The organism is Enterobacter sp. D2 (assembly GCF_034427575.1).
In the GTDB taxonomy this organism is placed as follows: Bacteria; Pseudomonadota; Gammaproteobacteria; order Enterobacterales; family Enterobacteriaceae; genus Enterobacter; species Enterobacter cloacae_M.
Genome location: NZ_JAXQPP010000001.1, coordinates 2,114,917 through 2,172,587 on the forward strand (window position 1 = coordinate 2,114,917; position 57,671 = coordinate 2,172,587).

Annotated in this window: 47 protein-coding genes and 1 riboswitch (2 of these 48 only partly in view); of the genes, 20 read left to right on the plus strand and 27 right to left on the minus strand. The window is 56.8% G+C overall.

What is annotated here, in order from left to right; translation table 11 throughout:
• The 17 genes from wzxC to SPG90_RS10240 form a co-directional block, all read right to left on the minus strand.
• Nucleotides 1–428 carry the 5' end (the start) of a colanic acid undecaprenyl disphosphate flippase WzxC gene (gene wzxC / locus SPG90_RS10160; RefSeq protein WP_063927856.1) on the minus strand. Its footprint begins 1,051 nt before the window's first position, so 428 of the gene's 1,479 nt are visible here — the first part of the coding sequence; its start codon is at nucleotides 426–428; its stop codon lies off the left edge, out of view.
• Between the two features lies 1 nt (nucleotide 429).
• Nucleotides 430–1,824: an undecaprenyl-phosphate glucose phosphotransferase gene (wcaJ, locus tag SPG90_RS10165; RefSeq protein WP_045403019.1), complete on the minus strand. Its 1,395-nt coding sequence runs from the start codon at nucleotides 1,822–1,824 to the stop codon at nucleotides 430–432.
• Between the two features lie 46 nt (nucleotides 1,825–1,870).
• The gene (gene cpsG / locus SPG90_RS10170) at nucleotides 1,871–3,241 is read right to left on the minus strand and encodes a colanic acid biosynthesis phosphomannomutase CpsG (protein WP_029742028.1); all 1,371 of its coding nucleotides are present in this window, start codon (nucleotides 3,239–3,241) and stop codon (nucleotides 1,871–1,873) included.
• A 111-nt stretch (nucleotides 3,242–3,352) separates the two neighbouring features.
• The gene (cpsB, locus tag SPG90_RS10175) at nucleotides 3,353–4,789 is read right to left on the minus strand and encodes a mannose-1-phosphate guanyltransferase (RefSeq protein ID WP_033145975.1); all 1,437 of its coding nucleotides are present in this window, start codon (nucleotides 4,787–4,789) and stop codon (nucleotides 3,353–3,355) included.
• A gap of 3 nt (nucleotides 4,790–4,792) precedes the next feature.
• Nucleotides 4,793–6,016: a colanic acid biosynthesis fucosyltransferase WcaI gene (wcaI, locus tag SPG90_RS10180; protein WP_126303440.1), complete on the minus strand. Its 1,224-nt coding sequence runs from the start codon at nucleotides 6,014–6,016 to the stop codon at nucleotides 4,793–4,795.
• Nucleotides 6,013–6,492, minus strand: coding sequence for a GDP-mannose mannosyl hydrolase (locus SPG90_RS10185; protein WP_045403011.1), 480 nt, complete (start codon nucleotides 6,490–6,492; stop codon nucleotides 6,013–6,015). Before SPG90_RS10185 ends, wcaI begins: the two co-directional genes overlap by 4 nt.
• Nucleotides 6,493–6,494: 2 nt before the next feature.
• Nucleotides 6,495–7,460, minus strand: coding sequence for a GDP-L-fucose synthase (fcl, locus tag SPG90_RS10190; protein ID WP_045403007.1), 966 nt, complete (start codon nucleotides 7,458–7,460; stop codon nucleotides 6,495–6,497).
• Nucleotides 7,461–7,462: 2 nt separating this feature from the next.
• Nucleotides 7,463–8,584 carry a GDP-mannose 4,6-dehydratase gene (gene gmd / locus SPG90_RS10195; protein WP_014884502.1) on the minus strand — a complete coding sequence of 374 codons (1,122 nt, stop codon included), beginning with the start codon at nucleotides 8,582–8,584 and terminating at the stop codon, nucleotides 7,463–7,465.
• 24 nt (nucleotides 8,585–8,608) lie between these two features.
• A complete protein-coding gene (wcaF, locus tag SPG90_RS10200; RefSeq protein ID WP_045403004.1) occupies nucleotides 8,609–9,157 on the minus strand; it encodes a colanic acid biosynthesis acetyltransferase WcaF in 549 nt (182 codons plus the stop codon).
• A gap of 15 nt (nucleotides 9,158–9,172) precedes the next feature.
• Nucleotides 9,173–9,919 carry a colanic acid biosynthesis glycosyltransferase WcaE gene (gene wcaE, locus SPG90_RS10205; RefSeq protein WP_033145980.1) on the minus strand — a complete coding sequence of 249 codons (747 nt, stop codon included), beginning with the start codon at nucleotides 9,917–9,919 and terminating at the stop codon, nucleotides 9,173–9,175.
• Nucleotides 9,920–9,935: 16 nt separating this feature from the next.
• The gene (gene wcaD, locus SPG90_RS10210; RefSeq protein WP_322408113.1) at nucleotides 9,936–11,156 is read right to left on the minus strand and encodes a colanic acid polymerase WcaD; all 1,221 of its coding nucleotides are present in this window, start codon (nucleotides 11,154–11,156) and stop codon (nucleotides 9,936–9,938) included.
• Entirely contained in the window at nucleotides 11,131–12,348 is a 1,218-nt protein-coding gene (wcaC, locus tag SPG90_RS10215; protein ID WP_032658829.1) for a colanic acid biosynthesis glycosyltransferase WcaC, read from the minus strand. The genes wcaD and wcaC overlap by 26 nt, the downstream gene beginning before the upstream one ends.
• On the minus strand, nucleotides 12,345–12,836 hold the full coding sequence (gene wcaB / locus SPG90_RS10220; RefSeq protein WP_045403001.1) for a colanic acid biosynthesis acetyltransferase WcaB: 492 nt from the start codon (nucleotides 12,834–12,836) through the stop codon (nucleotides 12,345–12,347). Before wcaB ends, wcaC begins: the two co-directional genes overlap by 4 nt.
• Nucleotides 12,836–13,678 carry a colanic acid biosynthesis glycosyltransferase WcaA gene (gene wcaA / locus SPG90_RS10225; protein ID WP_023312403.1) on the minus strand — a complete coding sequence of 281 codons (843 nt, stop codon included), beginning with the start codon at nucleotides 13,676–13,678 and terminating at the stop codon, nucleotides 12,836–12,838. Before wcaA ends, wcaB begins: the two co-directional genes overlap by 1 nt.
• Nucleotides 13,679–13,828: 150 nt before the next feature.
• Nucleotides 13,829–15,991, minus strand: a complete 2,163-nt coding sequence (wzc, locus tag SPG90_RS10230) for a tyrosine-protein kinase Wzc (RefSeq protein WP_126303442.1) — start codon at nucleotides 15,989–15,991, stop codon at nucleotides 13,829–13,831.
• 2 nt (nucleotides 15,992–15,993) lie between these two features.
• Nucleotides 15,994–16,437, minus strand: a complete 444-nt coding sequence (gene wzb, locus SPG90_RS10235) for a low molecular weight protein-tyrosine-phosphatase Wzb (RefSeq protein WP_023312405.1) — start codon at nucleotides 16,435–16,437, stop codon at nucleotides 15,994–15,996.
• A 6-nt stretch (nucleotides 16,438–16,443) separates the two neighbouring features.
• Nucleotides 16,444–17,583 carry a polysaccharide export protein gene (locus tag SPG90_RS10240; RefSeq protein ID WP_014170829.1) on the minus strand — a complete coding sequence of 380 codons (1,140 nt, stop codon included), beginning with the start codon at nucleotides 17,581–17,583 and terminating at the stop codon, nucleotides 16,444–16,446.
• 692 nt (nucleotides 17,584–18,275) lie between these two features.
• Here SPG90_RS10240 and SPG90_RS10245 point away from each other — a divergent pair.
• Complete coding sequence (locus SPG90_RS10245) at nucleotides 18,276–19,859, plus strand: TerC family protein (RefSeq protein WP_023312406.1); 1,584 nt, start codon at nucleotides 18,276–18,278, stop codon at nucleotides 19,857–19,859.
• A 109-nt stretch (nucleotides 19,860–19,968) separates the two neighbouring features.
• On the opposite strand, the gene asmA is transcribed toward SPG90_RS10245, so the two are convergent.
• The 3 genes from asmA to udk form a co-directional block, all read right to left on the minus strand.
• A complete protein-coding gene (gene asmA, locus SPG90_RS10250; protein ID WP_126303443.1) occupies nucleotides 19,969–21,819 on the minus strand; it encodes an outer membrane assembly protein AsmA in 1,851 nt (616 codons plus the stop codon).
• A 22-nt stretch (nucleotides 21,820–21,841) separates the two neighbouring features.
• Nucleotides 21,842–22,423 (minus strand): dCTP deaminase, encoded by a 582-nt coding sequence (gene dcd / locus SPG90_RS10255; RefSeq protein WP_023312408.1) that lies wholly within the window; start codon nucleotides 22,421–22,423, stop codon nucleotides 21,842–21,844.
• 91 nt (nucleotides 22,424–22,514) lie between these two features.
• Complete coding sequence (gene udk, locus SPG90_RS10260) at nucleotides 22,515–23,156, minus strand: uridine kinase (RefSeq protein WP_008500855.1); 642 nt, start codon at nucleotides 23,154–23,156, stop codon at nucleotides 22,515–22,517.
• Nucleotides 23,157–23,499: 343 nt separating this feature from the next.
• On the opposite strand from udk, the gene SPG90_RS10265 reads away from it, so the two are divergent.
• A complete protein-coding gene (locus tag SPG90_RS10265; protein WP_047174560.1) occupies nucleotides 23,500–26,829 on the plus strand; it encodes a diguanylate cyclase in 3,330 nt (1,109 codons plus the stop codon).
• On the opposite strand, the gene alkA is transcribed toward SPG90_RS10265, so the two are convergent.
• Nucleotides 26,794–27,666 carry a DNA-3-methyladenine glycosylase 2 gene (gene alkA, locus SPG90_RS10270; RefSeq protein WP_126303444.1) on the minus strand — a complete coding sequence of 291 codons (873 nt, stop codon included), beginning with the start codon at nucleotides 27,664–27,666 and terminating at the stop codon, nucleotides 26,794–26,796. The genes SPG90_RS10265 and alkA overlap by 36 nt on opposite strands.
• Nucleotides 27,667–27,796: 130 nt before the next feature.
• Between alkA and yegD the strand changes: the two genes are divergently transcribed.
• The 11 genes from yegD to yegS all read left to right on the plus strand — a co-directional run bounded on the left by yegD (nucleotide 27,797) and on the right by yegS (nucleotide 44,378).
• A complete protein-coding gene (gene yegD / locus SPG90_RS10275) occupies nucleotides 27,797–29,149 on the plus strand; it encodes a molecular chaperone (protein WP_045355491.1) in 1,353 nt (450 codons plus the stop codon).
• A 212-nt stretch (nucleotides 29,150–29,361) separates the two neighbouring features.
• A complete protein-coding gene (locus SPG90_RS10280; RefSeq protein ID WP_023312413.1) occupies nucleotides 29,362–30,564 on the plus strand; it encodes an MdtA/MuxA family multidrug efflux RND transporter periplasmic adaptor subunit in 1,203 nt (400 codons plus the stop codon).
• Nucleotides 30,564–33,686 (plus strand): MdtB/MuxB family multidrug efflux RND transporter permease subunit, encoded by a 3,123-nt coding sequence (locus tag SPG90_RS10285; protein WP_047174542.1) that lies wholly within the window; start codon nucleotides 30,564–30,566, stop codon nucleotides 33,684–33,686. Before SPG90_RS10280 ends, SPG90_RS10285 begins: the two co-directional genes overlap by 1 nt.
• Nucleotides 33,687–36,764 (plus strand): multidrug efflux RND transporter permease subunit MdtC, encoded by a 3,078-nt coding sequence (gene mdtC / locus SPG90_RS10290; protein WP_126303445.1) that lies wholly within the window; start codon nucleotides 33,687–33,689, stop codon nucleotides 36,762–36,764.
• The gene (locus SPG90_RS10295) at nucleotides 36,765–38,180 is read left to right on the plus strand and encodes an MFS transporter (protein WP_126303446.1); all 1,416 of its coding nucleotides are present in this window, start codon (nucleotides 36,765–36,767) and stop codon (nucleotides 38,178–38,180) included.
• Nucleotides 38,177–39,580, plus strand: coding sequence for a two-component system sensor histidine kinase BaeS (baeS, locus tag SPG90_RS10300; protein ID WP_023312417.1), 1,404 nt, complete (start codon nucleotides 38,177–38,179; stop codon nucleotides 39,578–39,580). The genes SPG90_RS10295 and baeS overlap by 4 nt, the downstream gene beginning before the upstream one ends.
• Nucleotides 39,577–40,299 carry a two-component system response regulator BaeR gene (baeR, locus tag SPG90_RS10305; RefSeq protein WP_126303447.1) on the plus strand — a complete coding sequence of 241 codons (723 nt, stop codon included), beginning with the start codon at nucleotides 39,577–39,579 and terminating at the stop codon, nucleotides 40,297–40,299. Before baeS ends, baeR begins: the two co-directional genes overlap by 4 nt.
• Nucleotides 40,300–40,434: 135 nt before the next feature.
• On the plus strand, nucleotides 40,435–40,767 hold the full coding sequence (locus SPG90_RS10310; protein WP_045402964.1) for a YegP family protein: 333 nt from the start codon (nucleotides 40,435–40,437) through the stop codon (nucleotides 40,765–40,767).
• Nucleotides 40,768–40,921: 154 nt separating this feature from the next.
• Complete coding sequence (gene yegQ / locus SPG90_RS10315; protein ID WP_163353999.1) at nucleotides 40,922–42,283, plus strand: tRNA 5-hydroxyuridine modification protein YegQ; 1,362 nt, start codon at nucleotides 40,922–40,924, stop codon at nucleotides 42,281–42,283.
• Between the two features lie 316 nt (nucleotides 42,284–42,599).
• Nucleotides 42,600–43,364, plus strand: a complete 765-nt coding sequence (locus SPG90_RS10320) for a hypothetical protein (protein WP_213751421.1) — start codon at nucleotides 42,600–42,602, stop codon at nucleotides 43,362–43,364.
• Nucleotides 43,365–43,478: 114 nt separating this feature from the next.
• The gene (gene yegS, locus SPG90_RS10325; RefSeq protein ID WP_322408114.1) at nucleotides 43,479–44,378 is read left to right on the plus strand and encodes a lipid kinase YegS; all 900 of its coding nucleotides are present in this window, start codon (nucleotides 43,479–43,481) and stop codon (nucleotides 44,376–44,378) included.
• Nucleotides 44,379–44,434: 56 nt separating this feature from the next.
• Here the strand turns inward: yegS and fbaB are convergent, their stop codons facing one another.
• Nucleotides 44,435–45,487, minus strand: a complete 1,053-nt coding sequence (gene fbaB, locus SPG90_RS10330; protein ID WP_023312424.1) for a class I fructose-bisphosphate aldolase — start codon at nucleotides 45,485–45,487, stop codon at nucleotides 44,435–44,437.
• A 250-nt stretch (nucleotides 45,488–45,737) separates the two neighbouring features.
• On the opposite strand from fbaB, the gene SPG90_RS10335 reads away from it, so the two are divergent.
• The 3 genes from SPG90_RS10335 to SPG90_RS10345 are packed head-to-tail and all read left to right on the plus strand — an operon-like array spanning nucleotide 45,738 to nucleotide 48,966.
• Nucleotides 45,738–47,015 (plus strand): nucleoside permease, encoded by a 1,278-nt coding sequence (locus tag SPG90_RS10335; RefSeq protein WP_163354002.1) that lies wholly within the window; start codon nucleotides 45,738–45,740, stop codon nucleotides 47,013–47,015.
• Entirely contained in the window at nucleotides 47,012–48,016 is a 1,005-nt protein-coding gene (locus tag SPG90_RS10340) for an ADP-ribosylglycohydrolase family protein (RefSeq protein ID WP_322408115.1), read from the plus strand. The genes SPG90_RS10335 and SPG90_RS10340 overlap by 4 nt, the downstream gene beginning before the upstream one ends.
• Nucleotides 48,013–48,966, plus strand: a complete 954-nt coding sequence (locus tag SPG90_RS10345) for a PfkB family carbohydrate kinase (protein WP_322408116.1) — start codon at nucleotides 48,013–48,015, stop codon at nucleotides 48,964–48,966. The genes SPG90_RS10340 and SPG90_RS10345 overlap by 4 nt, the downstream gene beginning before the upstream one ends.
• Here the strand turns inward: SPG90_RS10345 and SPG90_RS10350 are convergent.
• Genes SPG90_RS10350 through thiM form a run of 3 tightly spaced genes read right to left on the minus strand, consistent with a single transcriptional unit; the run spans nucleotide 48,940 to nucleotide 51,296 of the window.
• Nucleotides 48,940–49,686: a GntR family transcriptional regulator gene (locus SPG90_RS10350; protein WP_239632877.1), complete on the minus strand. Its 747-nt coding sequence runs from the start codon at nucleotides 49,684–49,686 to the stop codon at nucleotides 48,940–48,942. The two genes, SPG90_RS10345 and SPG90_RS10350, sit on opposite strands and share 27 nt — an antisense overlap.
• A 42-nt stretch (nucleotides 49,687–49,728) precedes the next feature.
• A complete protein-coding gene (gene thiD, locus SPG90_RS10355; protein ID WP_047174532.1) occupies nucleotides 49,729–50,529 on the minus strand; it encodes a bifunctional hydroxymethylpyrimidine kinase/phosphomethylpyrimidine kinase in 801 nt (266 codons plus the stop codon).
• Nucleotides 50,526–51,296, minus strand: a complete 771-nt coding sequence (gene thiM, locus SPG90_RS10360; protein WP_126303453.1) for a hydroxyethylthiazole kinase — start codon at nucleotides 51,294–51,296, stop codon at nucleotides 50,526–50,528. The genes thiD and thiM overlap by 4 nt, the downstream gene beginning before the upstream one ends.
• Before the next feature lie 35 nt (nucleotides 51,297–51,331).
• Nucleotides 51,332–51,428: riboswitch (TPP riboswitch) on the minus strand.
• Nucleotides 51,429–52,021: 593 nt separating this feature from the next.
• Between thiM and SPG90_RS10365 the strand changes: the two genes are divergently transcribed.
• The 4 genes from SPG90_RS10365 (at nucleotide 52,022) to SPG90_RS10380 (ending at nucleotide 56,717) form a co-directional block, all read left to right on the plus strand.
• A complete protein-coding gene (locus SPG90_RS10365) occupies nucleotides 52,022–52,897 on the plus strand; it encodes a YadA C-terminal domain-containing protein (RefSeq protein ID WP_241238572.1) in 876 nt (291 codons plus the stop codon).
• Nucleotides 52,898–53,137: 240 nt separating this feature from the next.
• On the plus strand, nucleotides 53,138–53,542 hold the full coding sequence (locus SPG90_RS10370) for a hypothetical protein (RefSeq protein WP_241238574.1): 405 nt from the start codon (nucleotides 53,138–53,140) through the stop codon (nucleotides 53,540–53,542).
• A gap of 313 nt (nucleotides 53,543–53,855) precedes the next feature.
• Nucleotides 53,856–55,232: a diaminobutyrate--2-oxoglutarate transaminase gene (locus SPG90_RS10375; protein WP_014884533.1), complete on the plus strand. Its 1,377-nt coding sequence runs from the start codon at nucleotides 53,856–53,858 to the stop codon at nucleotides 55,230–55,232.
• A gap of 18 nt (nucleotides 55,233–55,250) precedes the next feature.
• Nucleotides 55,251–56,717, plus strand: coding sequence for a pyridoxal phosphate-dependent decarboxylase family protein (locus SPG90_RS10380; RefSeq protein WP_126303455.1), 1,467 nt, complete (start codon nucleotides 55,251–55,253; stop codon nucleotides 56,715–56,717).
• Between the two features lie 36 nt (nucleotides 56,718–56,753).
• Here SPG90_RS10380 and SPG90_RS10385 read toward each other — a convergent pair whose 3' ends face one another.
• Both SPG90_RS10385 and SPG90_RS10390 read right to left on the minus strand, forming a co-directional pair.
• Complete coding sequence (locus SPG90_RS10385; RefSeq protein ID WP_063927625.1) at nucleotides 56,754–57,269, minus strand: protein disulfide oxidoreductase; 516 nt, start codon at nucleotides 57,267–57,269, stop codon at nucleotides 56,754–56,756.
• 76 nt (nucleotides 57,270–57,345) lie between these two features.
• Nucleotides 57,346–57,671 carry the final stretch of a polysaccharide biosynthesis tyrosine autokinase gene (locus SPG90_RS10390; protein WP_322408117.1) on the minus strand. The gene runs 1,855 nt beyond the window's last position, so only the last 326 of its 2,181 coding nucleotides appear in the window; its start codon lies beyond the right edge, outside the window; its stop codon occupies nucleotides 57,346–57,348.

Below are 57,671 nucleotides of genomic sequence, written 5' to 3' on the forward strand. Positions count from 1 at the left end.
TTGTTGAATTCCAGCTCTTTCTGCATCAGCGCGCGGAACTGCTGCCCGTGCGGGATCACCACGAAAGCAAACGACAGCGTGCGCATCAGCGGAGCCAGATCCGGGTTGTGCAGCACGCTGGCGATGGTATCGCTCAGCAGGAACACCAGCACGAACACGAAAATCCCCAGCCCCACGTTCAGCCAGTAGAGCGTGGTTAGCTCCAGATGGCTGATCTCTTTGCGCTGGATAATCGAATTGGCGATACCAAAATCAGACAGCGTATCGGCCAGCGCGATAATCACCAGCGAGACGGTCAAAAGGCCGAACTGGTGATTATCAATAATGCGCGCCAGCACGGTCATCTGCACCAGACCGAGGCCAATGATGACGATGGTCGCCATCGCTGACCACTTCGCCCCGCTGATGGTTTTTTCACGTAAGCTCATCTTAGTACGCCGCTTTGTTCACGAAACCTTTGAAGATGGTCAGAAAAACAATCTTGATATCGAACCAGATACTCCATTCACGGATGTACTCCAGATCGAATTCGATACGTTTTTCCATTTTTTCCAGCGTGTCGGTTTCGCCGCGCCAGCCGTTGATCTGCGCCCAGCCGGTAATGCCCGGCTTCACCTTATGGCGCAGCATGTAGCCTTCAATCAGCGAGCGATACTGCTCGTTGTGCGCCACCGCGTGCGGACGCGGGCCAACAATCGACATCCCACCGGTGAAGACGTTGATAAACTGCGGGAGCTCGTCCAGAGAGGTGCGGCGCAGGAAGTTCCCCACGCGGGTGACGCGCGGATCGTTCTGCGTCGCCTGGGTCACCACCTTGTCATTTTCCATCACCTTCATGGAGCGGAATTTCCACACCATAATCGGCTTACCGTCCATACCGTAGCGGGTCTGGCGGAAGATAACCGGGCCGGGAGAGCTCAGCTTCACCGCGAGGGCAATGCAGCACAGCACCGGGGAGATGAGCAGTAAAATCAGCGACGAGAGCACGATATCTTCCGCGCGCTTCAGCACGCGGTTAATGCCCGACAGCGGGGTGTCGTACAGCGGTACCACCGGCACGCCGTTCACTTCTTCAATGCGTGAATGGAGGATGTTAAAGGTAAAGACGTCCGGGATCAGGATCACCGAACAGGTGGTGTCCGCCAGCTCGCGCATCAGCTGCTTGATGCGGGATTCGTCTTTCATCTGCATGGCGATGTAGACGTTATGAATTTTGCCGGCTTTCGCGTCTTCAATAAGCTGTTCGTAATTGCCCGCCCAGTCCGCAGGCACGCCGCCCGGCTTCGCGTCGTGGTAAATCCCGACCACTTCAAACCCTAACCACGGCTCTTTGCGGAAGCTGTCGAGCAGGACCTTACCAACCGGCAGATCGCCCGCTACGGCAACGAAGCGACGGTTATAGCCCCGGTTGCGCAGCCAGCCCGCGCCGAAACGGATCAGGGAACGGCAGACCACCATGCCGAAGCTGGTCAGCAGATACCAGCAGAGATAGGTGACGAGGCGATTATCAAAATCATGGCTGAAAGCCACCAGGCCCGCGCTGAAGATCAGGCTCAGGGTCCAGTTCTGCAGCAACAGCATCAGTTCAGTGGTCATTTTGACGCCGCGCCACGAGCGGTAGAAATCGGTCATCCCGCCGATCATCTGAAACACGACCAGCGCAATGAGTGCCATCAGCAGATGCATATATAAGAACGGCAGCCCGCCGATCCGACACACCGCCCACAATCCACCGACCATGATGGTGATATCAGAAAAACGCTGCACCATAGAGATTAACGATGCATTCGTTCTCGCTCGTTCGCGTTTTTTTAGATTCGTCATCGTTGTTCCTGTATTCGGTTCCCCCTCCCACCGGGAGGGGCAAGTATTACTGATTCAACAGCGCCAGAATGTCCTTCGTTCGGGCTTCCATCAGCGCGGTGTCAGCACGGGACTCCACGTTCAGGCGCACCACCGGCTCGGTATTGGACGAGCGCAGGTTAAAGCGCCACTGCGGGAACGCCATGCTGATGCCGTCCGTACGGTCAATTTCCAGCGCGTGGATCGCAAAGTGCTGCTCCACGCGGGCAATGGCCTCGGCAGGCTGCGCCAGCTTGCTGTTGATCTCCCCGCTCGCCGGGAACGCCGCCATGCGGTCGCGCACCAGCTCGCCCAGCGTCTGCCCCTTCAGGCACAGCAGCTCGGTGACCAGCAGCCACGGGATCATCCCGCTGTCGCAGTAGGCAAAATCACGGAAGTAGTGGTGGGCGCTCATCTCGCCGCCGTAGATGGCGTCTTCTTCGCGCATGCGCTCTTTGATGAAGGCGTGGCCGGTTTTGGACATCACCGGCGTGCCGCCCGCCGCTGACACCACGTCGACGGTGTTCCAGGAAAGGCGCGGGTCATGAATGATTTTCGCACCCGGGTTTTTCTCGAGGAACGCTTCCGCCAGCAGGCCGACAATATAGTAGCCCTCGATGAACTGCCCTTTCTCGTCGAACAGGAAGCAGCGGTCGAAGTCACCGTCAAAGGCGATGCCCATGTCCGCGCCGTGCTCAATCACCGCGTTGCGGGTGTCGTCGCGGCACTCCGGCAGCAGCGGGTTAGGAATACCGTTCGGGAAGTTGCCGTCCGGGGTGTTGTGCACTTTCACGAAGGTCACCGGCACGTTCAGGGCCTTAAAGCGCGCTTCCAGGGCATCGACAACCGGGCCGGCCGCGCCGTTGCCGGAGTTGATGACCAGCTTCAGCGGCTTGAGGTTCGCCACGTTGATGTAGCCCAGCAGGTGGTCGATGTACTCTTTCTGCAGGTTGATTTTTTTGTAGCTGCCGCGCTTCGCCTCGTTCACTGGCGGGAAGTCGTTGGCTTCCGCCAGACGTTGCACGTCGCGCAGGCCGGTGTCGCCGCTGATAGGGCGCGCGCCCTTGCGCACCAGCTTCATCCCGTTGTAGTCCATCGGGTTGTGGCTGGCCGTCACTTCGATACCGCCGTCCACGCCCAGGTGGAAGGTGGCAAAGTAAATCTCTTCGGTCCCGGAAAGACCGATGTCCAGCACGTCCACGCCCGCGTCCTGCAGCCCTTTCGCCAGGGCCAGCTTGAGGGATTCACTGGTCAGACGCACGTCACCGCCCAGCACGATGGTCTGCGGTTTTAAATATTCGCCGTACGCGCGGCCAATGCGCCACGCGATGTCTTCATTCAGCTCTTCGCCCAGCTTGCCGCGAATATCGTAGGCTTTAAAACAGGTTAATTTTTCCATGATGACCCCTTTTTCAGGCAACAGTCGGCCCTGACCACTTAATGGCCAAATTGATTTTTTTGTCATTCGCAGGCCCGGTAAGCGCAGCGCCACCGGGCATAATGCAGAGTGCTACACCCGCCCGTAGCGGTCCTGGAAGCGCACGATATCGTCCTCTTCCAGATACGAGCCGGAGCGCACCTCAATTAAGTCGAGAGGAATTTTCCCCGGGTTCTCCAGACAGTGTGTCGCCCCCAGCGGAATATAAATGGACTCGTTTTCACCCAGCAGTTTGACTTCACCGTCGATAGTGACTTTGGCGGTACCCGCAACCACCACCCAGTGCTCGGCGCGGTGATGGTGCATCTGCACCGACAGCCCCTCGCCCGGCTTCACGGTGATGCGTTTCACCTGATAGCGGTCACCGGAGTCAATGGAGTCATATTTCCCCCACGGACGGTAGACTTCGCGGTGAATATGGTGCTCGTGACGGCCATCGGCCTTAATTTGTTCAACCACTTTTTTAACGTCCTGCACGGCGTTACGGTCGGCAATCAGCACGGCGTCCTTTGTCTGGACAACCACCAGATCCTTCACCCCGACCGTGGTCACCAGGCCGGATTCGGCGTAGACGTAGCTGTTTTCCGTTTTGTGGCTAATAACATCGCCGTGGTGGACGTTACCCTCCGGGGTATGGGCGCTGATCTCCCACAGGGAGGACCAGGAGCCGACATCGCTCCAGCCCGCATCCATCGGTACCACGACGGCGTCCGCCGTACGTTCCATCACCGCATAGTCAATGGACTCTTCCGGGCAGGCGAGGAACGCCTCTTCATCCACGCGGATGAAGTCGAGATCCGGGTCCACCACCGCCATCGCTTTCTCGCAGGCGTCCAGAATATCCGGGCGGTATTTGCGCAGCTCTTCCAGATAGCGTCCGGCGCGGAACAGGAACATCCCGCTATTCCAGTAATACTCACCGCTGGCGACATACGCCTGCGCGGTTTCCAGATTCGGTTTTTCAACAAACTGCGCCACGTCAAACGCCACGCTGTCACCTTCACCCGGCGTCACGCTGCCGCGACGAATATAGCCATATCCGGTTTCCGGCAGATCCGGCACGATGCCGAAGGTCACCAGCTTGCCGCTCTCGGCGTAAGGGATCGCCGCACGCACCGCGTCGCGGAAGGCGTCTTCCTGCTGGATAACGTGGTCTGCCGCCAGGACCAGCATCAGCGGGTCACAGTCCGGGCTGCTGCGTTTTGCCGCCAGCGCCGCCAGGGCGATCGCGGGCGCGGTATTGCGTCCGGCAGGCTCCAGGATGATGTTTTCGGTGAGCTTATTCAGCTGGCGCAGCTGCTCGGCAACAATAAAACGGTGCTGTTCGTTACAAATCACCACCGGGCTTTCACACTCCACGCCGTGCAGACGGTTTACCGTCGTCTGCAGCATGGTGAGATCCCCTTTCAGGCAGAGGAACTGTTTTGGATAGAGCACGCGGGACAGCGGCCACAACCGGCTACCAGAGCCACCAGCCATCACAACTGGATACAAAGTGGTTTGACTCATGATTTATCCCCGTATATCTGTAATAAATTGGCTCAGCACGTTCTCTTTTTCGAGCGTGCGTTCGGCATATTCACGTGCCACCGTGTTCACTTTTGGCATGGCAAGCGCTTGCTCAATTCCGGTTACCAGCGCCGGGACCGATTCCGGCTCCACGCACACGGCAATCCCCGGATAGCTGTCACACAGCTGGCCTAATTCTGTTTCGGCTTCTGCCGTGATCACCGCGTTACCGCCCACTGCCAGAATGTTGGTCAGCTTGGACGGCAGTACCGCGTCCGCGGCGCCGCGTTTTTGCACCACCAGATGGCAGTCGCCCATCTTCAGCAGCGCAGGCAATGCCTCGTAAGACTGAAGCGGGAAAAATTTCACGTTGGTCAGGCCGCGTTCCCTGGCCATTTTTTCCAGCCGCGCCTTTCCACCGCCCTGCCCGACAATCACAAACGTCCACGGATGTTCACTCAGCAGCTGGGCCGCTTCAATCACGCTTTCCAGCCCCTGCTTTTCGCCGATGTTGCCTGAGTAAAGAATGATTTTTTGATCTTCAGGCAAACCGAGCTGCGCGCGCAGGGTATGAGCATCTTGCTCAGTTACATCGCGAAAACGCGCCACTTCTGACCAGTTCGGGAAGAAAATGACTTTCTCCGCCGGGACGCCCTTCTCCTGCGCCTTGTTCATCATCGAGCGCGAGATAGTCGAGACGTAATCAACGTTGTGCAGGCCGCTGCGCTCAAACGCGCTGGCGAGCTTCGCGACCTTGCCGCCTTTACTCTTGCCTGCCATCCCCAGGCCCAGCATGGCGTCAACTTCGTAATCCTGTATGTGCAGCAGAGTGCGCGCGCCGGAGAGTTTGCCCAGCAGGCGCATGCCCGGCGTGCAAAACAGCGTTGGCACCACGCCGATGATGCGATCCGGCTTCCAGCGACGCTGCGCCATCAGCGGGAAGAAGCTGCTCAGAGCAAAGCTGCCGAGATGAATCAACCGCTTCAGCGTCGAGGGCTGCTTAGGCACATACAGGGGGCAGCGCCAGACGGTCGCTGCGCCCTCTTCGCGACGGTAGCGCCAGCTTGAGTAGCGCTCCCCCACTTTCCATTCCGGGTAGTACGGCGGCGCGGTAATGACCCGCACGTCATGTCCCTGGCTCGCCATCCACTCGACCATCTCGCCGGTGTATTTCCCGATGCCGGTTAATTCCGGCGAGTAGTTGATTCCGTATACGAGGATCTTCATAAGCCCGGCACCCCGGACTGACGTTCAGCGAGGAAATAGGCGCGACTGTTGTCATGCACATTGTCGCTGGCAAGCAGCGCCTCTGGCGTCTGCCAGCGGTAGTCGTCATGCTGAGAATCAGGCAGACGCAGGTCTGCCTCACTCACCTTCAGGCGGAACCCCAGCACGATGTAGTGCGTGGTGAACCCGGTGCCTGAAAAGTTATCGTCATAGAAGTGCTGCCAGACCCCGTAAAACTGGCCCGCTGCCATCGGCAGCTGCAGGCCCAGTTCCGCCAGAGTGAGACGCTCAAACGCATCGCTCAGCGTCTCATCCTTCTGTACGCGCCCGCCGGGCACGAACCAGAAGCCCTGTGCAGGACGGTTGGTTCGTTTCCCCAGCAAGAACTCGCCGCGTTCGTTCTCCACGATCAAATCAATTGAGATGAGCGGAGTGGAACGCACTACCGTGGCAAAATCTTCCTGACTTAAAAACATCGTTACCCCCGGAAGCGGTGCTGGTTTTCCAGAAACCACTGGTAGGTACTGGCCAGACCCTGCTCCAGTGACACCTCGTGATACCAGCCCAGCTGATGCAGACGGGTCACGTCCAGCAGCTTGCGCGGCGTGCCGTCCGGTTTCGTCGCGTCAAACACCACGCGGCCCTTGTAGCCCACTACCTGCGCGATGGTTTGCGCCAGCTCGCGAATGGTGCAGTCCACACCGGTACCGACGTTGATGTGCGACAGCATCGGCTCGGTGTTCTCCTGCCACACCTCGCGATCCAGCTCCATCACGTGAATGCTGGCGGCAGCCATGTCGTCCACGTGCAGGAATTCGCGCATCGGCGTACCGCTGCCCCACACCACCACGTCCGGCGCGTTCTCGGCGGTCGCCTCGTGGAAGCGGCGCAGCAGCGCCGGGATCACGTGCGAGTTGCTCGGGTGGAAGTTGTCGTGCGGTCCGTACAGGTTGGTCGGCATCACCGAACGATAGTCGCGGTTGTACTGGCGGTTGTAGGACTCGCACAGCTTGATCCCGGCAATCTTGGCAATCGCGTACGGCTCGTTGGTTGCTTCAAGCGTGCCCTGCAGCAGTTCGCTCTCGGCGATCGGCTGTTTCGCCATTTTCGGGTAAATACAGGACGACCCGAGGAACAGCAGCTTATTCACGTTGTGCAGATGCGCGGCGTGAATGATGTTGCTCTCGATCATCATGTTTTCGTAGATGAAATCCGCCGGGTAGGTGTTGTTAGCGACAATGCCGCCCACCTTCGCCGCGGCCAGATACACCTGGTCAATGCGTTCGTTAGCAAAGAAGTCCTGTACCGCGCGGCTGTCGAGCAGGTTCAGCTCGTCGCGGGTGCGGACAACCACTTCGACGTCACCGCGCTGTTCGAGCAGGCGTTCAATCGCGGAACCCACCATTCCGCGATGACCGGCGACAAAAATACGTTGTTTTGTCATTCTCAGGACTCCAGCGCGATGGCAACCTCGTAGCCATGAGACTTGAGCAGGGAGTGTTTTTTCGCTGCTTCAAGATCTTTGGCTACCATCTCGGAAACCATCTCCTGCAGAGTGATTTCTGGTTTCCAGCCCAGCTTCTCGTGCGCTTTGGTTGGGTCGCCCAGCAGAGTTTCCACTTCAGCAGGACGGAAGTAGCGCGGGTCAACCTGGACAATCACGTCGCCTGGCTTCACGCCCGGAGCGTCGTGGCCGGTCACGGAAACAACGATACCTTTCTCTTCCACGCCGGTACCTTCGAAGCGCAGTTTGATGCCCAACTGTGCCGCAGCCATTTCAACGAACTGACGTACGGAGTACTGCACGCCGGTCGCAATCACGAAGTCTTCTGGCTGTTCCTGCTGCAGCATCATCCACTGCATTTTCACGTAGTCTTTGGCATGGCCCCAGTCACGCAGGGAATCCATGTTGCCGAGGTGCAGGCAAGACTCCAGACCCTGCGCGATGTTGGCGATAGCGCGGGTGATTTTGCGGGTCACGAAGGTTTCGCCGCGACGTGGAGATTCGTGGTTGAACAGGATGCCGTTACAGGCGTACATGCCGTAGGATTCACGGTAGTTCACGGTGATCCAGTAGGCGTACAGTTTTGCTACCGCATACGGAGAGCGCGGGTAGAACGGCGTGGTCTCTTTCTGTGGGATTTCCTGCACCAGACCGTACAGCTCGGAGGTGGATGCCTGGTAGAAGCGAGTTTTCTTCTCAAGGCCGAGGAAGCGAATCGCTTCCAGCAGACGCAGCGTACCCATGGCATCAACGTCGGCGGTGTATTCCGGGGATTCGAAGGAGACCGCTACGTGGCTCATCGCGCCCAGGTTGTAGACTTCATCCGGCTGAACTTCCTGCAGGATACGGGTCAGGTTGGAGGTATCGGTCAGGTCGCCGTAGTGCAGGTGGAATTTCGGGTTCGCCGCGTGAGGATCCTGATAAATATGATCCACACGTTCGGTGTTGAAAGAAGATGCACGACGTTTAATACCGTGTACTTCATACCCTTTTTCCAGCAGGAACTCTGCCAGGTAAGAACCATCCTGCCCGGTAACGCCGGTGATGAGAGCGACTTTAGACATGTTTATATTCCTCTACTTATGAATTTAATCAGTTTCAACGCGTTCGCGTATCACCACTGCGGGGTTGCCACGGCAAATTTTATTTGCCGGTAGCGATTTAAAAACGCTGCTGCGGGCACCGACTACCGTGCCATCGCCAACAGAAACACCCGGTGCAACAAAAACATCCGTTGCCAGCCAGCATTTTTCACCTATCGCAACAGGCGAAGCGGTAATATCAAAATGCTGACTCATAAAATCGTGGCTGCCGGTGCACAAATAACATTTCTGTGAAACCACCGAATTTGCGCCAATCGTTATTTCGCCCAGGGTATATAACACCGCGTTATCCCCAACCCATGCGTAATCCCCAAGCGTTAATTTCCACGGATAGGTAATTTTCACAGAAGGTCGGATGACTACGTTTTTTCCGATTTTTGCGCCAAACAGGCGCAATAAAAAAGCTCGCCAGCGGTACATTATTTGCGGCGACCAGGCAAATAACGTTGCCTGAACGGCCCACCACAGCTGTACCTTAATACCGTTCCCGCCCCGAAAACCTTTCGGCACGGAGAAACCTTTTAAATCCTGCATTGCGTTTCCTTATATTCAGGCTTTGTTATATAAGGTTTTCGTTTTGCCTGTGGTACGCAGGCGTAATAAATAAGACAATTCCGCCCAAAACCCCGGCACGCGTAATATTTTACGCTGTACGTTTTTGGCGTCCTGGCACAATTCCAGATTATTAGACGTTGACACGCCGCCCATTGAGAATTCAGACACCAGCCCTTTAATTCGACGGAACGGATAACCTGATTTATACAGGCTGGCTGCCAGCGCATAATCGGATGACACTTTATACTGTAAATCGTAAGGCTGTTTTTTCAGCCCCTTTACCGGGAAGAAAATGGCCTGATGGCTGGCCGGCAAGCTGTGATAGATATACCAGCCTGGCTTCGCGCTGCGGCACACTTTATGTCCGTCGCCAAAATCGAGCAGCGCATCGCCAATATACATGGCGTCCTCTTTCTGGCGAGCCAGCTGACGGGCAAACAGCGCCACGTCTTCATGGAAAATATCGCCCGAGTTCAGGAAGATGGCATAACGGCCTTGCGCCATGTTGATGCCTTTATTCATCGCATCATAGATGCCTTTATCTTTCTCGCTGATGTAGCGTAAGTTGAACTCACCGTTGAGTTTTTCCAGAAACTCCGCCGTGCCATCGTTCGAGCCGCCGTCGACCACAATCCACTCAAAGGTGAGGCTTGGATCGCGCGCCAGGTTGCGCAGCGAGCGCCAGGTTTTTACCACCCCTTCGTAATTACGAAAAGCGACAGTAATGACGCTAAGAAACATAAATCACCTCATTTCGTCATACGTTCGTAATATTAAGCGCCTTGCGCAGAATAAACGGACAGACAATCAAGAAAGCATATTCCGGGCTAAATATTGACCCGGTAAAAAACAGCGACACCGGAGTAAACAGATAAAGCTGAACGCGAAAGTTCTGGTTATCACCAAACGCGTTAATCATCATTTTGAAAACTTTAAACAGATACCACAGGGTCAACAGTACGGCGAACCACGAAAAATAAATAATTAACAGATACAGACCATTGTCTATGGTTTTACCGACATCCGCACCGTTAAAGATTCCGAATGATGCAACATATTCGTAAAGTGAGCCGAATCTTACTACCCCATCAATATGGGTTAAGGAATAACCCACCATCACCAGTGGCCCAATGATGCGATAATAGGACGAAGACCCTTCCGTTCCCAAATCACCCAGACGTTCTGAGATGTACGGGAAGGCAAATATCACGCCTACCATAAATACCGTCAGGGAGATAATCGCCAGCGGCAGTTTGTTCTTAATCGCATCTTTGTTCAGGTACTGGAACGCCCACTCCAGCAGGTAAAACAGGATAAATGTCATTACCCCTGAGAACGATCCAGACAGAACAATTCCTGCAAGAATCATAGCATCGGTCTTAGGCGTTTTGATACCAAACTGTTTGATGCTGAGCCAAATTGAGATTAACGCCAGAGCGAAAAACGCCGGTTCAAAATAGAGGGCCGTAGTACGCTTCCCGCCAAACTTGATGAAGTTCAATACATAGCTGTTACTGTAAATGAGATATTTCGAAATTATCTCCATCAGGCTGCTGCCGCCGGTGAGAATAATTTGCGCCATCTCCAGTGCGGCAAGCATAACAATTAACGCAACGGCAATATAAAAGAACCTAAGGATTTTCCGATAATTGTGCGGAGAAATAGTTTTAAACCGAATACTCCAGACCATTCCGATAATAATAACAATATAAACAAACAGCATGGTCGACGTGACGTATTTACTCGCATCCAGCGACTGGCCAAAGATGTAGTTAAACAGCGTCAGGCCCGTGCCCAGACCTAAGGCAATCATCAGCTTCTTGAGGTTGATTTTATCGACATACAACAGAAGCAGAACGGGCAGGAAGGTTACGATGGTTATCGGGAAGCTTTCGCCGAGCTGGGCAATTTTGACGTTGACCAGCAGGTAGATCAGCGGCAGCAGCAGATAACTACAGATTCTGATAGAACGAGACATATTCCTCCAGCATCTGTTGTCCACTGTAGGCCTTGCGGCTGCGGTTGCGGAACGATTCCAGGTCTGTGCCAAAAACGATCTCAGCAATCTGCGCCTTCGGCAGCTGTACCAGCGGCAGGACCTCCTGCTCCGTGAAGGTTTTCCCGCCGGACTTTTCCAGCACTTCGCGCGCCGCATCGCTGTGGGTGGCGATCACCGGCACGCCGATAGAGAGCGCTTCGCAGAGGATCAGCGGGTAGTTATCCACGCGGGAGCTGAACACCAGCGCGTCCATTTCATTCAGCGCGCTCATCAGCTTGCGCTTGTCGGTCTCAAACCCGTGGTTCACCACGTTGGCCCCTTCGAACGGTGAAAACTTGCCGAAGGTGTGAAGCTCTATCTTGTCACCCAGCGCCATCATGTCGCGCACCAGCTGCTGGTTGGTTTTACCGTCGTAACGCAGGTCATGCGCAACGATAGCAATTTTCGGTTTGCCCGCGGTTTCGGCCACCGGAGTCAGCTCGGCAAGAATGGCTTCCGTCGCTACGTCGATGCCGTTGTTGATAATCTGACAGCGCCCTGCCCCGTACAGGCTGTTGAAGGCATCGGCCACGTGCTGGCTCGGGGAGATAAACGTACAGCCGAGCGAGAGCATGTCGCGGAACAGCTGACGCTTTCCGGCCACCAGCTGATGCGCGCGATCCACCTTCACCGGCGGGTAGTTGCTTAACGTCGGGCACTTCTGGCAGTTATCTTTCCAGCCTTCGCAGCCGTCGGTAAACGCGCAGCGTCCGGTCACGCTCCAGTGATCGTGCAGCGTCCAGACGAATCGGGTGTCGGGCTTGTGGGCTTGCACCTTCTGACAAAACGCCACCACCTCTTCCAGATTCAGCCAGTAGCTGTGCAGCACGTGAAAATGCAGCACAACCGGGCCGGTCGTGCGCGTCACGGTGCGGTAAAGGTTGTTCAGGTTGCCAAACAGATCGCGGTTAAACAGGCGGAACAGCGCAATGTTGGCAATCGAGGTCAGACGCGGCGTGTGCTTGTGCACCTGCGGGAAGTTATCGTGGCTGACGCTTTTCTTGCCGCCTTTGCCGTAGCCGTAAATAAAACGAGACTGTAGTCCTTTTTGCAGCGCGCGCTGGTGCAGATCCAGGGCCACGCCAGCCGCTCCGCCTTCTGCGAGGCGTACGTTAAATTGCAGAATGTTCATTTAATCACCTTCACGCGGGCTTTTTCTCCCACCACCAGCGCGTTATCCGGAATGCTGTCCAGCACTACGCTGCCAGCACCAATCGTGACGTTATTACCAATCGTAATGTCACCGATGATTACCACGTTCGCCCCCAGCTCGACGTTATTGCCGATGACCGGGCAGGCCAGGCTGTCAGGCCCGCGGTTGCCAATGGTGACCGCATGACGAATGGTGAAATCATCCCCGGCGACCACAAACTTGTTGATCACCACCGCATAGCCGTGATGGATGGTAAAGCGGCGGCCAATGGTGGCAGCGGCCTGAATTTCATAGCCAAAAAAGCATTCGGTAATGATGCGGTACAGCACCAGCACGGGCGCCGCCCAGATATTGTTCAGCACACTTTTCTTACGCCACACCGAGCAAAAGTGCGCGATGCGGTACGCCAGAACCATGCAGCACGGACGCAGGCTCCAGCTGTTAGCGCGGCAATCTTCCAGAAACATTATTTCCCCCGAAGTCCATCAGCCAGGCGCTTGCCGTTACGCACGGACAGCAGCGTCAGCAGCGTGCGCCAGTTCATGCGCTTATTGCGGATCTGATAGAGGGTAAAGAGCTGATATTTACGGCTGGCACGGTCAAATTTGTCCTTGTGCTTGCGGTAAAAATGGAAGTAGCCCGAGAACTTCTTCGGCGACGAGGTGATCTGCATCTCCCCGTGGTTGATGTGCAGGATCTGCGTGGCCTCTTCCACTTTCCACGGCTCGCCATACTCCACCACCATCCGCAGGAAGATGTCGTAATCCTGCGCGGCCTTCAGTTCGGTATCGAACAGGCACTCTTTAAAGCGCCACGCCCAGGTGAAGACCTGGTTACCAATGATGTTGCGCTTGTAAAACAGGCGTCGAGAGTACGGTGATTTCGGGTACAGCGGCAGGCTCGCGGGCTGCGAGTACACCTCGCCCTGACAGACATAGTCGTTGGCATACAGGAAAGCGTGCGTGACCAGCTGCTCTTTATGCGACAGGAAAATAGACAGGCGGTTCGGCGTCCATTCGTCATCGTCGTCGATCCCGGTCAAATACTGCCCTTTGGCCTGCATAATCGCCTGATTACGTACAGCGCAGGCGCCGGAGTTAATCGCGTTATGCGTATAGACCACCCGCGGGTCGTTGAGGTCAGTCACGAATTTTTGCAGCTGTTCATACGAGGAAGAGCAGTCATCCACGATGATCAGCTCCCAGTTATCGTAATCCTGTCGCAGGACGGATTTGATGGCGCGGATCGCCAGCTGCTGACGATTCCATGTCGGCATATAGATTGATACTAAAGGGCGTTGTGTGGTCATCTTTTCCCCTCACCCCGGCCCTCTCCCCACAGGGGAGAGGGTGAAAGGCAGCCAGTGGTTATCATTACGTTCGTCCCCCAAATCCCGCACCGAACTGTCCCCTCTCCCCTTTGGGGAGAGGGTTAGGGTGAGGGGGTGGGGTGTGTTTTGTTATTTACTGTCAGATTTATATTCGTACTCGTAATAGCCGTAATCCTGGTACCCGGTCGCGCGGCGGAAGATGGAGTTCAGGATCACCCCTTTCACCTCAATCCCGTTCTGCTCGAAGCGGCTCAGGCTGGTTTCCACCTCTTTCAGGGTGTTCACCGCGTAACGCGCTACCATCAGCGTGGTGCCCGCGTGGCGGCCAACGACGGCCGCGTCGGTCACCGCCAGAATTGGCGGCGTATCGATCAGCACCAGGTCGTAATTTTTGCTCGCCCACTCAATCAACTGGGTGAAACGTTCGCTCATCAGCAGCTCGGACGGGTTTGGCGGCACCTGACCGCGAGGGATCAGGTCAAATTTCGGCACCGTTGTAGGTTTCGCGCTCTGGCTGATTTCACCTTTACCGAGCAGAATTTCCGACAGACCGTTAACGTTGTTGGTGCCCAGCAGCTCGTGGGTGTAGCCCTTACGCATATCGCAGTCGATCAGCAGCACGCGCTTGTTGGTCTGGCTGACCACCGCCGCCAGGTTGGCGCAGACGAAGGTTTTACCAATCGACGGGCTGACGCCGGTTAACATCAGGACGTTGTTTTTGGCCTGCATCATGGCGAAGTGCAGGCTGGTACGCAGGCTACGGATCGCTTCGATGGCGAGGTCGGTCGGGTTACCCACCGCCAGAAGCTGGCTCTGTTTGTAACGCTTGACGCCCTTGATGGTTTTGACGCTGTCGCGGGATTTTTGCCACTCGGACAGCGGAATGCTGGCATAGACGTTGATACCGCTCTCTTCCAGCACCTGCGGGCTTTCGATACCGCGGTTGAACAGCGAACGCAGCAGCACGCCCACGATGGAGAGCATTAGGCCGAGAATAATGCTGCCGAGAATAATCAGCGCTTTCTTCGGCTTCAGCACGCCAGGCTGGGTAATGGCCGGGTCAACGATGCGCACGTCACCGACGGTACTGGCTTCGGTGATTTTCAGCTCCTGCTGCTTGTTCAGCAGCTGCATGTAAACCTGCTGTCCGGACTCCACGTCGCGGGTCAGACGCACGATCTCCTGCTGCGTTTTCGGCATCGCGGTCACGCGGTCATTGAGCTTCGCCTTCTCCTCTTCCAGCGTGCGGCGTTTCTCCAGCAGCGTGCGGTAGGCCGGGTGACGTTTGGTATAAAGCTTGGAAATCTCCGCCTCTTTGAAGGTCAGCTCGTTGAGCTGCGCGTCAATGTTGACCATCGAATCGAGGACCGATTTCGCCTCCAGCGGCAGGTCAACGGAGTCTTTATCCTGACGATAGGCGTTCAGCTTGTTCTCGGCATCATCCAGATGGCCGCGCACTTCCGGGAGCTGTTTCGCGAGGAAGGCCAGGCTTTTCGCCGCTTCTGCCGACTTACGCTCAACGTTCTGCTCAAGATAGTTGCGGGTAATGCTGTTCAGGATGTCGCGGATTTGATCCTTATCTTCACCAGTAAAGGTCATGCTCAGCACGCCGGTGTCCTTACCGTTTTCGGTGACGGTCAGGTTGTTTTGCAGATTGTTGATCATCCCCAGGGTGGAGAATTTAGTGACGGTGAATTCGCCGCCCTCCTGGGCGTTGATGGCGCTAACCATCATGCTGACGCCGTCTTTGGTCAGCATCTGCCCCACTTCGCCGCGCGCGCTAAAACCTGCGTCGCTGGTTAGCTGGTACTGTTTCGGGCCAAGCACCTTCAGGGTAAACGTCTGATCGCCTGCCCCTTTCGGCAGCACGAAGTCAGTGACTTTCACCGTGTCGTTGTTGCGCCCCATCAGACGATCCCAGCCGGCACCAAAGACCGGGAAGGTATTTTTGGTGACGGAGATATCGAGCCCGAGGTCGTGAACCGTTTTACCCAGCACCAGGCGTGACTGGATGAGCTGAATTTCGGCGTCGGATGCCGGCGGCTTGTTCGCCAGCGCGGAACCAATGTCCTGCACCAGCGAGTTGCCGGTATTCTGCTCGATCTGTACCAGCGCGTCGGCGCTGTAGATAGGGGTGGCGAACAGCGTATAGACGACGGCCGCCGCGGCGAACACGGCGGTAATGCCCAGCACCCACCACTTTGCCTCTACAACAGTGCCGACCAGGCGCCCAATATCAATTTCATCACTGCCCGAAGTCGGGGCGGCAGAAGGTCTCGTTTTTTCTGTCATTGTTATCCCTGCTGAACTTTCAGTGCCTGCGCCCACTGTTGGGCAGACTGGTCAAGTAAGGTGTAAACCGCCTCAAAGGCCTCATGGCTTTTGCGATACGGATCGGGGATTTCACGTTCATTGTCCCAGTGACCAAACAGCATCACCTTGCCGCGCATCTCCGGAGCGATATCGCAAAGCGCATGAATATGGCGTTTTTCCATCGTCAGGATCAGGTCATACTCCCGGCACATGCGGCCAGTGACCTGGCGGGCCACGTGGCCGTCGAGAGAGAGGTGATGATCCCGCGCCACGCTCGTTGCGCGCTCATCGGCACCTTTACCGACCAGTGCACCCAGCCCTGCCGAATCAACGGTCAGTTCGGGCTGGTAGTGTTTCAACAACCGTTCAGCCGTAGGGGAACGGCAAATGTTCCCCACGCATACCACCAGAATTTTGTTAAACATCGCGGATTACCAGGTATGAATGTCGCGCGCCGTATCCGTCATGTAGCGAACGCCACTGATGGTTGGCAGCAACTGGTTGATCAGACGGTTCCAGCGGGCAACCGGCGCGGTGGTGACATACACCACATCGTATGGCTGGAGACGGAACTCCGTTGCCATCACCAGAGAGGTCGCATCGGACATATCCAGCTGGTAGATGTTGGCAATCTTGCCTTTCGCACTGCCCTCACCTTTCAGCGGACGGATAACGAAGATACCGGTCGCGTTAGAGGTCGTCAGATCGATACCCTCAGCATTGCCCAGCGCTTCGGTCAGCGTCATACCGCTGAAGTCCATTTTGAGGGTGCTCTGTTTCTTCACTTCACCCATCACGAAGACTTTCAGATCGTCATTGCGCGGCACGTAGAGAATGTCGCCCGGATAGAGCAGGCGGTTCTGGGTCAGATCGCCGTTTTGCATCAGCGCCTGCAGCGAAATGCGCTGCTCCTTCCCGTTGTGGGTGAGCACGACGTTGCGCCAGTCAGCGCCGTCGGTTAACCCGCCCGCGGCGTTGATGGCATCCAGTACGGTCAGAGGAACGTTGGTGATGGCCTGCTGGCCGGATTTGTTCACCTGGCCGGAGATATAGGCTTTTTGCGAGCGGAATGCGGCGATATTAACGTCCACCTGCGGATCGGCGATGTACTGCGCTAAGCGGCCGGTAATATCACTACGTATCTCGGCAAGCGTTTTCCCTGCAACATGGACTTTACCAATGTAGGGATAGAACATGGTGCCATCTGACTGCACCCAGTTACCGGTGTCGCTTGAGCTTCGGTACTGGCCCGCTGGCGTGGTCAGTTCAGGGTGGTCCCAGACGGTCACGTTGATCACGTCACCCGGCCCCACGCGATACTGGTAGGACGCAATTTCCTGGTCCAGCGACATATTCGGCTGGGCAACATTCGGACGTGGACGTAATTGTTCGACCAGACGAGGCGTAAGTGGATAAACATTCACCATTTTGTCGAGATCAAAATCGGCATCCTGTTGCTTGATCACATCCTTACCCATTGTTGACATATTGCTGCCGGGAAAGACCGTGCAACCACTCATCAAGGTCACAGACACCAATAATGGCATCAATTTCATTTTGGATTTCATCATTGATTATTTATCACTTTGGCAGAGTAATTATCCTGTGCAATTTAAATAAGCTCGAGTCGTATTGGGTTTCAGCATGCAGTTAATCAAATAGAAATATAACTGGCATCAGTCCTAAAAAAAGCTTATTCATCCATTGGCTATTGACAGAATAATCGAGGCTGATTCACACGCTTTCAGGCACGCTACCGCCCTTGGCTTTCAGTTACCAATCCACTGACTAAACAATGTGTTATGGATAGACACCCTCTTGAGCAAGGTCTTCTGGAAATATATCAGTCGCTTGAGAAACCCGACGGATAATGAATAACCATCCCTGAAGACAGAACATTAATAGCAACACCGAGATTTAACATTTGATGCTGGGAGAATTGTTGCAGCTAACCTAATAGCAGGCAAGGAGACAACTGTCCTAATATTGGTTTTTAAGATTAATATTAAGAGCAAATTTTTGAACTTTTAGGATTTTCTTTATATTGACAAAATAAGAGTAAAAATCAGTCCCTGCGATATATCCTAAAATGCCTTCCTTGTAATTAAATATACGTATTTCGCTTATTTACACCCTATTGAGAATGCTCTCTTTATTACCCGTCGTATTAAGAGAAATCTCAGCCCGGCATTGCAATTTCCCCCAGCTTTATCCATGATCGAAGTGTGACATTCGTCATATAACAGAAGGTATTGCTATTACTATGGAATGGATTGCCGATCCCTCAATCTGGGCCGGGCTGGTTACGCTGGTCGTCATCGAGCTCGTGCTCGGGATTGATAATCTGGTTTTTATCGCCATCCTCGCTGAAAAACTGCCCCCTTCCCAGCGCGACCGCGCGCGCGTGACGGGCCTGCTGCTGGCGATGGTGATGCGGTTACTGCTGCTGGCCTCTATCTCCTGGCTGGTGACGCTCACACAGCCTCTGTTCTCCATCCACGGTCTGAGTTTTAGCGCCCGCGATCTGATCATGCTCTTCGGCGGGTTGTTCCTGCTGTTCAAAGCCACGGTGGAGCTCAACGAGCGGCTGGAGGGCAAAGACAGCGAGAATCCAACCCAGCGCCGCGGGGCGAAATTCTGGCCGGTAGTGGCGCAAATCGTGGTGCTGGATGCGGTCTTTTCTCTCGACTCGGTGATCACCGCCGTCGGGATGGTGGACCACCTTGCGGTGATGATGGCCGCGGTGATTATTGCCATCACGCTGATGGTCATGGCCAGCAAGGCGCTGACCCGCTTTGTGAACAGTCACCCGACCATCGTGATCCTCTGCCTGAGCTTCCTGCTGATGATTGGCTTTAGCCTGGTGGCCGACGGTTTTGGCTTCCATATTCCGAAAGGCTACCTGTACGCCGCCATCGGCTTCTCCGTCATGATTGAAGCGCTTAACCAGCTGGCGATATTTAACCGCCGCCGCTTCCTGTCCGCGAATCAGACCCTGCGTCAGCGTACTGCCGACACGGTTATGCGCCTGCTAAGCGGTAAGAAAGAGGATGCGGAGCTGGATGCCGAATCCTCCGCCATGCTGGCCGATCACAGCGACGGGCTGATCTTCGACCCGCAGGAACGACGGATGATCGAGCGGGTGCTTAATCTGAATCAGCGGACGGTCAGCAGCATCATGACCTCGCGGCACGATATTGAGCATATCGACCTGACGGCACCGGAAGAGCATATTCGCGCCCTGCTGGATAAAAACCAGCACACCCGCGTGGTAGTGACCGGCGGTGAAGAGGAAGAGGAGCTGCTGGGCGTGGTGCACGTTATTGACCTGCTCCAGCAGCAGCTGCACGGCGAGGCGCTCAATCTGCGCGTCCTGGTCCGCCAGCCGCTGGTTTTCCCGGAGGGACTACCGCTGCTTTCCGCCCTTGAGCAATTCCGTAACGCGCGCACGCACTTTGCCTTTGTGGTGGATGAGTTTGGTTCGGTGGAAGGGCTGGTCACACTCAGCGACGTGATGGAAACCATTGCCGGTAATCTGCCTAACGAGGTGGATGAGATTGACGCCCGCCATGATATTCAGAAAAACGCAGACGGTTCGTGGACGGCTAACGGCCATATGCCGCTGGAAGACCTGGTGCAATACGTGCCGCTGCCGCTGGATGAAAAACGGGAATATCACACTATCGCCGGTCTGCTAATGGAGTATTTGCAGCGTATCCCGCAGCCGGGAGAAGAGGTTCAGGTGGGCGACTATCTGCTCAAAACGCTGCAGATTGAAAACCATCGCGTGCAGAAGGTTCAGCTCATTCCGCTGCGGGATGAGGAAGAACTGGATTTTGAGGTTTAGGTAAAACAAAACGGCAACCCGGTTGCCGTTTTTAGTGTTTGCTCCCTCTCCCGTGGGAGAGGGCCGGGGTGAGGGCATCAGGCCGCAACGTCACCCGGCGCAACGGACATCAAAGCTTATCCAGCAGCTTCTTAACGTCCTTACCGTCCTGTGAATCTTTATTGCGTTCCGCCCAGCCGCTAAGCCGACGTTTCGCTTCATCCTGCAGATGCTTGCGCAGGATCTGATCCACCTCCAGACGGTAATTCAGGGCCTGCCATTTGCCGTATACGGTCAGCGGGACCGGCGTCTCTTTCAGGAAGTCGATGAGCTTGCTTTCACCCTGCCAGCCGGAAAGTACGCGCACGTTAAAGCGCGTGTCCGCGGTTTCTTTCACCAGATCCAGCTTACCTTCACCGGTCATTGATAAGAGTGAAGAAGTACCCTGCATTCCGTCGAGAGTAAGTTGTCCGTTGTCCAGCGTCAGGTCCGTGGTGAAGCTGTCGAGGCGCGTGGCGCTGTCGTAGTTATCCTGGGCCTTCACATCGCTGCTGCGCTCGACCGCCTGCTGCACCAGCTGCTGGAAGTTAAGCCCTTCCATACGGGAATTTTTCAGATCAAGATGCGCCTGTCCCTGCCACTCGCGGCGGAAAGCATCGGCATCAATTTTCGTGCCTGAGAAGTCACCCGCGAGCGTCAACTGCCCCGTCAGGGATATCGGATAATTAAACGCGTTCAGGATGGTGCCTATCTCAACGTTGTCGAGACGCGGCTGGAATTCGGCGCTGGCTTCGTCTTTACGGACGTCCAGCGTGCCGGGCAGCGAGAGGCTGCCTGCGCCCATCTTTCCGCTCAGCTCGGAGATCAACAGCAAACCGTTATGGTTAAACATCTGGCTGCTCACGTCGCTAAAATCAATGCCGCGCCAGCGCAGGCTATTGGCTTTCAGCAGAATATCCGCCGTGAACCCGCGCAGGGCGTTATAGTCAGGCTGATCGAGATTAGACGAGATTACCGGACGTGATACCGGTGCCTGGCTTTGCCCCGTCTGCGTGGCATCGCTGTCCGTGGCGCTGGCGGGCAGAGGCGGCAGCAGATTTTCCAGGTTGAGCTTGTCAAACTGCAGATTCAGCACCCACTTCGGCTTCTCTTCGAGCGTGACGCTCGCCTGCCCCTTCAGGCTACTGTCATTTGCCTGCAGGTTGAGATTATCCAGCTCCAGCTGCTTTTGCTCTTCGCGCCACACGGCCTGCAGCGTTCCCTGCCCTGTGATCCCCTGGGTGGGAAGATCGGCACCCGTCAGCTGCCAGTTCAGCTGCTGGATGTCGGCCGTAAGCTGGTGCGGATAGTCTGAGGCGTTCACATTAGCATTCAGCGACAGGGTCAAATCACGCTGATCGCGGTTCACGCGCCCGCTAAATTCCAGCGACGCAAGATGATGAGCATCCTGTTCCATCTGCAGGTTAATGTTGCGAATGGTCACCTGCTCCTGGTGCTCATGCTGGAAAACCAACACGCTATCGGCAACTTTCAGCTTGCCGATATCAAAGGACCAGCCGGTATCGGACGGATCATCAGGCAGAGTATTTTCGCGCGGCGCAACCGGCGCACTGGCATCACGCACGGCTTCGGTTTGCGGGGTGAGCTGGATCACCGCGCCTTTCAGCATCACCTGCTTAACCTGCAGCTGATGGGAAATGAGCGGGAACAGCGCCACATCAAGGCGCATGTTGTCTGCGGACACCAGCGGCTGGGCCGCCCCCGGCGCCGTGAGCGACATGCGGCCAGAGAGAATGCTGAGCTGCGGCCAGACGTGCCAGCGCAGCGGCCCGTCAAGCTTCAGTTGATAACCACTGCGTGCCTCGACCTGCCGCACCATGTAAGCGCGGAAATCGTTGGGGTTAACCAGCAGAACCAACGCCGAAAGGCCAGCCACCAGCACCACCAGCAAAATCATCAGCGTTGTCAGAACTCTTCTCATGGCATCCTCAATGGGCTAACGATCAGTCTTTATCAATACGGCTGGCAACCGCGCCCTGCTGGTCGCGATATTTTGCGTCCTGCCGACGGTTGTAAGGACGATCTGCCGGGCCTGACAGAGGTTCAAAGCTCAACGCGCCGATCATCATGCCCGGGCGCAGCGCCAGCGGCAATTTACCGGCATTGAAGAATTCCAGCACGATACGCCCCGACCAGCCAGGATCGATACGGTGCGCGGTCACGTGAACCATCAGCCCCAGTCGCGCCAGCGAAGAACGGCCATCAAGCCAGCCAACCAGATCCGGAGGCAGGGTGACGGATTCAAACGTCACCGCCAGGGCCAGTTCACCTGGATGCAGATAAAAAGCTTCGCCTTCATCGATTACGATTTCGTCACTCATCACGCGATCGAGCGCGGCGCTGACTTCGTCCTTCGGCCCGCTAAGGTCAATGAACGGTGCTGTATGGCCGCTAAAGGTACGGAATTTATTGCCTAACCGCACATCAACGGTCACGCCATTGATACGCTCAACGGGTGGACGTGGGGTAATAGACAAACGGCCTTCATCCAGCCAGGCTTCTATATCGCGATCACAAAGACGCATGGCACTTTCTCCTTTCATGCATCGTACCCTGAGGCGTTAAGCGCTCAGGGTAAAACCAGGTTATCTCTGAACGGTACACAATTCGCGCGGCTTATTCAAAAAACTGGCTGATTTTCGCTTTTAAGATATCAATAGCAATGCGGTTTTTACCCCCGCGCGGCACGATGATATCGGCGTATTGTTTGGATGGCTCAATAAACTGCAGGAACATCGGGCGGACCGTTTTCTGGTATTGCGCCATGACTGAGTCCATCGAACGGCCGCGTTCATTCACGTCACGCTTGATGCGACGCATCAGGCAGATATCCAGCGGGGTATCAACGAAAATCGAGAAGTTCATGGATTCGCGCAGGCGGGCGTCGGTCAGCAGCAGGATGCCTTCAAGGATAATGACCTTTTTCGGCTCGATACGGATGGTTTCCTGGGTGCGGGTGTGTTCTACGTAACTGTAAACGGGCAGCTCAATCGCCTGGCCGCTCTTGAGCGCTTCTAAATGCTGGAACAGCAAGCTGTGATCCATTGCATTTGGGTGGTCATAGTTGGTTTTGACGCGCTCTTCCATCGACAGATGGGATTGATCTTTGTAATAGCTGTCTTCGGGAATGACGCCGATATGCTCATCACCTACTTGTTCACGCAGTTCGCGATAAAGCGTACTGGCAATTAGACTTTTACCTGAAGCCGATGCGCCGGCGATGCCTATAATGACGCACTGATGAGACTTATCAGTCATAAATTTAGCGACCTGATTAACCTGGATGTTAAGGAAGGACGACGCCGGAGCGTCAAACGCGGCAATTATAGGGATTTCGCGGGCGTGATACCAGTCGAAAGCACAGGTTCTGCGAGACTGGCCGAAAAGTGGCGCTTTATTCCCTGAGTGAAATTTAAATGAACGTTTTTTCAGCGTTTAACCGTTTTTTTTCACGGAGCCTCTATTTAATAAGTCTGTGGTGTCAAATTCTGAGCGGTCACCATATGAATTGTAAATTGTTTGTACTAGCATAAACCAAATTATCTAATTCACGCGTTCGGACATCTTCCCTGACGGCATGGCGTCTCTGGATAAAGCGGTAATGAATAAACAATACCAGCGGGTTTTGGTTACCACCCCACATCCTTTAATACGACTTGTCTGTCTGGGCCTGGTCACCTTTATCTTTACCTTATTTTCCCTGGAGCTCACCCGGTTCGGCACCCTGCTGGCCCCGCTCTGGTTCCCCACCGCCATTATGATGGTGGCGTTTTACCGCCATGCAGGAAAAATGTGGCCGGGAATCGCCCTGGCCTGTTCGTTTGGCAATATTCTGGCCACCTGGATGCTGTTTTCGTGGGGATCGATAAGCTTCACCTACACCTCAATTAACGTGGTTGAAGCTTTTACCGGTGCGCTATTACTTCGCAAATTGCTCCCGTGGTACAACCCGCTGCAGAATCTGAATGACTGGATCCGCGTGGCCATCGGCAGCGCAGTGATACCGCCGCTGGTGGGCGGCGTCCTGGTGTCTCTGCTGGCGCCCGGCCCTGAACCCCTGCGTAATTTCTTCGTCTGGGTGTTGTCCGAAGCGATTGGCGCACTGGCGGTGGTTCCGTTGGGGCTGTTATTTAAACCGCATTATCTGCTGCGCCACCGTGACCCGAGACTGCTCCTGGAAACCCTGACCACGCTGGCCGTAACGCTGGCCCTCAGCTGGGCAGCCATCACCTGGCTGCCGTGGCCTTTCACCTGCGTTATCGTTTTGCTTATGTGGAGCGCCGTGCGCCTGCCGCGAATGGAAGCGTTCCTGGTGTTTCTGGTCACCGTGATGGTTGTGTCGCTGATGATTGCCCAAAACCCGGTGGCGCTGACAACCCAGCACGTCGGGGCGATGCTAAACGCCCCCTGGCTGCCGTTCCTGATGCTGCTCCTGCCTGCCAACGTCATGACCATGGTGATGTACGCCTTCCGCGCAGAGCGCAAGCACATCACCGAAAGCGAGGAGCGCTTCCGCAATGCGATGGAGTATTCCGCCATCGGTATGGCGCTGGTCAGCATTGAGGGCAAATGGCTGCAGGCTAACAAGGCGCTGTGCAATTTCCTCGGCTACAGCCAGACGGAGCTCCAGTCGCTGACCTTCCAGCAGCTCACCTGGCCGGAAGATCTGCACACCGACCTGGAACAGCTCGAACAGCTGGTCAACGGCGACATCAATACCTATACCCTCGAGAAGCGCTATTACACCCGCAACGGGGAAGTAGTCTGGGCGCTTCTTGCCGTCTCCGTCGTGCGCCATGCCGACGGCTCGCCGCTCTATTTTATCGCCCAGATTGAAGACATTAACGACCTGAAGCAGACCGAGTGGGTCAACAAACGCCTGATGGAGCGCATTACGCTAGCTAACGAAGCGGGCGGCATCGGCATCTGGGAGTGGGATCTGGAGCCAGACATTATCAGCTGGGACAAGCGGATGTTTGAGCTATATGAAATCCCGCCGCACATCAAGCCTACCTGGCAGCTCTGGCACGACACGATGCTGCCGGAAGATCGTGCCCACGCCGAGCAGGTGCTGCGGGACTCGCTGATTTCCCGCCTGCCGTTTAAGCTGGAATTTCGCATCCGCGTGAAGGAAGGCGTGCGCCATATTCGCTCCCTGGCGAACCGGGTGCTCAATAAGCAGGGTGAAGTCGAACGGCTGCTCGGGATCAACATGGATATGACCGAGGTGAAGCAGCTCAACGAGGCCCTCTTCCAGGAAAAAGAGCGTCTGCACATCACCCTCGACTCCATCGGTGAAGCGGTGCTGTGTACCGATATCAACATGAACGTCACCTTTATGAACCCGGTGGCCGAGAAAATGAGCGGCTGGCTGCAGACCGAGGCTATCGGCCAGCCGATCCTGAAGGTGTTGCACATCACCTTTGGTGAAAAAGGGCCGCTGATGGAAAATATTCACAGCGGCGATATGTCCCGCTCCGATATCGATCAGGACGTGGTGCTGAACTGCCGTACCGGCGGTAATTTTGATATTCACTACAGCATTACGCCGCTCAGCACGCTGGACGGGCAGAATATTGGCTCGGTTATCGTGATTCAGGACGTGACCGAGTCGCGCAAAATGCTGCGTCAGCTGAGCTACAGCGCCTCCCACGACGCCCTGACCCATCTGGCAAACCGGGTCAGCTTCGAAAATCATCTCAAACGCCTCCTGCAGACCGTTCGCGAAACGCGCCAGCGTCATGCCCTGGTCTTTATCGATCTCGATCGCTTCAAAGCCGTCAACGATACGGCAGGCCATGCGGCGGGCGATGCCCTGCTGCGGGAACTCTCTTCCGTGATGTTGACCATGCTTCGCTCCAGCGACGTGCTGGCGCGTCTGGGTGGGGATGAGTTCGGATTACTGCTGCCGGACTGCAATATTGAAAGCGCGCGCTATATCGCCGGGCGCCTGATCCACACGATCAATGACTATCACTTTATGTGGGAAGGCCGTCTGCACCGGATCGGCGCCAGCGCAGGTATCACGCTGATTGATGAAAATAACCATCAGGCGTCAGAGGTAATGTCGCAGGCGGATATAGCCTGTTATGCCTCGAAAAACAGCGGGCGCGGCATGGTGACGGTTTACGAACCCCAGCAGGAGCGGGATCACAACACGCGCAGCATGATGTCGCTTGATGAACAGTGGCACATGATTAAAGACAATCACCTGATGATGATTGCCCGCAGCGTCGCCTCCCCGCGCATCCCGGAAAGCAGTAATTTCTGGCTGCTGTCGTTACGCCTGTGGACCAGCCAGGGCGAAGTCCAGGAGGAGCATGCCTTCCGCTCGGGCCTGGCAGAGCCTGAGCTTTTACATGCCCTCGACAGACGGATCTTTAGCGAGTTTTTCCGCACCTCAGCCGCCCAGATCGCCAGTAAAGGCATGGGAGTGGCGCTGCCGCTCTCTGAGGCCGGTTTAGCCAGCGTAACGCTGGTCGATGAACTTCTCGACCTGCTGGATAAAAGCCCGATGCCGGGCCGTCTCCTGCATCTGGTTATCTCTGCCGACGTGGTGTGCAGCCCGGATAAGAACCTGCAGCGGAGTCTGCAAAAGCTTCGCCAGGCGGGCTGCCGCGTGATCTTCAGCCAGGTGGGTCGCGACATGAACGTCTTTACCCACCTGACCGCCAATATGGCCGACTATCTGATGCTGGACGCGGAGGTGGTAAGCAACGTGTATGGCAACCTGATGGATGAGATGATGGTGACCATTGTGCAGGGCCACGCCCAGCGTCTGGGGATGAAAACCATCGCGGGCCCGTGCAATCAGCCCATCATGATGGATACGCTCTCCGGCATCGGCATTGATTTTATCTATGGCGACACCATCGCCGAGCCGCAGCCGCTGGATCTACTGCTCAACACCAGCTATTTCGCCATCAACTGACGGTGCCCAGCCGTCGGTGTACCAGATGTGCAGCAGCGCGTAAGAGCGCCACGGCTGCCAGCGCTCGGCATAACGCCGAATTTGCGCGGGCGTCATCCCGGAAAAGCGTTGCTTAATCAGATAATCATCCGGCAGAAAGACATCTTTCGCCTGCCAGCCGCGCAGGGCCAGGTAGTTTGACGTCCAGCGCCCTATCCCCGGCCGCTGCTGTAGCGCCTTCATCCCGGCCTCAATATTCTCGGGCGGGAAAAGCGGAAACGTCCCGTCGATGACCGACTGCGCCAGATGAATTAACGACTCCGCGCGTTTTACCGGCATGCCCAACGCTTTCAGCGCCAGCGGGTCCGCTGCTGCCAGCGCGTCCGGCGTGGGGAAACAGAGATACCCAGGACAATCCGCGATCGGTTCGCCGCACAGCGCCACCACGCGCGACGTCAGTTTCGCCGCCATCGCCACGCTCACCAGCTGCCCGAGGATCGCCCGGACGCCCTGCTCGTACGCGTCCATCGCCCCCGGCAAACGCAAGCCCGGCCGGGCAGCACCGAGATCGCCCAGCGTTTGCGCAATGTGCTGCGGGTTGCAGGCGAGATCGAACAGGCGCTCTATGCGTTCAAGGCACGTCTGCGCAACCGGAATTAACCCCGGACTGAGCGTCACGGTCAGCGTATGGGTGGCGATATCCGGCGTTACGCGAAATATCCCCTGATGCCCTTCACAGGCAAAACTGCGCTCGTAGTAGTCGCGTGTGACGGTTTCAATGCCCATCACCGCACGCGCGCCGAGAAAGCCAAACATCCACTGCCAGTCGTAAGGGGGTTGCCAGTTCAGGGTGTACATCGTCTCTCCTTTTGGGTTCTCCACAGCATAAACGGAAAGGTCCTGTTTCGCCTTGCTTTCATATTCCTGTTGTCGCCATGAAGACATTTCGTTAAAGTCTCGCCCCTTCTCACTGGCATGGGGATTCATCGTGTTTATTGGATTCGACTACGGTACGGCAAACTGCTCGGTTGCGATTATGCAAAACGGACAGCCACAGCTTCTGAAAATGGAAAAAGAGAGCACGCTGCTGCCGTCAATGCTCTGCGCGCCGACGCGTGAAGCGGTAAGCGAATGGCTGTTCCGCCACCATCAGGTTCCGGCCACGGCGGCGGAGACCCAGGCGCTGCTGCGCCGGGCGGTCAGCTTTAACCGTGAGGAAGACATCGACGTTTCGCCGTCCAGCGTGCAGTTCGGCCTCTCTTCGCTCGGGCACTACATTGAAGATCCTGAAGAGGTTTACTTCGTTAAGTCGCCAAAATCCTTCCTCGGCGCCAGCGGACTGAAGCCGCAGCAGGTGGCGATGTTCGAAGACCTGGTGTGCGCGATGATGCTGCATATTCGCAATCAGGCGCAGACGCAGGTTTCCGATGCGATTACCCAGGCGGTCATTGGCCGCCCGATCAACTTCCAGGGGCTGGGCGGCGACGAGGCCAACCAGCAGGCGCAGGGGATCCTTGAACGCGCGGCGCACCGCGCAGGCTTCCGCGACGTGGTGTTCCAGTACGAGCCGGTTGCCGCAGGGCTGGATTTTGAAGCCACGCTGACGGAAGAGAAGCGCGTATTAGTTGTGGATATCGGCGGTGGCACCACGGACTGCTCGCTGCTGCTGATGGGGCCGCAGTGGCATAACCGACGCGATCGTGAAAATAGCCTGCTCGGGCACAGCGGCTGTCGCGTAGGCGGTAACGATCTCGATATCGCGCTGGCATTCAAGAGCCTGATGCCGCTGCTCGGCATGGGCGGGCAAACCGAAAAAGGTATCGCCCTGCCGATCCTGCCGTGGTGGAACGCGATTGCCATTAATGACGTGCCTGCGCAGAGTGATTTTTACAGCACCGCCAACGGCCGCTTCCTTAACGATCTGGTGCGCGACGCGCAGGACGCCGAAAAAGTCGCCCTGCTGTATAAAGTGTGGCGTCAGCGCCTGAGCTACCGCGTGGTGCGCACTGCCGAAGAGAGCAAAATAGCCCTTTCCGACCGTGCTGAGCATGCGGTCTCCTTGCCGTTTATCAGCGACGATCTGGCCACCGCGATTTCGCAGGACGGGCTGGAGACGGCGCTCGCGCAGCCGCTGCAGCGTATTCTTGAGCAGGTACAGCTGGCGCTGGAGAACGGCAAAGAGAAGCCGGACGTGATTTACCTGACCGGGGGTAGCGCCCGTTCGCCGCTGATCAAGAAAGCGCTGGCGGAACAGCTGCCGGGCATTCCGATTGCCGGTGGGGATGACTTTGGCTCCGTCACCGCAGGTCTGGCACGCTGGGCGCAGGTGATGTTTAGCTAGCATTGTTGCGGTGCGGTCCGGTGCCCTCACCCCGGCCCTCTCCCACAGGCAGAGGGCGAAAACACCAAAAACGGCAACGGATGTTGCCGTTTTGCGTTTACCTCCATTCAGACCATTCCTGACAGTCTTCCATATTTCCTCCATTTTTCCGCTGTGTTAGCTGACTAAACTAGTATCATTCCCCGAAGTCTTCAGGATGAGAACGTATAACGATGAAAGGCAGTAACAAATCCCGCTGGGCAATCGCCGCTGGTATCATTGTGGTGGTCCTTGCCGCCGCCTGGTACTGGCACAGCCAATCCGCGAACTCCGCAGCCCCCGCGGGTGCAAATAGTCAGGCACAGCGCCCGGCAGGCGGAGGGCGTCACGGCATGCGCGGCGGCGCGCTGGCGCCGGTACAGGCGGCGACGGCAGTGAATAAAGCCGTTCCTCGCTATCTTACTGGCCTTGGGACCATCACCGCCGCCAACACCGTGACGGTGCGCAGCCGCGTCGACGGCCAGCTGATGGCCATTCACTTCCAGGAAGGTCAGCAGGTTAAAGCGGGCGATCTGCTGGCCGAAATAGACCCGAGCCAGTTTAAGGTCGCCCTCGCCCAGGCGCAGGGGCAGCTCGCGAAAGACAAAGCCACGCTCGCCAACGCCCGCCGCGATCTGGCCCGCTACCAGCAGCTTGTGAAAACCAACCTCGTATCTCGTCAGGAGCTGGACACCCAGCAGTCGCTGGTCAGCGAAACGCAGGGCACCATCAAAGCCGACGAGGCCGCCGTGGCCAGCGCCCAGCTGCAGCTGGACTGGAGCCGCATCACCGCGCCGATTGACGGACGCGTGGGCCTGAAGCAGGTCGATATCGGCAACCAGATCTCCAGCGGCGACACCACGGGCATAGTGGTCATCACCCAGACCCACCCGATTGATTTAGTCTTTACCCTACCGGAAAGCGACATTGCGACCGTGGTGCAGGCGCAAAAATCCGGGAAGGGGCTGGTGGTGGAAGCCTGGGACCGCAGCAACAAGCAGAAGCTGAGCGAAGGTTCCCTGCTCAGCCTGGATAACCAGATCGACACCACCACCGGCACCATCAAGCTGAAGGCGCGCTTTAACAATCAGGACGATGCCCTCTTCCCGAACCAGTTCGTCAACGCGCGTATGCTGGTCGCGACCGAAGAGAACGCGGTAGTGATCCCCACCGCTGCGCTGCAGATGGGTAACGAAGGTAATTTCGTCTGGGTACTTAACAGCGACAATAAGGTCAGCAAGCACCTGGTGAAAACCGGTATCCAGGACAGCCAGACGGTGGTCATCGCCGCCGGCCTTTCCGCAGGCGACCGCGTGGTCACCGACGGCATTGACCGTCTGACCGAAGGGGCCAAAGTGGAAGTGGTTGAACCTGCGAAACAGGGAGAGAAATCCTGATGCAGGTGATGCCCCCAGGCTCTACAGGCGGGCCGTCACGCCTCTTTATCCTTCGTCCTGTCGCCACCACGCTGCTGATGGTGGCGATCCTGCTCGCCGGGATTATCGGCTATCGCTTCCTGCCCGTGTCGGCGCTGCCGGAGGTGGATTACCCAACGATTCAGGTTGTCACTCTCTATCCCGGAGCCAGCCCGGACGTTGTGACGTCCGCCATTACCGCCCCGCTGGAGCGCCAGTTCGGCCAGATGTCCGGGCTAAAACAGATGTCCTCCCAGAGTTCCGGCGGGGCATCCGTCGTGACGCTGCAGTTCCAGCTGACGCTGTCGCTGGACGTCGCCGAGCAGGAGGTGCAGGCCGCCATCAACGCCGCCACCAACCTGCTGCCGTCAGACCTGCCCAACCCGCCGGTCTACAGCAAGGTGAACCCGGCCGATCCGCCAATCATGACGCTTGCCGTCACCTCCTCCGCCATGCCGATGACCCAGGTCGAAGACATGGTCGAAACGCGCGTGGCGCAGAAAATTTCACAGGTCTCCGGCGTCGGCCTCGTCACCCTGGCGGGCGGCCAGCGCCCCGCCGTGCGCGTGAAGCTTAACGCGCAGGCGATTGCCGCGCTGGGCCTGACCAGCGAAACCATCCGCACCGCCATCAGCAGCGCCAACGTTAACTCGGCAAAAGGCTCGCTGGACGGTCCAACCCGCGCCGTGACGCTCTCCGCCAACGACCAGATGCAGTCCGCCGATGAATACCGTCAGCTGATTATTGCCTACCAGAACGGTGCGCCGGTGCGTCTGGGTGATGTGGCGACCGTCGAACAAGGGGCGGAAAACAGCTGGCTCGGCGCCTGGGCGAACAAACAGCAGGCGATCGTGATGAACGTCCAGCGCCAGCCGGGCGCAAACATCATTGAAACCGCCGACAGTATTCGCACCATGCTGCCGCAGCTGATCGAAAGCCTGCCGAAATCGGTCAACGTAAAAGTGCTTTCCGACCGTACCACGAATATTCGCGCGTCGGTCACCGACACCCAGTTCGAGCTGATGCTGGCAATTGCGCTGGTGGTCATGATCATCTATCTGTTCCTGCGTAACGTTCCGGCGACCATTATTCCCGCCGTCGCCGTACCGCTCTCGCTGGTCGGCACCTTTGCGGTGATGGTGTTCCTCGATTTTTCGATTAACAACCTGACGCTGATGGCGCTCACCATCGCCACCGGGTTCGTGGTGGATGACGCTATAGTCGTCATCGAGAACATCTCGCGCTATATCGAGAAAGGCGAAAAACCGCTGGCCGCCGCGCTGAAGGGCGCAGGGGAAATCGGCTTTACCATTATCTCGCTGACCTTCTCGCTGATTGCGGTGCTGATTCCGCTGCTGTTTATGGGCGATATCGTCGGGCGGCTGTTCCGCGAGTTTGCCGTCACGCTGGCGGTCGCCATTCTGATCTCCGCCGTGGTGTCGCTGACCCTGACGCCGATGATGTGCGCCCGCATGCTGAGCCACGAGTCCCTGCGCAAGCAAAACCGCTTCTCGCGCGCCTCCGAGCGCATGTTCGAGCGGATTATTGCCGCCTACGGACGCGTGCTGGCGAAAGTCCTGAACCATCCGTGGGCCACGCTCGGCGTGGCGCTGGGAACCCTGGCGCTCAGCGTGATGCTGTGGATTTTCATTCCGAAAGGCTTCTTCCCGATCCAGGACAACGGCATTATTCAGGGCACGCTTCAGGCCCCGCAGTCGGTCTCTTTCGCCAGTATGGCCCAGCGCCAGCAGCAGGTGTCTGAGATCGTTATGAAAGATCCGGCGGTCGAGAGCCTGACCGCCTACGTGGGCGTCGACGGCACCAACCCGTCGCTCAACAGCGCGCGTCTGCAGATCAACCTTAAGCCGCTGGATGAACGCGACGATCGCGTCAACGCCGTCATTGAGCGTCTGCAAAACGCCGTCGCGCGGGTGCCGGGCGTTGAACTTTACCTGCAGCCGATTCAGGATTTGACCATTGATACTCAGGTCAGCCGCACGCAGTACCAGTTCACGCTGCAGGCCACCTCGCTGGACGCGCTCAGCACCTGGGTGCCGCAGCTGGTGAACAAGCTTAACACCCTGCCGCAGCTCGCCGACGTCAGCAGCGACTGGCAGGACAAAGGGCTGGCGGCGTACGTGAACGTCAACCGCGATACCGCCAGCCGTCTGGGCATTACCATGTCAGACGTGGACAACGCCCTGTACAACGCCTTCGGTCAGCGCCTGATCTCCACCATCTACACCCAGGCCAACCAGTATCGCGTGGTGCTGGAGCACAACACGGACAACACGCCTGGCCTGGCGGGGCTGGACTCGGTGCGCCTGACCAGCAAAGACGGCGGCATTGTGCCGCTGAGCGCTATCGCCACGGTGGAAGAACGCTATACCCCGCTGTCGATCAACCATCTGGATCAGTTCCCGTCCACCACCATTTCCTTCAACGTGCCGGACAATTATTCTCTCGGCGAAGCGGTGGAGGCCATTCAGGCTGCTGAAAAAGAACTCAGCTTCCCGTCCGATATTCAGACCCAGTTCCAGGGCAGCACGCTGGCGTTTCAGGCCGCGCTGGGTAACACCATCTGGCTTATCGTCGCGGCGGTAGTGGCGATGTACATCGTGCTCGGGGTGCTGTACGAAAGCTTTATCCACCCAATCACCATCCTCTCTACCCTGCCGACAGCGGGCGTGGGGGCGCTGCTGGCACTGATGCTGGCGGGCAGCGAGCTGGACGTCATTGCCATCATCGGCATTATCCTGCTTATCGGGATCGTGAAGAAAAACGCCATCATGATGATCGACTTCGCCCTGGCCGCCGAGCGCGAGCAGGGCATGTCGCCGCGCGACGCCATCTTCCAGGCCTGTCTGCTGCGTTTCCGTCCGATCCTGATGACCACGCTGGCCGCCCTGCTGGGCGCGCTGCCGCTGATGCTCAGCACGGGCGTCGGCGCGGAGCTGCGCCGTCCGCTGGGTATCGGCATGGTCGGCGGTCTGCTGGTGAGCCAGGTGCTGACCCTCTTCACTACGCCGGTGATCTACCTGCTGTTTGACCGTCTGGCGCTGTGGACCAAAAGCCGTTTCCCGAAACGTGAAGAGGAGGCATAAGTGAAGTTTTTCGCCCTCTTCATTTATCGCCCGGTGGCGACGATATTAATCTCGCTCGCCATTACCCTCTGCGGCGTGCTGGGCTTCCGGCTGCTGCCGGTGGCCCCCCTGCCGCAGGTGGATTTCCCGGTGATCATGGTCAGCGCCTCGCTGCCGGGCGCGTCACCGGAGACCATGGCCTCGTCGGTTGCCACGCCGCTGGAGCGTTCGCTCGGGCGGATTGCGGGGGTCAACGAGATGACCTCCAGCAGCTCGCTGGGCAGCACGCGCATCATTCTGGAGTTCAGCTTCGACCGGGATATCAACGGCGCGGCGCGCGACGTGCAGGCGGCCATCAACGCCGCACAAAGCCTGCTGCCGAGCGGGATGCCGAGCCGCCCAACCTACCGCAAGGCCAACCCGTCCGATGCGCCGATCATGATCCTGACGCTGACCTCGGATACGTACTCGCAGGGGCAGCTTTACGACTTTGCGTCTACCCAGCTGGCGCAGACCATCTCACAAATTAACGGCGTCGGTGACGTGAGCGTCGGCGGGAGCTCCCTGCCCGCCGTGCGCGTCGGCCTAAACCCGCAGGCGCTGTTCAACCAGGGCGTGTCGCTGGATGACGTGCGCTCCGCCATCAGCACGGCCAACGTCCGCAAACCGCAGGGGGCGATTGAGGACGGCAGCCACCGCTGGCAGATCCACACTAACGACGAGCTGAAAACCGCCGCGGAATATCAGCCGCTCATTATTCACTACAACAACGGCGCGGCGGTGCGCTTGAGCGACGTTGCCAGCGTTACCGACTCGGTGCAGGACGTGCGCAACGCCGGGATGACCAACGCGAAACCGGCCATTCTGCTGATGATCCGCAAGCTGCCGGAAGCGAATATTATTGAGACGGTGAACAGCATTCGCGCCCGTCTTCCGGACCTGCAGGAGACCATCCCGGCAGCAATCGATCTGCAAATTGCCCAGGATCGCTCCCCGACCATTCGCGCCTCGCTTGAAGAGGTGGAGCAAACGCTGATTATCTCCGTCGCGCTGGTGATCCTGGTGGTCTTCCTGTTCCTGCGTTCCGGTCGCGCGACGCTTATCCCGGCGGTGGCCGTGCCGGTCTCGCTGATCGGTACCTTTGCCGCCATGTACCTGTGCGGGTTTAGCCTCAACAATCTGTCGCTGATGGCCCTGACGATTGCCACTGGCTTCGTGGTGGATGACGCCATCGTGGTGCTGGAAAACATTTCCCGCCACCTGGAAGCGGGCGTGAAGCCGCTGCAGGCCGCGCTGCAGGGCACGCGCGAGGTGGGCTTTACGGTGCTCTCCATGAGCCTGTCGCTGGTGGCGGTATTCCTGCCTCTGCTGCTGATGGGCGGGCTACCGGGCCGGCTGCTGCGCGAGTTCGCCGTCACCCTCTCCGTCGCCATCGGCATTTCGCTGGCGATCTCCCTAACGCTGACGCCGATGATGTGCGGCTGGATGCTCAAGCGCAGCAAGCCCCATTCGCAGCCGCGCCGCAAAGGCTTTGGTCGCTTCCTGATGGCCATGCAGGAAGGCTACGGCAAATCGCTGAAGTGGGTGCTGAACCATACCCGGCTGGTCGGCCTGGTGCTGATCGGTACCATCGTGCTCAACGTCTGGATGTACATCACCATCCCGAAAACTTTCTTCCCGGAGCAGGATACCGGCGTGCTGATGGGGGGGATTCAGGCGGACCAGAGCATTTCGTTCCAGGCGATGCGCGGCAAGCTGCAGGACTTCATGAAGATCATTCGTGAAGACAAAGCCGTGGATAATGTCACCGGCTTTACCGGCGGGTCACGCGTCAACAGCGGGATGATGTTTATTACCCTGAAACCGCGCGGCGAGCGCAACGAAACCGCCCAGCAGGTGATTGACCGCCTGCGGGTGAAGCTCGCCAAAGAGCCGGGGGCAAACCTGTTTTTGATGGCCGTTCAGGATATCCGCGTCGGCGGCCGTCAGGCGAACGCCAGCTATCAGTACACGTTGCTCTCGGACGATTTAGCCGCCCTGCGCGAGTGGGAGCCGAAGATCCGCAAGGCGCTGGCCGCCCTGCCGCAGCTGGCGGACGTCAACTCCGATCAGCAGGATAACGGCGCCGAGATGGCCCTGACCTACGACCGCGAAACCATGTCGCGGCTGGGCATTAACGTTGAAGCCGCCAACAGCCTGCTGAACAACGCCTTCGGCCAGCGCGAGATCTCCACCATCTACCAGCCGATGAACCAGTATAAGGTGGTGATGGAGGTCGATCCGCGCTACACCCAGGACATCAGCGCTCTGGACAAAATGTTTGTGATTAACAACGACGGCAAGGCGATTCCGCTCTCCTACTTTGCCAGCTGGCAGCCGGCCAACGCGCCGCTGTCGGTGAACCACCAGGGGCTATCGGCGGCGTCGACTATCTCCTTTAACCTGCCCGCCGGTTCGTCGCTTTCTGAAGCCAGCGACGCAATTAACCGCGCGATGACGCAGCTTGGCGTGCCGTCCACCGTGCGCGGCAGCTTTGCCGGCACCGCGCAGGTGTTCCAGGAGACGATGAATTCGCAGGTGATTTTGATTCTGGCCGCCATCGCCACGGTTTATATTGTGCTGGGCGTGCTGTACGAGAGCTACGTTCACCCGCTGACCATTCTCTCGACGCTGCCGTCGGCGGGCGTTGGGGCGCTGCTGGCGCTGGAGCTGTTCGGCGCGCCGTTCAGCCTGATCGCGCTCATCGGAATCATGCTATTAATCGGCATTGTGAAGAAAAACGCGATCATGATGGTCGACTTCGCGCTGGACGCCCAGCGTAACGGCAATCTATCGCCGGAAGAGGCCATCTTCCAGGCCTGCCTGCTGCGTTTTCGTCCGATCATGATGACCACCCTGGCGGCGCTGTTTGGCGCGCTGCCGCTGGTTATCTCGGGCGGCGACGGCTCCGAGCTGCGCCAGCCGCTGGGGATCACCATTGTCGGCGGCCTGGTGATGAGCCAGCTGCTGACGCTGTACACCACGCCGGTGGTCTATCTGTTCTTCGACCGCCTGCGGCTGCGCCTCTCGCGTAAAAACAGAACCACGGTGACCGAGTAAATGACCGATCTCCCCGCTAACGTTCGCTGGCAGCTATGGATAGTCGCTTTCGGCTTCTTCATGCAGTCGCTGGATACGACCATCGTCAACACCGCCCTCCCCTCCATGGCGAAAAGCCTGGGGGAGAGCCCGCTGCATATGCATATGGTGATTGTCTCCTACGTGCTGACGGTGGCCGTGATGCTGCCCGCCAGCGGCTGGCTGGCGGATAAAGTGGGCGTGCGGAATATCTTCTTTACCGCCATCGTGCTGTTTACCACCGGCTCGCTGTTCTGCGCCCAGGCCAACACCCTCGACCAGCTGGTGATGGCGCGCGTGCTGCAGGGCGTCGGCGGGGCGATGATGGTCCCTGTCGGGCGGCTAACGGTGATGAAGATCGTGCCGCGCGAGCAGTACATGGCGGCGATGACCTTTGTGACCCTGCCCGGCCAGGTGGGGCCGCTCCTGGGCCCGGCCCTCGGCGGCATTCTGGTGGAGTACGCCTCCTGGCACTGGATCTTCTTAATCAATCTTCCTGTTGGCATCATCGGCGCCATCGCCACCCTGACGCTGATGCCGAACTACAAAATGCAGACGCGGCGCTTTGATTTCTTTGGCTTTATCCTGCTGGCGGCGGGCATGGCCACGCTTACCCTGGCGCTCGACGGGCAAAAAGGGCTGGGGATTTCGCCCCTGACGCTGGGGATGCTGGTCGTTATCGGCATCACCGCCATTCTGTGGTATCTGCGGCATGCCAGAGGTAACGATAAGGCGCTGTTCAGCCTGAGCTTGTTTAAAAACCCTACCTATCGCCTTGGCCTGTTCGGCAGCTTCGCCGGGCGCGTCGGCAGCGGCATGCTGCCGTTTATGACGCCCGTTTTCCTGCAAATCGGAATGGGATTTTCGCCGTTCCACGCGGGCCTGATGATGATCCCGATGGTGCTCGGCAGCATGGGAATGAAGCGCATCGTGGTACAGGTGGTGAACCGCTTTGGCTATCGTCGCGTGCTGGTGACCGCCACGCTGGGGCTGGCGCTGGTGAGTCTGCTGTTTATGGCCGTGGCGCTGATGGGCTGGTACTACGTTCTGCCGCTGGTGCTGTTCTGCCAGGGGATAGTCAACTCCATGCGCTTCTCGTCGATGAATACCCTGACGCTGAAGGACCTGCCGGACGATCTGGCGAGCAGCGGCAACAGCCTGCTGTCGATGATCATGCAGCTCTCGATGAGCGTCGGGGTGACCATCGCGGGTTTACTGCTCGGCATGTACGGCCAGCACCACCTCAGCGTCGACACGCCGGTGGCGCATCAGGTCTTTTTGTATACCTATCTCAGCATGGCGGTCATCATCGCCCTGCCCGCTTTCATCTTCGCCAGAGTGCCGGATGATACCAGCAAGAACGTCGTGATTAGGCGCGGCAAAAGGAGTGGTTCATGAAATTCTGGCGTCCGGGCATTACCGGCAAGCTCTTCGTGGCGATATTTGCCACCTGTATCGTCCTGCTGATCACCATGCACTGGGCGGTGCGGATCAGCTTCGAGCGCGGTTTTATTGATTACATCAAGCATGGCAATGAACAGCGTTTACAGGGCTTAAGCGATGCGCTGAGTGAACAGTACGCCCAGCACGGCAACTGGCGTTTTCTGCGCAATAACGACCGCTTTATTTTCCAGATCCTGCGCTCGCTGGAGCACGATACCGGTGACGATCGCCCGGGGCCGGGCATGCCGCCGCACGGCTGGCGCACCCAGTTCTGGGTGATTGACCAGGACATGCGCACGCTGGTGGGTCCGCGTGCGCCGATACCGCCGGACGGCACCCGTCGTGCGATTAAAGTCAACAATGCGACAGTCGGCTGGGTTATCGCCTCTCCGGTGGAGCGCCTGACGCGCAACACCGACATCAACTTTGACCGCCAGCAGCGCCGGACAAGCTGGCTGATTGTCGCCCTCTCCACCCTGCTCGCCGCGCTCGCCACCTTCCCGCTGGCGCGCGGCCTGCTCGCTCCGGTGAAACGGCTGGTGGAAGGGACGCACAAGCTCGCCGCCGGGGATTTCACCACCCGCGTCGATACCCGCAGCCAGGACGAACTGGGCAAGCTGGCGCAGGACTTTAACCAGCTCGCCAGCACGCTGGAGAAGAACCAGCAGATGCGCCGCGACTTTATGGCCGATATCTCCCACGAGCTGCGCACGCCGCTGGCGGTGCTGCGCGGCGAGCTGGAGGCCATTCAGGACGGCGTGCGCCAGTTTACGCCAGAATCGGTGGCCTCTCTGCAGGCGGAGGTGGGCACGCTCACCAAGCTCGTGGACGATCTCCACCAGCTCTCCATGTCCGACGAAGGCGCGCTGGCCTACCAGAAGGCGCCGGTGGACGTAATTAACATTCTGGAAGTGATCAGCGGCGCCTTCCGCGAGCGGTTTGCCAGCCGCAACCTGAAAATCGACCTCTCCCTGCCGGACAGCGCGGTGGTGTTTGGCGACAAGGACCGGCTGATGCAGCTGTTCAATAACCTGCTGGAAAACAGCCTGCGCTACACCGACAGCGGCGGTGGGCTACATATCTCCGGCAGGCAGGAAAACGGGCGCTTTGCCCTCACCTTCGCGGATTCCGCCCCCGGCGTGCAGGACGCGCAGCTGGAAAAATTGTTTGAACGTTTTTACCGTACCGAAGGCTCCCGCAACCGCGCCAGCGGCGGTTCCGGCCTGGGGCTGGCGATTTGCGTTAACATCGTTGAGGCGCATAATGGCACGATCCGCGCCGCCCATTCGCCTTTTGGCGGGGTTAGCATTACAGTAGAGTTACCTCTGGAACGGGATTTATCGAGAGAAGTATGACCGAGTTACCGATTGACGAAAACACGCCGCGCATTTTGATCGTGGAAGACGAACCCAAGCTTGGGCAGCTGCTGATCGACTATTTACGTGCGGCCAGCTACGCCCCCTCGCTGATAAGCCACGGCGACCAGGTGATGCCATACGTGCGCCAGACCCCGCCGGATCTGATCCTGCTTGATTTAATGCTGCCGGGCGTTGACGGGCTGACCCTGTGCCGGGAAATTCGTCGCTTCTCCGACGTGCCGATCGTCATGGTCACCGCCAAAATTGAAGAGATTGACCGCCTGCTGGGCCTCGAAATTGGCGCGGACGATTACATCTGCAAGCCCTACAGCCCGCGTGAAGTGGTCGCCCGCGTGAAAACCATTCTCCGCCGCTGCAGGCCGCAGCGCGAGCTTCATGTGCTGGACGCCGAAAGCCCGCTGATTGTCGACGAAAGCCGCTTCCAGGCGAGCTGGCGCAGCAAGCTGCTGGACCTGACCCCTGCGGAGTTCCGCCTGCTGAAAACCCTCTCCCACGAGCCGGGAAAAGTCTTCTCCCGCGAACAGCTGCTGAACCACCTGTACGACGATTACCGCGTGGTGACCGACCGCACCATCGACAGCCACATTAAAAACCTGCGCCGCAAGCTGGAGGCGCTGGACGCCGAGCAGTCGTTTATCCGCGCGGTGTATGGCGTGGGGTATCGCTGGGAAGCGGATGCGTGCAGGATAGCGTGACCTTTCGACGCTGAAACCCGCCCCAGGGCGGGTTTTTCTTTTCTGGAATCAATTCAGGAATCAACCATACTCTTTTTACCGGTTCGCTTGCTTAAAACTGGTGCCTCTCACTTTACTTTCGATCAAGGAGTTCCTATGTCTGGTTGGTTCGAATTAAGTAAAAGCAGTGATGGTCAGTTCAGGTTTGTGCTGAAGGCGGGTAACGGAGAGACCATTCTTACCAGCGAGCTTTACACCAGTAAAAGTGCCGCCGAAAACGGCATTGCCTCCGTACGCACGAACAGCCCCCTGGACGAGCGCTATGAGAAGAAAACAGCCTCTAACGGTAAGTACCATTTCAATCTCAAGGCAGGCAATCATCAGGTGATTGGCAGCAGTCAGCTTTATGCAACGGAACAATCGCGTGATAAGGGCATAGCCTCGGTCAAAACTAACGGGTCCACTCAGACGGTAAAAGACAACACCTGACAACACGAAGCACGCCGGGATAGCGGTGACGCGACCCGGCGCTTTACCTCCCTGCCCCGCAGCGCTACAATGCCCGCCCTTAATGTGGGGGATCTCCCCTTACCGCTGCACCTGGTGCATGCGGATCTGACCTGTCATCAGAACGAGAACAAACATGTTTAAACCGGAACTCCTTTCCCCGGCGGGAACGCTGCAAAATATGCGTTACGCTTTCGCCTATGGCGCCGACGCCGTGTATGCGGGCCAGCCGCGCTACTCGCTGCGCGTACGTAATAACGAATTCAACCACGAGAACCTGCAGCTCGGCATCAACGAGGCGCACGCTCTGGGTAAAAAATTCTACGTGGTCGTGAACATCGCGCCGCACAACGCCAAGCTGAAAACGTTTATCCGTGACCTGAAGCCGGTGGTCGATATGGGGCCGGACGCGCTGATCATGTCGGACCCGGGATTAATCATGCTGGTTCGGGAGAACTTCCCGGAGATGGATATTCACCTCTCCGTCCAGGCTAACGCCGTCAACTGGGCGACGGTGAAGTTCTGGAAGCAGATGGGGCTGACCCGCGTCATTCTGTCCCGAGAGCTTTCGCTGGAAGAGATCGAAGAGATCCGCACCCAGGTGCCGGATATGGAAATCGAAATCTTCGTTCACGGCGCGCTGTGCATGGCCTACTCCGGCCGCTGCCTGCTCTCCGGCTATATCAACAAGCGCGACCCGAACCAGGGCACCTGCACCAACGCCTGCCGCTGGGAATATAACGTCCAGGAAGGCAAAGAGGATGACGTCGGCAACATCGTGCATAAGCACGAGCCGATCCCGGTGACCAACGTCGAGCCTACGCTGGGCATCGGCGCGCCAACCGACAGAGTGTTTATGATTGAAGAAGCCAAACGCCCGGGCGAGTACATGACCGCCTTTGAAGACGAGCACGGCACCTACATCATGAACTCGAAAGATCTGCGCGCCATCGCCCACGTCGAGCGTCTGACGCAGATGGGCGTGCACTCCCTGAAGATTGAAGGCCGCACCAAATCCTATTACTACTGCGCGCGCACCGCGCAGGTGTACCGCAAAGCCATCGACGATGCGGCGGCCGGTAAACCATTCGATACCAGTCTGCTGGAAACTCTGGAAGGCCTGGCGCACCGCGGCTATACCGAAGGCTTCCTGCGTCGTCATACCCATGACGACTACCAGAACTACGAGCACGGCTACTCCGTTTCCGAGCGCCAGCAGTTTGTCGGTGACTTTACCGGCGAGCGCAAAGGCCCGCTGGCGGCCGTGGCGGTGAAAAACAAATTCACCAAAGGCGACAGCCTGGAGCTGATGACCCCGCAGGGCAACATGAACTTTACGCTGGAACATCTGGAAAACGGCAAAGGCGAAGCGATTGACGTGGCGCCGGGTGACGGTCATACCGTCTGGCTGCCGGTTCCGGAAGAGGTGGAGCTGAAGTTCGCGCTGCTGATGCGTAACTTCAACGGTGAAAGCACCCGAAACCCACACGGCAAATAGTTAATCAGGGAAATTTTTTCGCGCTGGGATAATTCTTAGAATCGGATCACATACCGCTTCGTTCAATACGGGTATTATCCCCCCGCTGAAAAACATAACCCATAAATGCTAGCTGTACCAGGAACCACCTCCTTAGCCTGCGTAATCTCCCTTACGCGGGCTTATTTTTTTGTATCGCAAGCCTCTCCCGCGTATCAGGTGCGACACAGACACAAAAGAACGCCCTTAGCATCAGGAGTGGTTTGATACTCCGGATATGAAATCCATGTACAATGACTGACGGTTTTTAATCGAAATTATCAAAAAGGAACATGAGATGAGCAACTATATTTTTGAAACACTTGGCGACTACAAAATTTATATAATGTTCTTTTTAGCGATATTATTTTTTATGAAGCTGCCTAGCATCAGTTTCTTTACAGGGATGATTTTAAAATTATTCCGTATTAAATACTCTGATAGAGAATATGTCGAGTATGACGAAAAACTTTACAACCAACAATTATTCAGATTAAAAAACGGTGTGAGAGTTGCCTCTGCTGACGATGCAAAATTAATATCCAGGGCTTTAAACGAAGGAAAAATTGAACGTTCAACATTGCGTTTTACCGGGTGGTTTGGCGCGGTGGGCGTCAAGAGAACGATGCGTCTGGAATCTTTCAGCACCACATTTTTTGGTGTCCTTTTCATTTTCACCGCTTGTGGCATCCTCTACGATGCACCGTACATGAAAGCAGGTTATGTCACATACAATGTCAGCAATAGCGAAAAATTATATATTTCTAAACACCGGGTATATGATAAAAAGAATAATAACTCTTGGAACAAATTTGAATGCCTTAAAATCATCAAAGATGTAACATCCGCTCAGTACCTTAAAGATGCATGTATTTATATCACTACTAATGACGTTGACCTTCGAACTGAGTTGCAGGAGGCAATCCAATATGAATCAACCGGCAAAAAAGTTCTCGCGGCACTCATAGTCGCCCTGAGTACAATAGGCGGGTTGATAATTGTAGGTTTTACTAACTTCGTTAAATTAAATAAAATCGTTTGTGATTTAAAAGGTATAAAATAGCGAGTAAGTGAACAGTTAAAAACACAGGGTACGCACAAGTTTCATCCTGTTCTTACCCGCTTTTTTCCTCTCTGCTATACACTCTTACTAACGCTAAAAAAGGGAGCAGCGCGGATGGCAACCTATCCAGACAGTTTATTGATTCTCAACGGCAAAAGCGCGGGCAACGATCTGTTGCGTCAGGCAATTCACGGCTTGCGCGACGACGGCGCGCGCATTCACGTTAGGGTTACGTGGGAAAAAGGCGACGCGGCACGCTATATCAATGAAGCCCTCGGGCTTGGCGTTGAGACCATCATTTCCGGCGGCGGCGATGGCACTATCAATGAGATTGCCTCAGCGCTAATCGACCTACCCCCGGCAAACCGCCCGGTGATGGGCATTTTACCGCTCGGCACCGCCAATGACTTTGCCACCAGCGCCGGGATCCCGGAGGAGTTAGAGAAGGCGCTCCAGCTGGCGATCCTCGGCAAAGCCACCGCTGTGGATATTGCGCAGGTGAATGATAAAACTTGCTTTATCAATATGGCGACGGGCGGGTTTGGCACGCGCATCACCAGCGAAACGCCGGAAAAGCTGAAGGCGGCGCTGGGCGGCGTGTCATACCTGATCCACGGCCTGATGCGCATGGACACCCTCAAGCCTGACCGCTGCGAAATTCGCGGCGAGGATTTTCAGTGGCAGGGTGACGCGCTGGTAATTGGGATTGGCAACGGACGTCAGGCGGGCGGCGGACAGCAGCTCTGCCCGGAGGCGCTGATTAATGACGGACAGCTTCAGCTGCGTATTTTCACGGGCGACGGCCTGCTGCCCGCGCTGTTTACCACGCTGACGCAGCCGGAAGAGAGTCCAAATATCATCGCCGGGAAATCGGCGTGGTTTGAAGTGAATGCTCCCCACGGAATGACCTTTAACCTCGACGGAGAGCCGCTGAGCGGGACGCAGTTCCGCATTGAGGTGTTGCCCGGTGCGCTGCAGTGCCGACTGCCGCCGGACTGCGTGCTTTTGCGCTGATGTTTCGCACGGTGCGCGATGATGCCCTCTCCCACCGGGAGAGGGAGATGGAGCCGTCAGGCAATCGTGACTTTGCTATCCAGATAGACGTCCTGAACCGCATTGATCAGCTTCACGCCGTCGGCCATCGATTTCTTGAACGCCTTGCGGCCAAGGATCAACCCCATGCCGCCCGCACGTTTGTTGATCACCGCCGTACGCACCGCGTCTGACAGGTCGGTATCACCGCCCGCCGCGCCGCCTGAGTTAATCAGCCCCGCGCGGCCCATGTAGCAGTTCGCCAGCTGGTAGCGCACCAGGTCGATCGGGTTATCGCTGGTCAGCTTGCTGTAAACGCGATCGTCGGTGTAGCCAAAGTTCACCGCTTTATAGCCGCCGTTATTCTCGGCCATTTTCTGCTTCACGATATCCGCGCCGATGGTCGCCGCCAGGTGGTTCGCCTGCCCGGTCAGGTCGGCGGATACATGGTAATCCACGCCGTCTTTCTTGAACGCGTTGTTGCGCAGATATGCCCACAGTACGGTGACCATGCCCAGCTCGTGCGCACGCTCAAACGCCGCGGAGATCTCTTCAATCTGACGACGGGACTGTTCGGAGCCGAAGTAAATCGTCGCCCCTACCGCCACCGCGCCCATGTTGAACGCCTGCTCGACGCTGGCGTAAAGGGTCTGGTCATATTCGGTTGGGTAGCTAAGGGTTTCGTTGTGGTTCAGCTTCACGAGGAATGGAATGCGGTGGGCATAGCGACGCGAAACCGAGGCCAGCACTCCGTAGGTCGACGCCACGCAGTTACAGCCCGCCTCAATCGCCAGCTCAACAATGTTCTTCGGATCGAAGTAGAGAGGATTCGCCGCAAAAGAGGCGCCCGCAGAGTGCTCAACGCCCTGGTCCACCGGCAGGATTGAGAGATACCCGGTGCCGCCGAGCCGCCCGGTGTTGTAGAGCGTCTGCATATTTCGCAGGACCGCAGGCGGACGGTTGTTATCGATCATCACGCGGTCAACGTAGTCGTGACCAGGCAGATACAGCTGGTCGGCTGGAATGGTCATACAACGATGCTGTAAAAGGCTGTCGGCGTCTTTGCCAAGCAACTGCGCAATATCAGTCATGTGATACTCCCGTAAGTCCGACGTCGTGTCGGTGTGTGTTTATCCAGTCCCATCTTTTATGGGCAGACTAAGCCTGGTACCGACTTAACAGATTTTCCACCTTTTGCATTTTTTTTCAGCACAATCTGCTGGCTCGATTCGTGTACAACAAAACTGTTACATTGATCAAACAATCGCCACAAAGGTATTTAAAAGGTATTATTGAATGGTATGTTAAAGGCGTACCCTCTCTGACATGCAGGATTAAAAAATGAAAACGAAAGTCCAACTGTCATTCATGATGTTTGTTGAATGGTTTATCTGGGGCGCGTGGTTTGTGCCGCTGTGGCTGTGGCTGAGCAAAAGCGGTTTTACCGCGGGGGAAATTGGGTGGTCTTACGCCTGTACCGCCATTGCCGCGATCCTCTCCCCGATTCTGGTCGGCTCACTGACGGACCGCTTCTTCGCCGCGCAGAAAGTGCTGGCGGTGCTAATGTTTGCCGGCGCGATTCTGATGTACTTCGCCGCACAGCAAACCCAGTTCAGCACCTTCTTCCCGCTGCTGCTGGTTTACTCCCTGACCTACATGCCCACCATCGCGCTGACCAACAGTATTGCCTTCGCGAACGTGGATGACGTCGAGGCCGATTTCCCGCGTATCCGCGTGATGGGCACTATCGGCTGGATCGCCTCCGGTCTGGCGTGCGGGTTCCTGCCGCAGATGCTGGGCTACAGCGATATTTCCGATACCAATATTCCGCTGCTGATGACGGCCGCCAGCTCCGCCCTGCTCGGCGTCTTTGCCCTGTTCCTGCCGAACACCCCGCCGAAAAGTACCGGCAAGCTGGACTTCAAAGTGATGCTCGGGCTGGACGCGCTGATCCTGCTGCGCGACAGAAACTTCCTCGTATTCTTCTTCTGCTCGTTCCTGTTCGCCATGCCGCTGGCCTTCTATTACATCTTCGCCAACGGCTATCTCACCGAAGTGGGGATGAAAAACGCCACCGGCTGGATGACGCTCGGCCAGTTCTCCGAAATCTTCTTTATGCTCGCCCTGCCGTTCTTTACCAAACGCTTTGGTATTAAGAAGGTCTTACTGCTGGGCCTGATTACCGCCGCCATCCGCTACGGGTTCTTCGTTTACGGCGGAGCGGAACAGTACTTCACCTACGCCCTGCTGTTCCTCGGCATTCTGCTGCACGGCGTAAGCTACGACTTCTATTACGTCACCGCGTACATCTACGTGGACAAAAAAGCGCCGGTGCACATGCGCACCGCCGCGCAGGGCCTGATTACGCTGTGCTGCCAGGGCTTTGGTAGCCTGCTGGGTTACCGCCTGGGCGGCGTGATGATGGAAAAAATGTTCGCATACAAAGAGCCGGTGAATGGGCTGACCTTCAACTGGGCCGGAATGTGGACGTTTGGTGCAATCATGATTGCCGTGATTGCCGTGCTGTTTATGCTGTTTTTCCGCGAATCGGATAAAGAGATCGCCGCAATTGAGGTGGTTGATAGCGATGCCGCGCTGACACAAGGGGAAGTTAAATGAAACAAGAACGTGTTCTCGGTGCCCTTTACGGGCAGGCGTTAGGGGATGCGATGGGCATGCCGTCGGAGCTGTGGCCGAGAAAGCGCGTCAAGGCGCACTTCGGCTGGATCGACCGCTTTTTACCCGGCCCGGCAGAGAATAATGCGGCCTGCTATTTCCAACAGGCAGAGTTCACCGACGATACCTCAATGGCGCTGTGCCTGGCGGACGCGCTCATCGAGTGCGACGGGGAGATTAACGCGGACGTTATCGGCAAGCATATTCTGCGCTGGGCGCTCGATTTCGACGCGTTTAATAAGAACGTGCTCGGCCCGACCTCCAAAATCGCGCTTAATGCGATTCGCGACGGCAAGCCGGTTAGCGAACTGGACAACAACGGCGTAACCAACGGGGCGGCGATGCGCGCCTCCCCGCTGGGCTGCCTGCTCCCGGCCACGCGTCTGGAACACTTTGTTGAGCAGGTGGCGCTGGCCTCCAGCCCGACCCATAAATCCGACCTCGCTATTGCCGGCGCGGTGGTGATTGCCTGGGCGATTTCCCGCGCCGTCGACGGCGAAAGCTGGCAGAACATCGTCGATGCGCTGCCGGGTATCGCCCGCTACGCGCAGGAGGCGAAAACCACCACCTTCAGCGCGTCGCTGGCGGCACGTATTGAGCTGGCGCTTAAGACCGTACGGGAAGCCAACGGGGTTGAGTCCGCCAGCGAGCAGGTTTACCAGCTTGTGGGGGCCGGAACCAGCACCATTGAGTCCGTTCCGGCGGCCATTGCGATGGTCGAACTGGCGGGAACCGACCCAAACCGCTGCGCCATTTTATGCGCCAACCTGGGCGGCGATACCGACACTATTGGCGCGATGGCGACGGCCATCTGCGGCGCGCTCCATGGCGTGCAGGCGATTGACCCGGCGCTCAAAGCCGAACTCGACGCTGTCAACCGGCTCGATTTCGGCCACTATAGCGAGAAACTGCTGCATTACCGGGAGCAAAGGGAGGGCGTATGAGTTCATTTGCCCAACGTCTCGACACCCTGCACGCCACGCGCCCGGTGACGGTGCTGGGCGCGGCGGTGATAGACGTCATCGCCGACGCCTACGCCCTGCCCTGGCGCGGGTGCGATATCGAGCTCAAACAGCAGGGCGTGAATATTGGCGGCTGCGCGCTGAATATCGCCATCGCCCTGAAGCGGCTCGGCATTACAGCGCAAAACGCCCTGCCCGTTGGTCACGGGGTATGGGCGGACATCATCCGCAACGCCATGGCGAAGCAGGATCTGCACAGCGCCATCGAGGCCGAAACCGGCGATAACGGCTGGTGCCTGGCGCTGGTGGAGCCAGACGGCGAGCGCACCTTTATGTCCTTTAGCGGCGTGGAGAACCAGTGGCAGCAGCGCTGGCTTGATGTGCTTAACATCCCGTCGAAGAGCCTGGTCTACTTATCCGGCTACCAGCTGGCCTCGCCGTGCGGCGAGCTGCTGACACGCTGGCTGGAGGGGTTGCGGGACGTGACGGCGTTTATCGATTTCGGCCCTCGCATCGCGGATATCCCCGACGCGCTGATGGCGCGGATTATGGCCTGCAGGCCGATCGTGTCGCTCAATCGTCAGGAAGCGGAGATCGCAGCCGAACGACTGGGCGTAGCGGCTGAAAACCTGGGTGCGGAGTGGCAGCAGCGCTTCGGCGCCGCGCTGATTGTGCGTCATGATAAAGACGGCGCCACATGGTATGACGGTGACGTCTCGGGCGTTGTTCCGGCGTTTCCGGCGACGGTTGTGGACACCATTGGCGCTGGCGACAGCCACGCGGGCGGCACGCTTGCCGGGCTGGCGGCGGGATGGTCACTGGCAGACGCCGTTCTGCTGGGGAACGCTGTGGCGTCCTGGGTAGTCAGCCACCGCGGCGGGGACTGCGCCCCGACTCGTGAGGAATTACTCCTCGCACACAAAGACGTATAGATCGCTGCGACAGTAGCTGATGCTGTACTCAATCGGCCGGTGCTGTTGGTCAAGCGCAACCTGCTTGATCACCAGCACCGGTATTTTTTCGTCCATCTTAATGTGCGCCTGAAACTCGCTGTCCGGCATGCGGGCGCTAACCCGTGAACGGGTGCGCTGCGGGAAGATATTCTGGCTGCGGAAGTAGTCGTACAGCGAAATGCCAATCGCATCCGGATCGGGAATGAGGCCAACCGGCACCCAGGACTCTTCAATCGACACCGCATCGTCATCCACATAGCGAATGCGCTTGAGCAAAAAGACCTCGCTGTCCGGAGGAATCGACAGGTGGTTTGCGACCTCTTCCGGGCACTTCACCACCCGCTTGTTGACCCACAGCGTATTAGGCTTTTGGCCGCGCAGCACTACCTGCTGGGAAAAACCGCGCGCCTCTTTCAGCGAATATTCAAAGATATTGTTGATTTGCGTGCCATAGCCACGGGAGCGCTTCACCACGCCCTCTTCCTCCAGCGCCTGCATCGCCTTTCGCACAGTGATGCGCGACACCCCGGTTAACTGGCTCAGATCGCGCTCGCCGGGCAAAATATTCCCGTGCTCCAGCACCCCGCTGCGCACCGCGTTTTTTACCGTTTCGGCAAATTTCAGGTACAGCGGCGTGTTGTCAGGCGCGGCGATCCGTTCATTCAGTTGAGCGATTAACCGGGTATGCGCTTGTTCCATCTCTGTTTTCTCAGGCGTGGTGTTTCCTGCCAGTATACTGGGTTACCACCATGCATGAAAATGATGAACCGGTCCAATACCGTGACCCACTTCCAGAGTATCGGCTTTTGCCAGCGCCGCCGAGAGCCAGGTTTTCGCTTCGCGCACCGTATCGGCCCAGCCGTCATGCCGCGGGCGCAGCGCCGCCAGCGCGGCGGAGAGCGTGCAGCCCGTGCCGTGGGTGTTTTTGGTCTGCACGCGCGGCGCGGTAAAGCGTACTTCGCCGTCGCGGGTAAACAGCCAGTCCGGGCTTTCGGCATCATCCAGGTGCCCGCCTTTCATCAGCACCGCGCCGCAGCCCATTGCCAACAGCGCGTTTCCCTGCGCTTTCATCTCGCGTTCAGTTTGCGCATGCGATGTGCCTAACAGCGCGGCGGCTTCCGGCAGATTGGGCGTGATAAGCGCCACCTGCGGCAGTAGCTTTGTACGCAGCGTCTCCACGGCGGAGGCGGAGAGCAGCGGGTCGCCGCTTTTCGCCAGCATGACGGTATCCAGCACCACGTTTTGCACCTGATAGCGTTTAAGCCGCTCGGCCACCGCTTCCACAATATCCGTCTCGGCCAGCATGCCGATCTTGGTGGTATCGATGCGCACATCGCTGAACACAGAATCCAGCTGCGCGGCAACAAAATCCGGCTCGATACGATAGACCGACTGCACGCCGCGCGTGTTTTGCGCCACCAGCGCGGTAATGACCGAGCAGCCGTACGCGCTAAGGGCCGAGAAGGTTTTGAGGTCGGCCTGGATACCCGCGCCGCCGCTGGGATCGGTGCCGGCAATGGTCAGGGCGTTAATCCGTTTCATGCCTGCTCCTCCAGCGTATAGAGCGCATCCAGAAACGCGCTGGCAAAACTGCCGGGCCCACGTGACTGCGCAACGGCCACCGTTCCGGCTCGCTTCATCCATCCGCAGGCGGCAGCGACGTTATCCATCCGGTCGCCAGGCAGCGAGCAGCTCGCCGCCACAACCGCAGAAAGCGCGCATCCGGTTCCCACTACGCGCGTCATCAACGGATCGCCGCCCGTTATCGTGCGGGTGCGTTGCCCGTCAGTGATGTAATCCACCTCTCCGGTGACGACCACAACGGCATTGGTCTGGCGAGCCAGCGCCTGTGCGGCGGGCGCCGCGCTGGCTGCGGTATCGGTTGTATCGACGCCGCGTCCGCCCGCGCTCATTCCGGCAAGGGCCAGAATTTCGGAGGCATTGCCGCGAATGGCAGCCGGTTTCAGGGCAAGGATTTGATGGCAAAAACGGGTGCGGAACGTCAGGGCGCCCGCGGCAACCGGGTCCAGCGTCCAGGGCTTGCCTGCAGCCACCGCGCTTTCTATTGCCCGACGCATCGCCTGGGCACGCGGCGAGGTCAGCGTACCAACGTTAATCAGCAGCGCATCGGCGATGCCGGCAAACTGTTCAGCCTCTTCGGCCTCAATCACCATCGCGGGTGATGCGCCAAGCGCCAGCAAAACGTTGGCCGTGAAGGTCTGTACGACATCGTTGGTCATACAGTGGGTCAGCGGAGAACGGGTTCGGAAGTGGTGTAAAACGCGTAAATCGAGCAGGTCAGGCTGCATGGGTTCGCTCCTGCCTTGCGTGAAGAAGCGATGACCGGGAAGGCATCTGACTTCCCTACGCTGGCATTATCCAGATCAGGTAATACGGGTATTTCTCAGCCTTCACAAAGAAGGGCACCCCGAGTCAAAATACTTTTAAAACAGTAAGTTATAAAACTCATTAACGTTATGTAGTGTAACCGCGGGCCCAGGCCAGGCGCAAGGAGTTTCGATTTATCACGCCGTTTGTCACAGCGGAAATCTCCAGACGCTCTTTCCCGTCATTTGCCAACATTTATTACGCTTTAGTTAATTCTGGTTCAGTAATTGTTAATACGTTATTGAAAAACTTTATTACGTGCTCATTCCGCTTTTATAAGATAGATAAACTTCTTTCGCATGAAAGAATAAGAAAGTACTAATTTATTTAACTCTATTAAACATTTGTACTTTCATCAATAGCTTAACGCTTCCCTTGATTTATCGCACAATCCATAAGTTAATGTATACATTAAATAAACCTCCTCGATACAGCACCCTGCCCTTTCATTTATTCATATCATTTATGATTTAGATCAAAATTATCAATTTGGGTTTAATCGATAGTTTATTCACGCTACTAAAAAAGGTCCGGGCATCGAATATCCAGTATTGACATACGGAAATACAGATATCCACACGCCACTAAAGCCAAAACTGTTCTGCTTAATTTTGTTTTTTTATACGTTAATATGTGAGTCCTTCGAATGAAACTTTTCAATAAATCTGTTATTCCTGTTTTTGTATTTGGGGTGGTCGCCGGTAGCGCCATGAATATTACCAACGCTGCTGCTGCCGTTTGGGATGACGCATCAATCACAGATATTGTGAATGACCATCAAGACCAAATTACGCAAAACAGGGTCGATAGTATTGCTCGCGATCTCTCAACTGAAAATCGCTTAACGCAGGTGGATAGCGACCTTCAATCCACTAAATTAGGTGTTTTGGTTATTGAGCAAGCCACAAATGACGCTTACCAAAAAGCCTTGCTTGCTAGCGCGCTTGCAGATACTGCCAATCAAAAAAGCGATGCGGCTTTACAGGGCGTTATGACGAACGGCACAGAAATTATCAATATGGAAAACGTTAACAAAGTGCAAGATAACCGTCTTGACAGCCTGGAAAATGCCCCTAAACCCACTAACGGCGTAGATGGTAAAGATGGCGTGACGACCACCGTGACGCACATGCAGGTAGACGCAGCAACGCAAACTAAAGTGGCTAATAATACCCAGGCTGTTACCGCCACCGCTCAGGAACTTCAGGCAACAAAGCAGACGTTACAGGCAATGAATAACAACACCAATCAGCAATTCAAATCATTGCATGAGGAAGTGGATAATAATAAGAAGCAGGCCAACGCCGGTATCTCGGGCGCCATGGCGATGGCAGGTTTACCGCAGGTACAAACGAATCAGCATGTTATGTTCTCTGCTGGCGGTGCAACGTACAATAATGAAAGCGCCCTTGCCGTCGGGGCATCCGTTAACTTTAGTTCACATGTCATCGCGAAAGTGAGCTTCTCTGATGATACCGCCAATAATATGGGGGCGTCAGTTGACGTCGGAATGGGCTTTTAACTAAATACAACTTAAGCATTATTAACTGACGCCGTTAAGTTAATAACCCGCTTGCCTCCGGCAAGAATAGCGATGACAGAAAAAACATGCTCAGACATATCATTATTTCAGCGACCCTGTATCTGATGCTCATTGGTGTCGGTATTTGGATCGGCATGATGTACGTCTCTTATTATCTGTGCGTTTTATAAGGTGGACAAAAGTTTAGCCATGAAAACTCATTTAATATGGATTGCACTGATGTTGACGGTAGCGACAACACCGGCTCATGCGATTAACGCGCACTATCGTGCTCAATTAGAACGTTCAGGATGTACTGAGATGAATGCGAATGACGGCTCTTGTGATATTCACAAAACAAAAGCCCAAAATGCGGCACAGCACACAACAGCTGCGGTCCACGACCCTTTGCGTGAAGCCACTTTCACATCGGATGCGGTTAACGCCACGATTTCAAACGGCTTTCTTGACGCCACCATTAACGGCAAAAAGGCCATCGTGAAACGTCTGAATACTCATTTCTATGAGATTCACGGTAATGGTTTTGTTATATCGCTAAGCCTTGATGAGAACGGCATTACGGCGGCGTCCTGGAATAAGACGACGGGGCGTAACCACGGCATTTTGCAGGTGTCGCAGAAATAAAGCTAACAAGGAGGCTGTCTGCCTCCTTTTTGGTCAGCGAATGGCACGATTTGTCACACTCTTTTTTATGAATTTACAGTCGGGACAGAACACACGTAACTGTCTGTTTTTCTTTATCATAAAGCGCAATTTTCTTTCTTAAAAAGGGGATATCTCTTCCCCTGAGCGCCATGTCACAAAACAGTAAACAAATTAACCATTGAGCCCCGTGGCAAAAGGCTCTATATTGGCGGCGTTTTTTTCAGGCCCCCATCTGTTTTTTAACTTTTTATTCAATCGTGGCTCATAACGAAGCGGCGGTTGTAGGAGTGATATGATGACGGATAAAGTCCGTATTGACACCGTAGATGCCCACAAAAGCAACGAAACCTATCTGGCCCGTCAGGCCGAGTTTGAATCTAACGTCAGGAGTTATCCGCGCAAACTGCCTTTAGCCATCACTAAAGCAGAAGGCGTGTGGATCACCGATGCAGATAATAAAGAATACCTTGACTGTTTAGCAGGCGCGGGGACCCTTGCGCTTGGCCATAACCATCCTGATGTGCTGAAAAGCATCCAAAATGTCATTACCAGCGGCTTGCCGTTACATACACTGGATCTGACTACGCCTCTGAAAGACGCGTTTTCTGAATACCTGCTCTCTCTGCTGCCTGGTCAGGGCAAAGAGTACTGCCTGCAGTTCACCGGTCCATCCGGTGCTGACGCCGTTGAAGCGGCGCTGAAGCTGGCGAAAAAAGTGACCGGTCGTAGCGGTATCATCAGCTTCTCTGGTGGTTACCACGGTATGACCCACGGCGCGCTGTCCGTGACCGGCAACCTGTCTCCGAAAGAAGCGGTTGACGGTATGATGCCAGAAGTGCAGTTCATGCCTTACCCGCACGAATACCGCTGCCCGCTGGGTATCGGTGGTGAAGCGGGCGTGAAAGCGCTGACTTACTACTTCGATAACCTGATCAACGACGTTGAAAGCGGCGTGCGTAAACCTGCTGCGGTGATTCTGGAAGCCGTTCAGGGCGAAGGCGGCGTGAACCCGGCTCCGGCTGAGTGGCTGCAGCGCATCCGTAAAGTGACTCAGGAACACGGCATTCTGCTGATCCTCGACGAAGTTCAGGCTGGCTTTGCCCGTACCGGTAAATTCTTCGCCTTCGAACACGCGGGCATTGAGCCAGACATTATCGTGATGTCTAAAGCCGTAGGTGGCGGTCTGCCGCTGGCCGTGCTCGGTATCAAAAAGCAGTTCGACGCATGGGCGCCAGGTCACCACACCGGTACCTTCCGCGGCAACCAGCTGGCGATGGCAACCGGTCTGACGACGCTGAAAATCCTGAAAGACCAGAACATCGCAGGCAAAGTGGCTGCACAGGGCGAATGGCTGAAAGGCCAGCTGAAAGAGATGGCGAAACGCTATCCTGTTATCGGCCACGTGCGCGGCCTGGGCATGATGATCGGTATTGAGATCGTTAAGCCACACGAAGCCGCTGACCACATGGGCTGCTTCCCGGGCGACGGCGAGCTGTCTGCACTGATTCAGAAGAAGTGCTTCGAAGCCGGTCTGATTCTGGAGCGCGGTGGCCGTAACGGTATCGTTCTGCGTCTGCTGCCGTCTCTGCTGATCAGCGACGAAGAGCTGAAAATCTTCCTGGATAAATTTGAGCAGGCACTGCTTGCTGCGGGCGTTCGCCCGGCGTAACCGGAGTTATTGATTACGATGTCTGATTCAAACCCAATTTTGTTCTCCTCTGCGCAGAGCATTGAAGCTTATCAGCAGGCGATCGAACAAAGCACTCAGGCTGTGATGCAGTGGCTGAAACAGCCTGAGATGTACCAGGGCAAAACGGTCGCAGAACTGCGCGACCGTATTAAGCTGGAATTCAACCCGAAAGGGCTGGGCAACGAAGCGGCGATTGAACGCGCCGTGGAGTTCTTCCTGAAAGACAGCCTGTCCGTTCATCACCCGCAGTGTGTGGCGCACCTGCACTGCCCAAGCCTGGTGGTAAGCCAGGCGGCGGAAGTGCTGATCAACGCCACTAACCAGAGTATGGACTCCTGGGATCAAAGCCCGTCCGCAACCATTATTGAGATCAAGCTGATCGAGTGGCTGCGTACCCGCGTGGGTTATCAGGCCGGCGACGCAGGTGTCTTCACCAGCGGCGGTACCCAGAGCAACCTGATGGGCCTGATGCTGGCTCGCGATGCGTTCTTCGCGCGTCAGGGTCACTCCGTTCAGCAGGACGGTCTGGTGGGAGATCTGCGCAAAATTCGCGTGCTGTGCTCCGAAAACGCACACTTCTCCGTGCAGAAAAACATGGCGCTGATGGGTCTGGGCTACCAGTCCGTGGTGCAGGTGAAAACGGACGAATTTTCCCGCATGGATCTGACCGATCTGGCGGCGAAAATTGAGCAGTGCAACGCGAACGGCGAGCAGATTCTGGCGATCGTCGCAACGGCAGGTACAACCGATGCCGGTGCTATTGACCCGCTGCGTGCAATTGCAGAGCTGGCCGCTAAGCAGAACATCTGGGTACACGTTGATGCGGCCTGGGGCGGCGCGCTGCTGATGTCTGAGCAGTATCGTCACTACCTGGACGGCATCGAGCTGGTGGATTCCGTCACCCTGGACTTCCACAAGCAGTTCTTCCAGACCATCAGCTGCGGCGCGTTCCTGCTGAAAGAAGCGCGTCACTATGAGCTGATGCGCTATCAGGCGGCCTACCTGAACTCTGAGTTCGACGAAGAAGCGGGTGTGCCTAACCTGGTGTCCAAATCTCTGCAGACCACCCGTCGTTTTGACGCGCTGAAGCTGTGGATGAGCCTGGAAGCGCTGGGTCAGGAGCAATACGCGGCGATCATCGATCACGGCGTGACCCTGGCGCAGCAGGTTGCGGCCTACGTGAAAGAGCAGCCTGCTCTGGAACTGGTTATGCAGCCACAGCTGGCAAGCGTTCTGTTCCGCTTCCGCGGACAGGTTCAGATGGATGACGCGGGCATCGCCCTGTTGAACCAGAAAATTGGTGATGCGCTGCTGGAATCCGGCCGTGCGAACGTTGGTGTGACCGAGCACAACGGCGTCACCTGCCTGAAGCTGACGCTGCTGAACCCAACCGTGACGCTGGAAGATATTAAAATCCTGCTGTCTCTGGTTGAGCGCACCGCGCAGGAAGTTCTGGCTAAGTAATACAACACCCCTCTTCCGCCGGGAGAGGGGTTATTTTTATACGCCTGCCCACCACATCCTTAATTTTAATCCCCAGTAGCTCGTCCAGCCTGTCGTGGTGCTGACCACATTCCCCTTCGACACAATGACCAGCGTCGGCGTTACGCTCACCTGCCACTGCTGCGACAACGCACCGTTTTCATCGTTTATCACCGGCATTTTCAGCTGTTTCTTTTCAACCCAGCGCTCAAGCTTTGCGTTATCACCGGAACGCATAGCAATACTAATCACGTTCCCGCCCTCTTCTGCCAGCTGATTAACGGAAGGCGTCGTGAAACGGCATATGCTGCACCAGGTGGCCCAGACGTAAATCAGCAGCGGGCGTTCCTGACTCAGGGCCGAGATATCGTGAATGTTACCGTCGATGCTCTGCATTGGTGTTGCGCTAAAACTGGCGGGGAGTGTCGGTTTTCTATATTGATCAACGCCCCACACCACGACCAGCGTCAGCAGAACGAGTATGATCCCTTCCCGCGCCCAGCGGCGCAGTCGGTTGATTTTGCGGTTATCCATTGTGACCTCATGTTTCAATGAAGGTCATCTTAACGGGCAAAACGCCATCACGCTGTAAAGAAGTGTCGCGCCAGGTTTACTCCTGGGTATAACCGTAGTCGTAATGGCTATATCCCGAGTTGTAATAAAGCACGGCAGATTTCACGATATCATTGAGGATCGCGCCATTCACCTGCACGCCCATTTGCTGCAGACGCTTCAGGCAGTTCTCGATCTCCTTGACGTTAGTTTTACCAAAGCGGGCGACCAGCAGAGTGGTTGCCGCCGCTTTGGCTATCAGCAAGGCATCCGTTACGGCAAGCACAGGTGGGGTATCGACAATCACGATGTCATACACTTTGTCTATCTGCGACATCACGGTCTGGAAGCGTTCACTCATGAGCAGCTCAACGGGATGTGAAG

Coding starts and splice junctions, on each gene's coding strand:
- SPG90_RS10240 (WP_014170829.1), bottom strand. CDS start 17,583: ATGATGAAATCCAAAATGAAATTGATGCCATTATTGGTGTCTGTGACC.
- SPG90_RS10265 (WP_047174560.1), top strand. CDS start 23,500: ATGAATAAACAATACCAGCGGGTTTTGGTTACCACCCCACATCCTTTA.
- wcaI (WP_126303440.1), bottom strand. CDS start 6,016: ATGAAGATCCTCGTATACGGAATCAACTACTCGCCGGAATTAACCGGC.
- wcaF (WP_045403004.1), bottom strand. CDS start 9,157: ATGCAGGATTTAAAAGGTTTCTCCGTGCCGAAAGGTTTTCGGGGCGGG.
- wcaC (WP_032658829.1), bottom strand. CDS start 12,348: ATGAACATTCTGCAATTTAACGTACGCCTCGCAGAAGGCGGAGCGGCT.
- yegS (WP_322408114.1), top strand. CDS start 43,479: ATGGCAACCTATCCAGACAGTTTATTGATTCTCAACGGCAAAAGCGCG.
- baeS (WP_023312417.1), top strand. CDS start 38,177: ATGAAATTCTGGCGTCCGGGCATTACCGGCAAGCTCTTCGTGGCGATA.
- wcaE (WP_033145980.1), bottom strand. CDS start 9,919: ATGTTTCTTAGCGTCATTACTGTCGCTTTTCGTAATTACGAAGGGGTG.
- udk (WP_008500855.1), bottom strand. CDS start 23,156: ATGACTGATAAGTCTCATCAGTGCGTCATTATAGGCATCGCCGGCGCA.
- SPG90_RS10280 (WP_023312413.1), top strand. CDS start 29,362: ATGAAAGGCAGTAACAAATCCCGCTGGGCAATCGCCGCTGGTATCATT.
- SPG90_RS10385 (WP_063927625.1), bottom strand. CDS start 57,269: ATGGATAACCGCAAAATCAACCGACTGCGCCGCTGGGCGCGGGAAGGG.
- SPG90_RS10335 (WP_163354002.1), top strand. CDS start 45,738: ATGAAAACGAAAGTCCAACTGTCATTCATGATGTTTGTTGAATGGTTT.
- SPG90_RS10380 (WP_126303455.1), top strand. CDS start 55,251: ATGTCTGATTCAAACCCAATTTTGTTCTCCTCTGCGCAGAGCATTGAA.
- gmd (WP_014884502.1), bottom strand. CDS start 8,584: ATGTCTAAAGTCGCTCTCATCACCGGCGTTACCGGGCAGGATGGTTCT.
- asmA (WP_126303443.1), bottom strand. CDS start 21,819: ATGAGAAGAGTTCTGACAACGCTGATGATTTTGCTGGTGGTGCTGGTG.
- SPG90_RS10350 (WP_239632877.1), bottom strand. CDS start 49,686: ATGGAACAAGCGCATACCCGGTTAATCGCTCAACTGAATGAACGGATC.
- wcaJ (WP_045403019.1), bottom strand. CDS start 1,824: ATGACGAATCTAAAAAAACGCGAACGAGCGAGAACGAATGCATCGTTA.
- wcaA (WP_023312403.1), bottom strand. CDS start 13,678: ATGACCACACAACGCCCTTTAGTATCAATCTATATGCCGACATGGAAT.
- SPG90_RS10345 (WP_322408116.1), top strand. CDS start 48,013: ATGAGTTCATTTGCCCAACGTCTCGACACCCTGCACGCCACGCGCCCG.
- cpsB (WP_033145975.1), bottom strand. CDS start 4,789: ATGAGTCAAACCACTTTGTATCCAGTTGTGATGGCTGGTGGCTCTGGT.
- wcaD (WP_322408113.1), bottom strand. CDS start 11,156: ATGTCTCGTTCTATCAGAATCTGTAGTTATCTGCTGCTGCCGCTGATC.
- SPG90_RS10375 (WP_014884533.1), top strand. CDS start 53,856: ATGATGACGGATAAAGTCCGTATTGACACCGTAGATGCCCACAAAAGC.
- SPG90_RS10245 (WP_023312406.1), top strand. CDS start 18,276: ATGGAATGGATTGCCGATCCCTCAATCTGGGCCGGGCTGGTTACGCTG.
- yegQ (WP_163353999.1), top strand. CDS start 40,922: ATGTTTAAACCGGAACTCCTTTCCCCGGCGGGAACGCTGCAAAATATG.
- wzb (WP_023312405.1), bottom strand. CDS start 16,437: ATGTTTAACAAAATTCTGGTGGTATGCGTGGGGAACATTTGCCGTTCC.
- SPG90_RS10185 (WP_045403011.1), bottom strand. CDS start 6,492: ATGTTTTTAAGTCAGGAAGATTTTGCCACGGTAGTGCGTTCCACTCCG.
- fcl (WP_045403007.1), bottom strand. CDS start 7,460: ATGACAAAACAACGTATTTTTGTCGCCGGTCATCGCGGAATGGTGGGT.
- wzc (WP_126303442.1), bottom strand. CDS start 15,991: ATGACAGAAAAAACGAGACCTTCTGCCGCCCCGACTTCGGGCAGTGAT.
- SPG90_RS10310 (WP_045402964.1), top strand. CDS start 40,435: ATGTCTGGTTGGTTCGAATTAAGTAAAAGCAGTGATGGTCAGTTCAGG.
- SPG90_RS10370 (WP_241238574.1), top strand. CDS start 53,138: ATGTTGACGGTAGCGACAACACCGGCTCATGCGATTAACGCGCACTAT.
- SPG90_RS10340 (WP_322408115.1), top strand. CDS start 47,012: ATGAAACAAGAACGTGTTCTCGGTGCCCTTTACGGGCAGGCGTTAGGG.
- alkA (WP_126303444.1), bottom strand. CDS start 27,666: ATGTACACCCTGAACTGGCAACCCCCTTACGACTGGCAGTGGATGTTT.
- thiM (WP_126303453.1), bottom strand. CDS start 51,296: ATGCAGCCTGACCTGCTCGATTTACGCGTTTTACACCACTTCCGAACC.
- dcd (WP_023312408.1), bottom strand. CDS start 22,423: ATGCGTCTTTGTGATCGCGATATAGAAGCCTGGCTGGATGAAGGCCGT.
- SPG90_RS10285 (WP_047174542.1), top strand. CDS start 30,564: ATGCAGGTGATGCCCCCAGGCTCTACAGGCGGGCCGTCACGCCTCTTT.
- cpsG (WP_029742028.1), bottom strand. CDS start 3,241: ATGGAAAAATTAACCTGTTTTAAAGCCTACGATATTCGCGGCAAGCTG.
- fbaB (WP_023312424.1), bottom strand. CDS start 45,487: ATGACTGATATTGCGCAGTTGCTTGGCAAAGACGCCGACAGCCTTTTA.
- baeR (WP_126303447.1), top strand. CDS start 39,577: ATGACCGAGTTACCGATTGACGAAAACACGCCGCGCATTTTGATCGTG.
- SPG90_RS10365 (WP_241238572.1), top strand. CDS start 52,022: ATGAAACTTTTCAATAAATCTGTTATTCCTGTTTTTGTATTTGGGGTG.
- wcaB (WP_045403001.1), bottom strand. CDS start 12,836: ATGTTTCTGGAAGATTGCCGCGCTAACAGCTGGAGCCTGCGTCCGTGC.
- SPG90_RS10295 (WP_126303446.1), top strand. CDS start 36,765: ATGACCGATCTCCCCGCTAACGTTCGCTGGCAGCTATGGATAGTCGCT.
- thiD (WP_047174532.1), bottom strand. CDS start 50,529: ATGAAACGGATTAACGCCCTGACCATTGCCGGCACCGATCCCAGCGGC.
- SPG90_RS10320 (WP_213751421.1), top strand. CDS start 42,600: ATGAGCAACTATATTTTTGAAACACTTGGCGACTACAAAATTTATATA.